Below are 54,297 nucleotides of genomic sequence, written 5' to 3'. Positions count from 1 at the left end.
AGTAGCAGTAGCAGTAGCAGGGTGACGCCCCCAGCGAACTCACTGCCAAGCAGAGGTCACCGTCTGAGCGTCGGGACCCGGTTCAAGAAAGGCGGCACATCACCACCGAACCTGCACCCTGCTCACCCCAGATGACACGACCTGTCACCCAACCAGCTACCTGACAAACCCGCAGGCCATATCCCTGCTCCAGCGCAACGCCCTCAACCACTGCAGCCACCGCGCCACTACAATCCCTCGCCCACAGACGCACCACAACCTGATCAGCACAGGCCAGACCACCACCTACCGATCAGAAAAACCGCTCCTGGACACCGCCCTCGCAGCCCTGGGTGTGCCTTGGGCAAAGGCCGCAGCGGTGCCGGCACCGTCCAGCCCGGCGGTGGACGACAGTTCCGTCCAGCCTTCGCCGTCGGACGCGTAGGCGCAGGAGGACCACGACCAGGGCGACACCGTGACGGAGGAAGAGCGCCAGGTGGCGCGGATGCAGCGCATCAACGAGCTGGTGCGCAATCACACCAAGGCCGAACTGCTGCGCATGGCCTACGCGGGCGGCCTGATTCCGTACAACAACCCCGAGAAGTGGAGCAAGGACGAAATCGCCTCCACCATCGTCGACACCGAGTTCCGCACCGCCGACCAGCCCGCGCCGGCCCCGCCCGACGCAGTCACCCCACGTCCCGTCCCGGCGAAGCCGCTGCCTCAGGCTTCTGCCCAGGTCAAGGGTGCAACGTGCTCGTTGTTTCACTGCCCGTGTTGCTGCCGGACGCTGCCGCGCCGTTCTGGCCGTCCTCGGCGAGTGCCTCCGGGATGAAACGGGAGTAGCTCTCGCGCAGGTGCTGCGTGACGCGGTCGTCGGTGGCCTCGTAGTTCAGCTGACGCTGGAAGAACAGCAGTTTCTTCTCCGCCGTATTCAGGATCTCGCCCCAACTCTTGACCCAGACTTCGTAGTCGTGGTGGTCGTCGGCGAGGCCTTCCGGTTTTTCCTTCTGCCGGATGTCGCGAAGGATCTTGTCCGAGTATTCGTAGGTGATCAGGTAGAAGCGCCATTTGCAGTCGACTCCGCTGTACTGCGGATCGTCGACGATGGCGCGGGCGTAGCCCTTAATCTGGTCGAGCTCCTTCTTCCCCACCTTGACGTTGGGGCGCTTGAGTTCGATGACGAGCCGTTCGGTGGAGCTGTCGTCGCGTCGGCTACGGAACATCAGAATGTCCACCCGGCCAGTGCGCCCGTCCGGCTGCGTGACGGTGTCGAGCCGGTTCTCCAGGACGATGTCCTCACCAAGTTGGTCTTCCAGGTGAGCCTGGAGCACGTTGGTGAGACCGACTTCGTTCATGGTCATGTTCCAGTCTTCACCGAACAGCCAGAGGTTCTTGGCGATCATGGGGTGAAGCTGATCGACTTCACGCAAGTCCTTGCGGAGATGAGGGTCGGCGAGGATCTTCCTCAGCGCGCCGATGAAGTTCAGGCGGTTGGTGACGGTGGTGGCGGCCTCGATGACATGGGTCAGGTCGGTGCTGTCCAAGAGGTTTTTCAGGTGCCGGCGGTCTTCGTCGCTGAGTGCCAGGACCTTCGCCAGGATGGTGTGGAGGTCGCCGGGGCTGCTTTCCAGCGCGGTCTGGATGAGACTCACGGAGAGCCGGCGAGCTGCGCCCTTGGTCGGGAGGGCGTCGCGGGCGACGGTCACCACGACGTCGAAGGTCTGGCGCTCGATCGCCTGTGTACCGCTGGCGGGCGGCCCTGCGTAGGGGTAAATGCCTTCGGCCTTCAGCTGCCGCACCACAGCTGCGGAGATCTGCGCACCGCGTAGGGAGAGGTGCTCCTGGACAGCCGTGGCAGCCGCATCCAGGAGGCCGCCGTGGGACATGGGTAGGCCGTGCAGGTCTTCGACGGAGATGTCTTTGAACAGGTTGGACCGCAGGTAGGGCGTGAAGCTGACGATGCTGTCGGACCACTCCCGGCCCTGTTCGTACAAGGCGATGCCATCGGCGTTGCAGATGAGCATCCTGCGGTCGCTCATCCGCTGGTTCCACTCCACGAAGGTCACGACGGGGGCCGGGTCCTCCTGGCTGTACTCCTCTGACAGGTTCAGCGGCAGATCGATGGGTTCACCGACGATGATGTCGCTGGGATCCAGCCGCCTGCCGTCAAACGTCACGCAGACGTCCGGGTAGGCCCTGAGGTAGAACGCCAGCTTCGCGGTGAGATTCGCAGCAGCGTCATCACGCTCCAACCGCCGCAGGGTCTTGCCCTGGGGAACATCGATGCGAACCGTGGTACCGGTCCGGTCACGGGCGGGCTCCGTCTTTTCGGCCCGCCAGACGGTGGAGTGGTCGGCGTTGCCGCTGACCCAGACCCCCACAAGACCGCCGTCGACCTCAGCCACCGACTCCCAGGTGAGCCGGTCGCCCAAAGCAAGGGCGAACAGGCGCCCCTCGCCGTTGCGGCCATGCAGGATGCGCGTGTTGCCTTCGGTGTGCGTCTTGCCGGTCTTCCAGGTTTCGCCATACCCCGCGAACGCGGAGCGGGCCCGCTCCGGCGTCATGCCGTCACCGTTGTCGCTCACCACGATCTGAGTGATTGCCTCCCACTCACGGCGCAGCTCAACATCGACCAGCGTGGCATTCGCGTCCAGGGCGTTCCATACCAACTCTGCCACAGCGTCGATCTGGGGCTTCTTCTTGAACTGAAGGATCTTTCCCTCGCCGACCGACAGCTGGAACTCAGCCGGATGCGGCCCCGCTTGCGACGGCACGGCGGCACTCGCCATCTCTACCCCAACTCCGCTGCGAGAAGGGCCTTCTGCGTCGTGTTCCCCCATAGGCATGCGCAGACCGTACCCGTTACGCACGCTTAGTTACATATCGCGTACGCAAGGCGGGCCCTGGCCCTGCCAGCCGCTGCCTCAGGCTGGGCGAACAGCGACTCGAGGGGGCTCGTGGTCGGGTGCAACCACGAGATCGACCGCTGCTGGCCGCAGCCGCCCAGGTGGGGTACCGGATGGGTGGCAGGCATGCGGTGTGACGTGGCAGCTGCCGGAACCGATGCTGACCACGCCGTACCAGCGCCCGATCTGCGGCCACCTCCAGGTCGCGGACAATCAGAGGTGCTTCACCGATGCCCAGCCGCGGTCGCCGTTCTCGGTCTCCGCCAGTTCACCGAACTGAACGATGTCCCAATGAACAAGACGGTCACGCAATGCCTGAAAGCGGCGGGCCAGCTCCCAGACTGCCTCGCTGCCCGTATGCGCAATCTCGGGTCGCGTCATGCCATGGGCGCCCTTCAGGGTCAGCCAGGACTGAACCTCAGGATCGAATATCCAGTAGCCGTGCAGAAACCGATTACGGAACCGGAAGCCTTCCTCGGCCAGGTCAAGGTCCTGCACGAGCGACGCGCGGCGCGTTGCAGGAACTGCTGAGTCACCGAGCTCCTCCAGCGTTTCTCTGCACTGCCGGATCAGAGCCCCGCCGGTGGCGATGGCCTGCGCGGTGTAAGCCCTGGCGATCTCCGCGAGATGGACGTAGATGCCGTGCAGGACGTACTCGACTGCTGCCGCTTCGCGAGCAACGAGCCCCAGTCCCACTGTGATCGCGAGTTCTTCCTCATCCATCCCATCGATCAAGCCAGGGGCGGGGGGCTCGAACCCAATCAGGGCCAGCGTGGGGTGTTGAGGCTCTTGCACGGCAACTCCGGAAGTGCGGCTGACATGGCGTGGTGCTGACTCGCAAAGGGGCTGAAGGGTTGTACGGCTTACTCAGAGCCCCAGCCGTTCCAGGAGATCCCGGCGGCTTGCGTCTGCACCAGGTCGTCGGGGAGGCGCGCCAGTGGCGCCTTCAGGCGCACCATCGGTCGCAATCGGGCCCGGCTCAGCGGTCCACGGCGGGCAGGTGGGCCAGACCGGTGTCGTTCATGATGCGGTCGACGGTCTCGTGCAGGGCGCTGTCGGCGCCGATGACGGTCTCGATGCTGCCGGGCAGCAGATCGCGTTCCCGGTACCAGTCGCGCAGTTGCCTCTCGTCGACGTCGTCGGCGATCGGTTTGGTGGCGTGCCGGGCGACGGTTCCGCCGAACGGCACGTCCAGGTAGTAGCCGTGGGTCGGGCCGCGGTGGTCGGTGCGCAGCTGGGCGAGCATGTCGCCGTAGTGGTCGGCGTAGAGGATGCCTTCGAGGACGACGTGATAGCCGGCGTCCAGGGCGTAGCGGGCGGTCAGGTCGATCAGGCCGATGTTCGCGGCGCCGGGCCGGTCGCGCTCGCGGAGCACGATACGGCGGAGGTTGTCCTGGCCGACCAGGGCCAGGCCGCGGCCGAACCGCTCACGCAGGCTAGCCGCCACGGACGACTTCCCTGAGGCACTGTTGCCGCGGACCACGACCAGTCGGGATTCTTCGCTACCCATCATCACGGCGGTCACGTTATCGACGGCCGGTGACAACGCCGGGGCATTCCGGGGCGGGACCCGCTTCGACGCCCGGACAGGTGACTTCTCGCGTACGCGAGCACGGCACTCCTACTCGGACCCGAGCAGGCCGCCGCCCGGCTCCGGATGCGCCGTGCTGACTTCGACCACATGGTCCAGCTCGGTTGGGTCCGCTCCCCGCCGTCGATCGAGGTCCAGTTCGGCACGAGCCGGGCCGGGGCCGTCGACGTCGCTTTACACCACGGCGTCCGTCGACGCGGTCGTCCCTGCCCACCCGGAGGTCGACTGAGAGCATCTGCGCTCAATCGAGAAAGGCCGGCACTCCCCGCTTGCCTCGCTGAAGCCGGCCCCGGCCCCGGTACCCGCCTGAGCCTGCGAGTGCCGGTACAGCACTGTTCCCCCGCCCGCCGCGTCCCAGCGTCCAGGAGGGCGGCCAGGGCACGACGTTGGACTTCCTCGCGGGCAACCTGCCCGGCGTGCACGGCCAGCGCCCTCCTCGTCGCCCGGCACAGGCAACGCAGCCCTCATCTGGACGCAGCATCGCCGAGCTGACGCCCTACGCATCGGCGTGGATCGCAGAATCGCATCCCGTGACCGCGACCACGAGAACTCCTTGCTCTTCATCGGAGGGTAGTGAGGCACGGCGCACCCGGGTTTCCCACTGCGCCGGCCATAGGGTTGTTGCGTCCCACAGGATTCCCTCCAGGGGTACATCGTCCAGCTTGGCGCTGGTGAGGTCTGCTCCGACGAAGTCGTTGCTGGCCCGCTCGACTTCTGCGACCACCCTGGCCAGCGCGTCGGCATGTCCACAGCCGTGGGTCAGATCATCCATGAGGTCCTGAGCGACTGCCCCGACGCCGAACAGGTAGCTGCGTCCGGTTGCCTGGAGTGCGGCGACGGAGGGCACCAGTTCTTCATCCAGGAGTTCACGGATGCTGTGCAGTTCGTCGGCGAGGCGCTCGGCCGGGTCGGCGAGGGCGGACTCGACGGTGTTGAGGTAGTCGAGGCTGCTGAGGGCAGCCTGGGACCGGTGCGTCTGGGAACGCCGGGACATGCCCTCAAGGTGTTCTCGGAGTTGCTCCACCGTAGTGTCGGCACGACTCAGAGGTTGTGTGCTGTCGCCCAGAAGGTCACACAGGTCCTGGACGATGCGGACAGCAGTGCGCATGGCCTCGGCCAGGTCGAAAGGCCAGTAGTTGTGTACCAAGCGCAGGGCCTCTTCGCGGTATTTCACTCGGATCGTCGCGGGGCGGCGGACCAGGTGACTCCGGGGCTCGAGACTCGCCTGGAGTGCGGAGTCGTGCTGATCGGCGTAGTCGTCCCTGGACAGACGGCGGCTGACAGCATTCCCCGTGGCGCGGTGGGTTGCTGCCAGGAGGCGGTCCAGCGCAAGATCCGGAGTACGCAGTTCGGGCGGCCCGCCGTGGGCGTTGAGGCGGTCAACAACGGCAATGCCCAGTCGACGGTGCATAGTCGTCAGCAGGGCGTCAAGGTCGTCGTCGTGTCGGCCGTTTCCTTCCGCTGCACGGGGATCACTGCCCATCACACCTTCCTCCTCTCGTCGATGAACCGGCCTTCCAACTGCAAGCCCTGCTTCAGTGCGGCTCTCGCGCGGGCCAGGTTCTGGCGGACTGCCGCCTGAGTGGTCCCCATCGCGCGTGCGCTCTCCTCAGTGGTGAAACCGTCCAGATGCCAGGCCATTGCGGCTCGTTGCTTGGCCGGCAAATGCTGAAGAAGGGAGATCACCTGGCGTTCTTCCTCCCCCAGCTCAACGGCGTGGGCCGGGGTCTGCCAGCGCAGGCCGATCTGCGGTTCGGGCAGATCTGCGCAGGTGTCTTCGAGTTTCACCTGCTGGCTCAACCAAGACCGCCATGCCACCGTGCGCAGCCAGGCGCGAGGGTAAGTGATCGTGACGCCTGGCGCGCACATCTGAGTGAAAGCGTCCTGCGCGGCGTCCTGGGCCTCTGTCCACGACGCTCCCTGCACCAGCAGGAAGCAGACCAGAGCGGGATACTGCTGGTCATGCAGAGCCCCGGCAAGCTGGATACCCGGCAGCGGGGTGGCATCTGCCTCCAGCGGCTCGGCAAGGTGCAGATCAGTGCTGACGGCGTCGTCCACGCTCGCCACCCCCGCTCCGGCCGGCGGGATCCGCCTCACGGCCGTCACGGTAGGGGGCAAGTGCGACGGACCGCCCAGTGAGGCAGCGGACCCGTTCGGTCTGCGCCGCCTCACTGATGCGCGCCATCTCCACAGACACGTTCAACCGCCGCTGAGCGATCTTCACCATGGCGTTGATGCCACTGACGGCCACGGTCACCACCGCTGCGGTGATCACAGGCTCCATTCCGCACCCTTCCCTTTCCCGTACAGGCTTCCAGCCCACCTTCACGCACCTCGCACACCTCAACAGTGCGAATTCTCCGAAGAGTTGTGACATCTGCCTGGTCACGAGACTGTCCCCGCCTGGGAGGAGGGCTCGGGACGGAGCGGCAGCACATCGTCATTCGAATGTGTGCTCCCGAAATACGCGTGCAGGACGAGCACTGGAGGGCGACCAGCGATTCGCTCTGCCGAAGGAGGTGCGGAGCCCGAGCCAGTCAGTCCGTAGCCCCACCACACCGTCACTTCCGGGCCGACAACCGGGCCGAGGACCGTGCAGGCCGTATCGGCAAGGCGGTCACCGACAGCGCAGGCGCCCCACGCCGGAGCCGCGTATCAGGCCAGGGCGACGCTGACGAGCCCGGCTATGACGAACGCCCGGCAGGCCCGGGCCAGCACGACCGGCGGGGCCGGCCGGCCTGTCGCCGGTCCGGTCAGGGCTCGGGCCTCGTGAATGAGCACCTCGGGAAGGCGCCGGTCGCCCGGCTCGCTCGCGGTCATCCTGCGACGGTAGCCGCGGCGGCACACGACCGGGAGGCCGCTCTCAGCCGGGAGACTGCAGGAACGCCGCCTGGACGCGCAGCAGATGCGTCTCGGGGCGGGTCTTCTCGTAGCAGTCCATGACCTTCTGATACCGGCCCGCCGCGAAGCCACGGCGGGCCTGGTCTTCCTCGCCGTCCAGACCGCAGGCGATCGCCAGGGCGGCGCCTTCACGCAGGGCGTCCCGCTTGGTTGCGTAGACCCACACGTCCAGCCGTCCGCTGCCGGAGTAGCCGCGGTGCGCCAGGGTCCACACCGCCGGAGCCCGAGTCGTCTGCGTCGAGCCGTCGGGCCGATGGAGACGTGAGGCCACCTGCTGCTTGATGAACCCGGAAGAGTCGCTCACCCGATCACGGTATCGACCGCCTTACCGCGGTGTGACCCGTTCTCAGCAAGCCCCTTCGCGGCCGCGTCTGATCCGTCCGGGGGACCGGCAAGCCGCGACTGCGCAGTGCGGGACCGCGGGCCCTTTAACGTGCGGGGCATGGACTGCACTTCGATGCCCGAGCCGCTGCGGCAGGCCCTTCACCAGCTGGTCTCCGAGGCGGTGATGAACTGTCAGGAGGTCCTGCGCTACACCGAGCCGAACGTCGCGCACGACTGGACACGGATGACGCTGTACCGGGCCACGGACGCCTCCGACACCCTGGACATGGCCTCCCTGCTGATCGCCGCGTACTGCCAGCAGCACACCGACATCTCCCTGGATACCCTCGCTTCCTACCTCCAGACCCGCCAGCAGCGCAGCCGGGCGGCCGGCCCCCGCGAGTCGGACCGGCAGGAGATCGCCGGGATGCTCGGTGCCGCGCCCCCGCCCGAGAGCGACTCCGACGCCCGCCGGTGGTACTCGTGGGGTAGCGGATATGCCAGCGGTGGGCTGATGTCCGAGGCCGATGAGCAGCGGATGTTCACCGAGGCGTGTCTGCACGGGCTGCGGGCCCGGCTGTGTGACGACGTCGACGCACTGGACAACTTTCTGCCGCCGCCCGTCGCGGCGCTGGCGCGGAAGGTAGCCGAGGTCCTGGAAGAGCCGCAGCCGGCCACCGTGTGACCTCGCGGTGCCACAGACCGACTGTGCGCACCAACCTCGCCCTGCCCCCTCGAAAATGGGGACCCCATTTCCTCGATCCGGTGGATGCCGGTCGCCGGGGCGCGGTGCACCGCAACGTACAAACCCCAGCCGGCGTCACCGGCCGTGAGCCAGTCCCCGGCCCCCGGGACGCCGGCGAGAGCTTCCCGCCTCACCCCCTTGGTGGGGCTCAGCGTCTGGAGGACAGCACCGGAGTGCTGGCGGCTTCCCTCCCGCCTCCCGGCCAGGCTGCCGGGCCGATGGCCGGGGCTGCGCGGCGGCCGGGCCCGCCGCGCTGCCGGACTGAACGCGCCCCGGTCCCCGGCCGCGGCCGTACCGCCTATCCCGCCCGTCCCTTACTCCTTCACTCCAGCCGGGGGGCAGGGGGCCAGAGCAGCCACAACGGGGGTGTCAGCAGGCCGACAACGGCAAACCGGCGTGGTCGGCCTGCGCGGACACAGCGATCGGCTGGGGATCAGCTCCGAGACCGCCACCGCCTGGACCCAGTCCGGAGACTGGGTCCGATATGCGGCAGAACTTCCAGGTCGAACGCATCCACGGGCTAAGCACCGAAATCCAGGTTCGGCCGCTGCCCCAACAGCCCTATGGTCCACTCCATGCATGCCGAACAGCTCAAGGCCTCGTCGCGGAAGTGGATGACCGCGGCACTCACGGCGTTCGCGGAGGGACCCGAGTCATACGACTTCGCAGTTCACCACGCTGGGATCGCCGCCGAACACCTCCTCAAGGCTTTCCTCGCGGCCCTCCACCCGGCGCTGATAGTCGAGGCCCGGGACTTCGATTCGCTCCTCCACGCCACCGGCCACGGCGCGCACGCCACGGCCCCCGCGAGTCGGGCGAAGACGATCGGGCTGGTGGAAGCCCATGCCCGAGTCCACAAGATCCTCCGGAATCAGATCCCAATCAACAAGCAAGCACTGGAGCCCGTCGCGAACGCCCGCAACGGCGTTGCTCACAGCGGCGTTCATGACGTCGCGGAGGTCCAGACGGTCTTCACCACATGCCTGCGGCTGATCGACCCGTTGCTCGCAGAGCTGAAGATCGCTCCGGATGACTACTGGGGCAGCTATGTCCCTTTGCACGACAGGCTGATCGAGGAACGCGTTCAGGCCGCCCGCATCCGACTGGAAGGCAAGCTGGCCAAGGCACGGGCCATCTTCGAGCAGCGTTACGGGCATTTGGCGTCAAAAGAGCGGGAGATCGTGCTCGCCACGATCACACAGCACTCGCCCCGCTACATGGAAGAAGACCTGGAGACGACCTGCCCTGCCTGCCGCTCACAGGGGTGGCTCATGGGCGACACCCACATCGAGGAGACGAACAGCCCCGTCGTGGTCTTCACCCCCTACGTCTTCGCCTGCTCCGCATGCGACCTCGACGTCGAGAACGAGGAGTTCTGGCAGCTGGGAGACCTCGGTGACGAAGTTGAACTCTCCGACTCGCCGGAAGACTTCTACGGGAACTGGGAGCCAGACCCCAAGTTCATCCCGGACGACCCGGAAGACCCCACGGACGAAGACATCCATCGAGACAGATGACCCGGCACCGGCATCGCATTGCTCACGTTCTTGTACCCTTCCGCGCGGCCATCGGCCCCGGCACGGGTCAGCCAGCTGTCGGTGCGCCCCTTCCCGGGGCGGGCGCGGCCTCCAGCCGGTCCGGGCGTTCGTAGAGGGCGCGGACCAGGCGGGCGCGGTTCTGGACGCAGCCCCACGGTGCCTTCCAGCGTCGTGGACAGCCGGCCTACCGCCTCACGCAGGACTACATCGGCGAGCGCCCGGGGCCCGCTGTCCTTCGGCAGCTGGTCGGCGCGGCGCCGTACGTCGGCGGCGACCGCACGGGCGTGGCCGTGCATCGAACGCAGCCGGGCCGGCAGCGGGCTCGAAAATCCCGTACGGATGTCAGTGGCGGCGATCGCACTTCATCCATGACTGCGCCCGCCCCCACGCCTGCATCATTTGCGTTCCACCACTCTGCGTCTGGCTCGTGCTCTTGCGTCCATGATCCGGAACGCTACGGTCATGCAGGCCATGAAGATGACCATCGCCATGGTCACTATCAGCCCGCCCGCCTGGACCGACTGCGCCCAGGGGCGCAGCGGTCCGCCGTCGTGAACGCGGCCGTACAGGGGCACGGTGAAGGAGACAGCGGCGCCGAGCAGGCCGATACACAGTGCGGCGGTAGCTGCTTTGGGGCGTGTGAGGCGTCGGGGGTCCCATGAGTGAGCGTGAGAATCGGGCGGACGGCGAGCGGACCGCAGCCATCGAAGAGGCGCTGTGATGGCTTGCATCACCGCTGGGATTGTGCGCGGGATGCAGAAGGCTATCCCCTGGCAGTAGGCGGCCGATCGGCGTCTGTGGGGGTTGGTGATGATGGCGCGAAGCTCGGCTTCCCAGAGTGTGTGCGTCTCGTGTGTGGTGGTGATCTTGGCGAAGTTCAGGAGGAGGAAGGGCAGGCGCGCTCCGATCGCCCTGCTCAGGACCAGGGCAAGGTAGAGGAGCGCTGACAGCGCGAGGGCCAGCAGGGCGAGAGCGATCCACGTGGTGCCGCTGTGACCCAGGTAGGTCGGTTGCGCAGGCGGTGGGTAGCCCTGCGCCGGATCTGCGGGGCTCTTTGAGGCAGGCCGCAGTTCCCTCGTGGCAAAAATCATGACCATTGCGACGCCCGCCGTGCACGCGGCTGCCGTCAGCACCACCAGACGCGTCAGCGCTGTCGAGACCTGAGCGGCGACAGTGCCGGGGCGCTTACCGAGACGATCGGCGGTTTCCTGATAGGTCAGGCCGACCCCCTTGGTGAGGTAGAGGGCTCTGCGCTGTTCCAGCGGCAGCTCTTTGAGATAGGCCGTGAGTGCGAGACGGTCGTCGACCATCCTGGCGTGATCGCTGTCGAGGTACGGACCGAGTTCAAGTACGTCGTGGCCGCAGGTCATCTCTGCTTCCAGTTGCTGCCGGTAGCGCTTACCGGCCGCGGCAACGTCACGTGAAATGATCTTGTGGAGATATGCCCGGGGCTGGCCAATCGCATCCGGTGTCTTCAGCGCTTTCACGAAAGCGTTCTGCACGACGTCGTCTGCGCCCAGCCGGCTGGGCGGTACCTGTGCCTGTCGCAGCAGCTTGACCGCCCTGCCGGTGAGCTCTCCGCGATAGACCCGGAAGGCAGTTTCTAACGACGCGTGCGGAACGCCCTGGCCGTCGGTACTCGCGCTCACCCCTGTCCGCCTCGACGCTTCCCATGCCGGGCCAGAGCCGCTGCATCCTGTGCCGCGCCCCGGCTAACTACGCTCTTGGCCCGAATGATCTCGGCCTGGCCCTCGGCCTTCGTACGGTAGGCCAGGCTGTCCACGAACTTGCCCACACTCGGAGCCATCACCATCAAAATTGCGACCACCAGGACTTCCATCGCCTGCTCCCTGTCAGAACCCGCAGCCGGCGCGAGAGCTTGCGTCCCTGCCCCGACCGCCTTACATACACGTAGAGCACAGCAGCGGCCGAATCCTTTAGAGGACTCTTCTTCCTCCCGGCCCGTCCCGTCTCCCTCTTCCAAGGGGACAGATGGGGTGCGGAAGTGTGCCCCGGGGTGTCGGCTCACGTGGAAGCCCTGCCCAGACTGCCGAGCCTGCGCCGATACACGCCTGCGTGATCCGGCGGGGCATCTGATCTCGGGCCATGTAGCGCGCCACACGGTGCGTCTGATGTCGCGCCAGACGCTGCACCCGGCGCCGAACTGCCCCCTGCCGGTCCCGTTCGGCGTGTGCAGCGCGGAGACGAAAACGACGCGCAACCGGCAAACCGGCGCCCCGATACCTCGAGGCACACCTGCCTGCCCCGTCCTTCCCGTCTCCTTCTTTTCTCGTCCTGGTGGGGTGTGGGGGTGTGCAGAGGGGGATGTCGGCCTCGTTGGTCGGGCCCTACCAGGGCTGGTGGCCTGCGGATACGCGCGCGAAGGCGCGGCAGGGTGCGGGCAGTTACCGGCGGGGTTGTGGGCCCGGTCGGGGGTGGTTTTGTCGCACAGGCGGAAGAAGCCTAGCGGCGCCGCTACCCGCTGTTCCCACGGCTGCTGTTCGTCCTCGACAACACCGGCCCCGCCCGGCATCTAACACCGCATCCGCGCCCTGCGCGCAGCCACCATGGAAGTGACACTGGCGCCCTTCCCACACGTCCCAGACCCTGCCTGTCTGCTCACGCTGCCACGCCGACCAGCTCCTCACCATGGCGGTGCCCAAGACCGACGCCTACGGTCGGCGCATCCGGCTGAAACTGTGCAAGGTCTGCGACACCGACAAGCCCGCGGCCGCCGCGTTCATCGACTTCTTCACCTCCGGTGGCAGTCACGACCTCAGCCGGGCCGCAGAAGGCTCCCGCCTGGTGATCGAGTGGACCCGGGAAGGCATGGCCACCTACGGCTGGCACTGGGAAGAAACCCCCGAGGCCACAACTGAACCCGTCGGCCAGCAGCCGAGGACTGGCAGGCCGTGAAAGGAACATCTGCTGGCGGGTAAAAAAGTTCCGCTCTCTTCGGCGGGTCTGACGTGTCAGGCTGTGGAAATGGGCGCGAACAGTCTGATTTTTCATGTACTGCCGGATGGCGGAGACGAGCGTGGCAGCAGTTTTGCGCTGCCTGCCACCTGGCTCGGGTCGGCTGGCAGATCCGTAGACGTGCATGTCACGACGCTTGTGCCCGAGGCCGTGCGCGGGAACCATTTTCACCGGACACGTCGCGAGCTACTGATTGTTGTCCATCAGGGCGCGTGGTCGGCTCACTGGGATGAGGGCGGCGAGACCACGCCTGTACACAGCCGGGTATTCGAGGGGCGCGGGGCAGTTTTGATCGAAGTGCCGCCCATGGTTTCCCATGCTGTGCGTAACGACGGGACGGCCGTACTACAGATCACCGGGCTGTCGGATGGGGTCTACGACCCTGCGGCACCTGACGCGCACTCAAGGGAAGTGGTGGCCCTATGACGTCCTCGCCGACACGGTTCGCGACGTTATGTCACATCAGCGAACTGGGTGCTCCAGGGTACGGGGAACTGCACAGGATGCTGGCGGCCAGCAAGCCGCTGACGCTGTGGGCTCCGTCGAGCGCGCTTCTGCAAGATTCGTGCTGCCGGATCACTCCAGCCAGCTTCGTCAAGTACGTCGAACAGGGGCATATCAGGATCGTTGCCCGGCGCAAGTGGCTGATCGACCGCGAAGCACGCGATGCCCACCCCTGGGGTGGGGCGCGGTGGAACACGTCGGTCGATGGGGCGATCCGCAGCATCATGGAAGACGACCTGGCGATCACGGACCGCAGCCTGCGCCGTGTCGTGGCGGCCGAGGACGAGCGCGGATGGGATTTCGCGAAGGCGGCTGTGGAGGAGGACCGGGGAGGCACCCTGGAGTGGGAGCGGCTGCTCGCTTCAGGAGAGGCCGAACAGGTTATCCCGCCCGGCACGTTAGAGACGGCACGGCGATGGGGCGGCGACGATCCGCGCCGCCAGGTCATCGCAGTGCTCCGTGACGCGTATAACCACGGCCATGCAGTCCGCGAATCGGACGCTGACATTCCCTTCCTGATGCGCAGGACCGACCGTGAATTCATCACCCGGATCGCCTCCATGTCGTGTCCGCCGCCTGTACCGCACCTGGCACACCCCGCGCAGATCGGTGGAGAAACAGCGGTCCCCGTCAATCTCGCCGAGGTCACCGGGCAACTGCTGGACGTCCTGCGCAGCATCGAGACAAACCGGACCGACATCGGAAAGTTCGTCGGAACCCAGGAGCACACCGCCCTGGTGGCCTGGACAGCCGCGGTCTGCGAGCGAGTCAAGTCCCAGGGAGTCGCCGCAGCGAACGTCGATGTTGCCCGGGAACTTGCCGACCAACTCGCGCAGGCCGGCTTTCCAGGGCTGGCACTGTCCGAGGCGGGGCTCCATTGGACGGCGGGCGAAGCAACATCCGCAGTTGTCGCGAGCCTGGACCTCTGGCTCACCCTCAGCCCGATCGCAACGGGAACCCCGGGCATCAACGACTTCCTCGGCCTGCTGACCGCCGCGTTCCCCGTCGGCCGTGGACTGTGCAAGCGCGTGGGCCTGGTACCCGGCCTCTTCGACGGTCCCCAATGGCCATTCCTGTACGCCGGAAAAAACGCCACCCGGCGGTCCGTGTCAGCACTGCTGGCAGAACTGCAAGAACCCACGGGGTGAAACCGAAGATTGATCCTTTCGGCACCGGGTGAGCTACAGGTCCGACTCCAAGATCAGGCGTCTCGGCCCCATGATGGCGGAAGAGCACGCGACTCAGGCAGCGGGGCCGGGCGCGGGCTCAGCACATGAACGAGCTGAGAGCCTGAATTGGAAGGCCCCTACATGGGAGTTGTGGCCATTGGTTGCTGTCGATCTGACGGCGGACTGATGCTTGAGGCGTGAGGCGGGGTCTGTCGCCGGCTGTGAGGGAGCCGACGCTCCCCACTCGCCTCCTTACGCCCGACATCCGCATCCACACCCGCCTTCAGGGCGAGCTGAGCGGTGTGACGGTCGTGTTCGTGGCGGCGTGTTCGCTGTGGCTGGTGCTGTGGCGCAGGCGTACCAGGCGCGGCTGGCCGGCATGGCCGCTTGTGGTGCTGCTGTGCGGTGCGGCTGTTGCGCTGGTTGGGGCGGCCATGGCCGGTTGACCGGCGCAGCCAGGCAAGTGGGGCTTCCCGTTCCGGTGGGCGGGGAGCCCGTTGGCGTTTTCGGGCTCGGGCTCGGGCCGCTGATGAAACTGGCGCGTCCCCGGCAAGGTACGCACCGCCCCCTCCCGGGCGACCGCCCTGGTCAGGGCCCTGCTGGTCCTCATGGACCGCGCAGTCGCCCCATGACCGACGCTCTTCACCAACGTCACCTGCCAGTAACCAGCACGAGCACCTCGATGCCCACGGCACGCCAGCCCTGTGACCAGAAACTTTAGCCTGCACACCTCCCAGTGACTCCCGCAGCCACTTCAAAGCGTCACCATGCGCGAGCAGGAGGGGGCCCCGCCGATGTCGTCGGCGGGGCCCCCTTCTGGGATCGGTGACCGGCGGCCGTGGAGGGCCCGGTAGGTTCGGCGTGGGTCCGTGTCTGTCGGAGCAGGCACGTTGAAAGGCAGCGGGACGGACAGGCCGTGACCGGGCTGCGGGAAGCGTCGTTGAAGTCGGCGAAGCGTGTTTCCCGTCTCCCGTGAGATGCGTATCGTGAGCCCCCGGTGGTTGAGTCCCGGGGGCTCGCTGCTGTCCCTGGCCACGGCAACGCAGTGGGTCGGCACCGCCCACGCCCCGCTCTCTTCCTCTCGGACCTGCCTCGCACGAGGGCACCGCGCTGACCTGCTCCGGTCAGGTCCATAGCCGGGGTACGTGCTCCCGTGGTCGGCCCGTGACCATCAGCGGGCCGTGATGATGCCTTCGCGTGGCAGCTGGCGCCTCGGTCCTACAAGAGCCCTATGAGGTGAGCGAGCCATCGGCCTGGGGTGCCGAAGTTCAGCAGCCAGGGCAGCGCCAGTCCTGCCGGGGCGGCGAGCGCGCTGACCGCGAGGCAGGTGGCGCTGAACCGTTTACTCAACGGTGAGCGTTGCCTTCGTGCACACAGGGCCGCGACGCGTGCAGTGACGAGCAGGATGAGGAGACATCCCGTCAGCAGGAGGACTCCGTAGCCGATCAGCGTGGCTGGGCCGGGGCGGGGTGATGCCTGAAGGGCGGCTGTGTAGGCGGTCGCCATCCCAAGGACAGCAGCCGGAGCAACGGCTGCTGTGCCCCATTCCCGCTTCCGGGGCGGCGTGCCAGGTGCGCCAAGGAGGTACCGCGTGCTGCGGGTGAGGGGAGCCAGGTCGGCCAAGTCGGGATCACGGGCGCTCCATAAGGGGTTGCTGGAGTCGATGCGCCGGTAGGCCTCTTCGAACGCGGATGCTTCGTCATCCGTGGCACCCATCTGCCGTACCAGGGCCTCAAGGTGGGTCCATGTGTCGGGGAGGGTGTTGCCGTCGATCCAGCGGCCGACTGTGGAGCTGACCACGTCGTCTCTCATGTCCTCCGGCAGCGTGGCGGCCAAGTCTCGAAGCGGCTGTGATCCTGTGCGGTGCCGCAGCCGGGAGAGCGCCGTCGCCAGCGCGTCCGGTGTGCTTGCTGTACGTAAGCCGGCGACCAGCTGCGTCGACATGGCGTGTTGCGTGCGTGCGGCCGCAGCATCCGTGGAGGACGTCGCGGGTCCGATTTTTTTGGCCGCCCGTGCTGTGTCTGTGCTGGTCAGGGGTTTTCGCGCGTTGTCCGTCGTCTGCCTGGGGACATCCTCCCCAGGTTCTGTCGATTCCATGGTCTGTCCCCAGACGATGTGATGCGTCGTCACGTCGTCTGGGGAATCCTGAGTCTGCTGGACACCGAGCTCCCTGCCGAGGCCGTCCAATTCCTCGTCCAAGGCGTCCATCTGCTGCTGATTGACGTCCAAAAACTCCTGGAAACGGTCAAGGGGCGGTAGGCGCAGCTCTTCGGCCACGGTTGCGCCTGGTCTGAGTGGAGGAGGTTCCTCCACCACGCCGTCGTCGGCACGGAACAGTTCGTACTGCTCGCGTGCCACTTGCTTGGTGGCCACGAGCCGCAGCTGCTGGGCCCGTTCCAGGGCACGGCTGGCCTTGGTGAGTCTTTCGCCTGCCTGGCGCCGGTACTCCCGCGACATCTCCAGCTCATGCTGCAGTTCCGCCCGGACGTCTTCCCTGGCCCGGTCGCGCTCGCTCTCCAGGATGGTGATGCGCTGTTCCAGGACCTCGACCATCTTCTTCAGCCCTTCGCACTGCCGTGCGGAGTCTTCATATTTGCGGATCGCCTCGAACTGGAGGACGCGAGCGTCGTCCAGGCGCAGAGCGAGCGCGGCGACCTCGCTACGTTGCTGAGGCGCTCGTGTCACCGGCAGGTCCGTACCCGATGAGGCAGCCTGTTCGGACAGGTCCTTCGCAGCCCGCTCGGCGGCCGCGAGCAGGCTCAGTCCGTGCTCCAGCTGGCGCTTGCGCATGAAGGGCTCGCGAACGAGGCGCGTTACCACTTCTTCCACCAGAAGCGCCGGCGGCAACCGGCTGCCGTCGCGGAACCTCCCCCATGAGGTCTTGCCATGGGGGAATTCCTTCTCCAGGGTGCGCACCGTCACCCCGTGGGTGATCTTCCGTAGCCAGAGAGCGAACTCATCGGCTTGTTCCGTCAGCCCCTTCAGGTCCCCCAGCGGCCGCCCCATCCGCTCCCCCGCTCCGCCCTTGTCCCGGGACAACTGCCGGTTGTCCGCAACTTATGGACCGTCACCTGCAGCGATCACATGCCTCTGCGCCGGACAACGAAACCATGGATGAACGTGGTCTCCAACCACTCGGACAACTTCTGGAGACCCCGTGTTCACGCCCAACTCGACTCAGCCAAACCGCCCTTCGTGGCCCTACGTGGTAGCCGCCGCTCTCACCCTCGCCGTCCAGCAGGGGTGGAGCGCAAAGGAAGTCATCACTCTCGCCACCTGCCTTCTCGTACTCATCGCCCTCGTCACGTCAACCGGAAGTGACCAATAGACCGCCGGACGCACACCGTTCGGGCGGGCACCTCGACCGGCCATGCGCCAACGGCACGGTCGGTGCCCGTCCTGAATCAGCACACCGCGCTCTTCACGAATTACGCAGGTGGCAGGCGACCAGCACGGCTTGCCACCACTCGCTGCGCCTCAGCGGCGGGACCTCGCCCGGGAACGCCTCGGGACAAGGCCCGCCGCGTGCGGTACGACCAATGCACCCTCCCGGATGACGGAGGGCCAAAGCCCGGGCGGGTCGCAGCCGCACGCCGCTACCAAAAGCTCATGCTCTCGAAGATCGCGGCCGCTGCCGCCCTCCTGCTCGCCTTCCCCCTCACCACCACACCCGCCGCCGCACACGAAACGCGAGCGGAACCCCTGCCGCTGGCCCAGGCCGTGCAACTACTGCCATCGGCAGACGAAACCCGAGACGGCTACCAGCGCACCAGCTTCAAGCACTGGACCGACGCCGACCGCGACGCGTGCAACACCCGCGCCGAAGTACTGATCTCCGAATCACGCACCGAACCGGCCATCGAAGCGGGCTGCAAGGTGACCGCAGGCGAGTGGTATTCCTACTACGACGGCGTCACCCTCACCGCACCGGGCGGCCTGGACATCGACCACATGGTCCCCCTCGCCGAAGCCTGGGACTCCGGCGCCCACTCCTGGACACCCGCCCGGCGCGAGGCCTACGCCAACGACCTCGACGCCGACCACAGTCTGGTCGCCGTCACCGCCCGCACCAACCGCTCCAAAGCCGACCAGGACCCCCGCCGACTGGCAGCCCCCGCTCGCCGACGCCCGCTGCACCTACACGACTGACTGGGTCGCCACCAAACTGCGCTGGCAGCTGACCGCCGACAACCGCGAACGAGCCGCCCTCACCGAACTCGCCGCCGGCTGCGGACAGGAGACCGTCGACTACCAGCCAGCGCCGTAGCCGTACCCCCAAGCTGGCCAGGCGGTGCCCGCCCATTGCAGGCGGCGAGCACTGCCAGATGGTCTGTCCCCGTGAGGCGGCGCCCGGATCAGAACCTCACCGTGCAAGCCGCGGTAGTCGGCCCAAGGCCGAGCGGCAGCAGGGGTTCCCAAGACAGAAGCATGCCGAGAACCCCGGAAGGGACTCTCGGCAACACCACGAAAATCAGCTGGGAATGGCCCGCGTCAGAACCAGTCGGTACAACGGATCACCGCAGCCTGACTTCCGGTCCTGATCCACGCGCAGGCGCGCATCACCTTCTGGTTGTCATCCAGGGCCGGCGTGTATGCAACCCCGTCGGAACCGGCGTAGGTCGTCAGGAGAGGACCGTCCCAGCCAGCACCGGCGTACGGTGCACGATCCACCCACACGTGGTCAAACCCGGGCCAAGCGTTCGTGATCCGCCCCCACGCGCACGTCGTGTCCGGGTGGTAACGAAGTTCCACAGTGACGTTCGCCTCAGGCGGTGTGGTACGCACCGTTATGCCACCGCTTGGCGGTTCCTGCCCATCGACACAAAATCCAGCCGCCGCAGCACTGGCAGGCGCCGCCAAACCGACACCGCCGCCCAGTAAGCCGGCGGCCAGCGCACCGACCGCCAGCAGACGCTTCACTCGAATCACGTAATCCCCTTTGATCACTGCCTAGTTGACTGCTCCTGCCGGGTGGGACACCCGGTACAACCAAACGGTTGTGCGACACCAGGTAGCAGAGATGCGGTTCGAGCAGTTCGGGGACAGGGGCACGGCTGCCCGCCCAACTGCCCGTGGCAGCAGCGCGATGACGGACCGACCTCGGACAGCGAACTCAGCCGGACGGGTGAACACGCCTGGCCGGCAGAACCCTGCGGGACGGGCGCTGCGTCGTGGCAGGCATGAAGCCGATCAATGACGCACACGTCGCCCGGCCCGGCCTGGCCGTGGTGGACGTCGCAGCCACCGACGACCAAACCGCCTTCGCTATCCAGAACCTGCTCGCCGCGCACTGCGCCATCGCACCCGCAGACCGGACGGTCAAAACCCCCGGCGAGCCCGGCGTACGACTGCGCTGCTTCGTGGACCTGCACCAGGAACCCGACGCCTAGAAGCCCTGCCGCCACGGGCTCCTTCGTCAACCCGCCCTGCCGGCCACCAGGGTGAGGTGGAAGGCGTCGATCGCGGCGCGCACCTGCGGTGCCAGTTCCCATTCCTGGTGGTGGTCGCCGTTGTAGTGGTGGAAGCGCCGGGAGACGAGCGCGCCGGCCACCTCCGCGACGTCGTTGGGTGTGGCGTAGACGCGGTGCAGGGCGGTGAGGGGGCCGCGCGGGATCGCGCCGACGGCATCGGGGCGCAGCAGGCTGTGGGCCCAGCCGGTGTCGTCGTGCCATATGAGCCGGATGCCGCCCGGGCCGGCGCAGCGGGAGGCGTCCCAGGTGAAGACCAGGCGCATGGCGGTCTCGCGTCGGTAGTCGCGTTCCACGCGGACGGCGCCGGGCGGGATGCCGCGGCCGGTGAGCTCCTGGTCGACGGCGCGCGCGTAGGGCCAGTGCGGCAGTGACGCGGGATCCAGCATTCCGGGCGGGTTGAGCAGCACCAGTTCTCGCTTCCAGGGCAGATCAGGCCGGTGTAGCCGATGGGCGGGGGTGGGGGTGGTCAGGAGGCGCGGCGGAAGGTGGCGGCCGGGCCGATCGCGCCGGGCCCGAACTTCCTGCGGATGCGGTCACTCACCGCCTCCGCGACCAGCCGGTCCTCCCGCGCCCGGTCGAGACTGATCTGCTCGGCCACCTGGCCGGCGCCGACCAGGTCCTCACCCTCAACACGAGTCCGGTCAGGCGCCCGCGCTGCAGGCCCGCGGCATCGATGAGCCGGAAGGCCATCGTGCGCAGGTCGTCCTCGTGCGCGGACGCCTCCGGCAGACGGTGCGTCTTCTCCCACGCGGTGCCGCCGGCGAACCGCAGCGCGAGGGTGAGGCCGCGCGCCACCTGGCCGCGATCGCGCAGTTGGAGACCGAGCTGGACGACCAGATCAAGCAGGGCGCCGCGGACCGCGGCGCCGTCCAGGGTGTGCTGGGTGAAGGAGTGCCGCACGCTCGTGGACGCGGGCAGAGCGCGCGGGGCGACGGGGCGGAGGCCGATGCCGCGGGCCCGGTCGACGGCAATCCGGCCGGCCCTGCCACCCAGCAGACGCTGCACCGTGGCCGCTGGAATGGTGGCGAGCAGGCCCACGCAGTGCACGCCGTACGCGCACAACGCCGCCGCCTGCTTCGGCCCGATGCCGTGGAGAGCTTCGACGGGCAGTGGCCCGAGCCAGTCGAGGACCTGGTCGGGGTCCACGGCGAGGACTCCGCCGGGTGCGTCGATCTGGCCGGAGGCGGTCGCCGCGACGGTGATCGTGGGGCCGATCCCGACACGGACGTCGACACCCAGCCGCGAGATGGTTCGCACCCGCAGCACCTCCCCGAGCCGGCGGGCGTCGGCGCCGTGGTAGCGCAGGGCGCCCTTCAGCTCCACCAGAGCCGCGGACGGCGGGAGGGCCTGGACGGTCGGGGAGAACTCCGCGCACAACTCCAGGACCTGCCGGAACGTCTCTTCCGGCAGCCGGTCCGGGCAGCGCACATGCATCACACTCGACACCCTCATCTGGTCTTCCGCTGCCGCCATGGCACTCCACCTCCTCCACCCGCAGAGTATCGAACTAGTATTCGAACACGCGAGTGGACGGGCCTGGCCGGTCCGCACACCCAGGTGTGACTGAGCGTCGTAGTTGGCCACTGAGCGCTCTAGTTGGCCGGACCCACGCACAGCGGCCGGGCCGGAGGCTCGACTGGTAGCGCGCGAGTCCGGGAAATGGAGGTGCCGGCTCCTGACCTGCACAGGCAGGATCACTCCATGTCGACCGACGTGAGCGGAATGATCGAATGCCGACCAGGGGCCCGCCTATGGGGCCCCGACGACGAGGACTCTGCATGGGAGGTCGGCATCGATCTCTTCCTCCTCAACAAGGGCAACGCCTACGACGGCCTGGCCTGCCTCTTCGGAATCCGCAACTCCTACGGCTTCCGGCCCCTGGCGGAAGATCGTGGCTTCCCGAACGACGCCTCGGATGGGCTGCGAGCTGAGTTCGCTGGCTACGGCGGCCCCCACGATGTGCACGGGACCACCTGGCTGACCTGGGCCGAGCTGGACACCACGGACTGGCAGGAAACCAACGCCTCAGGAACGCGAACCCGCGCCGCGGCCGCAGGGATCGACACCGACTGGGGCCGGGTCTGGACTGTCATGCGCATCCTCAGTGAAATCCACGGAGCCGAGAACGTGCGCCTCGTCGTTTGGTTCCACTGACTCGCGGCTGAGCAAGCGGTTGGCCAAGCTGGCCAACTACGACGCTCAGTCACACCAGGAGCGAGACTACGTTCGATGACCTGCCCGCTGACCTGGCACGACTGCTGACCTTGAGGACCTGGCACGCCATGTGGCTTCAGCGCATCGACGCAAAAATCGCCACTGTCCGGCAGCGCGAAGCAGAACAGGAACGTGGGCGGCTCTCCCGGCTCCCCGGACCGGAGTGGGTGGTCGAGCTGGGCATCGGCGTCGGCCAGCCGCCTGTCGAAGTGCACGCCGGACACTGCTACGCCATCGGCAAGCGCCACCGGCCCATCAGCCGCGACGAAGCCCGCCGGCTCCTCGACGCGGGACTGCGCGCGTGCAGCCACTGCGCCCCGGACACCGCGCTCGACATCCCCTTATCCAGCCGCCCGGCCCTTGCCACCGCGGCGCGCTGACGGCTCCCTGCCCCCGCACGGCCTGCCACCTCGCACCGCGGTGTCCACCCACTCCTTCACCCCGGAACAGGACACCCCGTGATGACCAGCACTCCCCCGCCACCGATCAGCGAACCGGACCCGTCGACCTTCAAAACCTCCAGCAGCTACGTCGGACCCTGCTCCGGCTGCCAGCGGCCCACGCACAAGTACGGCAGTGGCGGACTGCCGCTGTGCCAGTGGTGCCTCTCCCCCGTACGGGAAAGCTGGGGACCGGCCGTCCGGTTCACCAGCACCCGCACGCAGGCGAGGTGACGGCAGGACCCGCTGACGAGTCGCCGTTCGGCCGCCTCCGCACCACCCGGCGCTGCCAGGGGAATCGAACGCCTACCTGTGCGAGGGAACAGCGGAGCGACAAACCGGGTCTGCGACCTGTTACGAGTATGCGGGAGGGCCGGCCGGGGGCGTGGCGGGAGTGGGGCGGGGGCGTGCGGGAAGCTGGAAACCGCTTCCACGGCGGTCCTGCGGTGTGGGTGTGGCGGGCACCGACCTGGCGCCGCCCGTCCGCCAGGATAGCTGCGGGATACATCCGGCAGTCACGGAAATGTCCGCATACAGCAACACCAAGCAGGACACCTGCCGCACCAGGCGGGGTGTGGCCAAGCTGTGGGTCCTCGGCACTCGCCGGGAACGCACCACCGTCCACGGTGACCGGTCAGGGCCGGCCGCCGGGACACGCACCGTTGGGGGATTTTCGTGTCTTCACGCTCTACCCGCCGTATCGCCGCCGCGGTCCTCGCCGCCGGCGCAGCACTCGGCGCCACCGCCCTGCCCGCCACCGCGGACAGCAGCCAGCAGCAGGCCCGGCGCTCCCACGTCGAGATCTCGGCCGTGCAGTACGACTCACCCGGCCGCGACGACCGCTCCAACCGCTCCCTGAACAAGGAGTGGGTCGAGATCACCAACGCCGGACGGCGCGCCGTCAACCTCGAAGGCTGGACCCTCAAGGACGAGGACGGCCACACCTTCACCTTCAGCCGCTACCGCCTCGGCGGCCACGAGTCCGTCCGCGTCCACACCGGCGAGGGCCGCGACCGTGACGGCCACATCTACCAGGACCGCCGCCACTACGTGTGGGACAACCGCTCCGACACCGCCACCCTGCGCAACGACAACGACCGCCGCGTCGACCGCGAGTCCTGGGGCCACGGCGGTGGCGGGCACCACCGCCGCTGACCACCCCCACCCCACCCCAGGCCATGACTGTGAAGTGAAGGCCTGCGGCAGGGTATGACCTGCGGCATGGCCCGGCGGTTTCATCAACCGCCGGGCCATGCCGCCGCTTGCGTGCGCCAGGGCCGCGGCGAGGTGCCCGCCGCCGGCAGGCGGCAGTACCGGTCCGGTGACCGGCCCCAGGCTGCAGTCGCGGTGCGCGTGCCGGTCCCCTCGGCTCCTCGTACGCTGAAGACCTCGGGGCCGTACAGGAGGTTTGTCGTGCCCCGAACCATCTGGTCAGGTGCCATCTCGTTCGGTCTGGTGACTTCTCTGAACTAAGTGTGGTCGCAGCCCGAAGGTGCAGCAGCGCACCGGACAGACGAATCACTCGCGCATACGGGCTGACGCGGGCGAGTCGAGCATCGCCTTGAGGATGCGTTGCAGCTCAACGCGGTCCTGGGGGGTGACCCTCGCCAACCTGCGGTCGTACTCCGCCGCGAGGGCTGCAAGGGCTCGATCGCGTGCTTTCGTGCCCTCGCGGGTCAGCACGAGCCGATGACGCCGCAGGTCCGCCTCGTCGATCTCGCGGCGGATGAAGCCCTTGGTGACGAGGTTGCGGACGTAGACCGTCACGCTCGCCTTGGGCAGCAGTAGCGCGGTCGCGATCTCGGCCGGGTACGGCGATGCCTCCACCTCGGCCAGGACGAAAAACTCCTTCGTCTCCAACCCGAGCCCGGCCAGCTCCTCCGTGCAGGCATCCATCACGACTGCCAGCAGCCGCTGGTTCAGCGTCCACAGCTGCGCCCCGTCGACCGACATGCGACCCTCCGCTCCAGGTGGTACGGTTTCGTATTAGTTCTAGATCGTACAATATGTGACATTGTACTGGACTCCTATGGAACAACAATCTCACGAAGGAAGCCAGCCATGCTTCAGCACCTCACGATCCCGCGCGGTCCCATCAACCTCGCCGCGGACCTCCACCTACCGAACAACGCCGACAGCAGCGCACCGCTGCCCGCCGTGGTGCTCTCCACCCCCGGCAGCAGCGTCAAGGAGCAGATCGGCGCCAACTACGCCTCCCGTCTCGCCGCCCACGGCATCGTCGCGCTCGTCCTCGACCCCGCCCACCAGGGCCAGAGCCAGGGCGAGCCCCGCGACCTCGAAGACCCCTACCGCCGCGGTGAGGACATCTCCTCCGCCATCGACGCGCTCACCACGACGCCCGGCATCGACCCGCAGCGCATCGGCGTCCTCGGCATCTGCGCCGGTGGCGGCTACGCCGTCCACACCGCCCGCACGGACCACCGCATCAAAGCGGTCGGCACAGTCGTCCCCGTCAACATCGGCAACGCGTTCCGCACCTTCTCCCCCGACGGTCCGGCCGCAGCACTCGACGCCCTCGCGGACGCACGGACCGAAGAGGCCCGCTCCGGCGAGACGACCCGCGTGAACTGGCTGCCCGACACCCTCGAGGACGCCGCGGCAGCGGGCCTGACCGACATCGACACCACTCAGGCCGTCACCTACTACCGCACCGAGCGCGGCGGCAACGAACACTCCACGAACCGGCGCCTCCTGCGCAGCGACTCCCTCCTAATGGGCTACGACGCCTTCCACTTGGCCGATCGGCTCATGACTCAGCCCTTGCAGGTGATCCTCGCCGGACGCATCGGCAACACCGGCTCCTACGACATGGGCATGCAGCTGTGGAAGCTGGCCCCCAACCCCGTCGACCTCATGGTGATCGACGGCGCCGGCCACTACGAGATGTACGACGAACCCGCATACGTCGACGCCGCCGTCGAACGACTCACCAGCTTCTACGCGAACAACCTGTAAGGCATCCGAACCAGCGAACCTATTCGGTCACAGCACTACTGCGTTGCGGATCGTCGAGTGAGATTGGCCGTGGATGTGCGTCCTGCCAGGTTGGAGAACGTGGGCATGCCGAGGTCGATGGTGCGTTGACGAGTTTCCTCCGCGTCGAGCTGGGCGAGCTTGTCCTGGGCGCCGGCGAGGCTGACTTCGAGTCCCTCCATCTCGCCTAGCCAGCCCTCGCGTTCGGCTTCGGTGATGCGGGCCAGGAGATTGTCGCGGATTTCGGTCAGGCGAGGGCGCTGGGCGGGGTCGGGGCGGAGCATGGAGCAGCGGATGCAGGCGTGTTCGTGGATGCATGCGGTGCCGAAGGCGCGGGCGCAGATGCCGACGGAGAGCTTGCGTCGCTCGAAGTGGCCGAGGAAGGCGTCCCATTCCTCGGAGGTGGGGGTGCGGTATTCCTCGCTGGGGCGCAGGGCTCGGCGGCGGGCGATGAACGCGCGGTGGGCCTCGATGGCTTCGGCCGGGTAGATCGCGTTGTAGCCCATGGTGGTGTTGATGTCGGAGTGTCCGGCGATGACTTGGGCGATGTGAGGGGGGAGTCCGCTGCGGATGGCGTCGGTGATGAAGATGCGCCGGAAGTCGTGCGGGTCGAAGTCCAGTGGGCAGCCGTCGGCGCCGGTCAGGCCGGTGGCGTCGAGGACGTCGTTGAGGCATTTGCGGAGGAACTCGCCGTTCATGGCGGAGATCTCGCCGCTGCGGTCGTACTGGAACAGAAGCGGCATGGGCGGATTCCACACGCGTTCGTTGTAGTCGTAGGCAGCAACCTGCGGGACGGCTCCAGTCTGCGGATCCCGGATCCGGGTAATGATGGTGCTCAGGACGTCGGCGAGTTCGGGGCTCACCAGCAGGACACGCTCCTGGTCGGTCTTCGAGGGAGCGATCTGCAGCAGCGGCACAACTTCGCCCGTCTTGGGCAGCCGGTACTGGATCAGGCTGTGATGGCTGGCCTCCAGCATCTCCTCGATCCGGGCTCCGGTGTGCTGCAAAAACTCAACCATCGCCCATCCCCAGAAAGCCCGGCGCTCCCGCTGAGCTAGATCCCGGCGTCGCCCACTGGCGTCGTAGACCCAGGTAGAGCCCGGCCTTTGGGTGCGAGTGAAGGTCTCACCGAAGACCTCGAACCGGCCGCCGACCGGAGCCGTCTGGAGGGCCTGCAGTCGAGCCTGGGCCTTGTCCAGCAGTTCCTTCGCGGCGAGGACAACCGTTGGCAGAGCCGGCAGGCGTTGCCGGGTGCGCTGGTCCATGCGGGCTTTGACCCGCTGGCCGTGCTTCTTGACGTTGAGGTCGGCCTCCTTGATCGGGCAGGGCGCGACCCAGGGCCCCCAGCGGGTCGGCTCCTCCCCGGCCCACTGGGCGAGATCCAGGTAGAGGGCCCGGACCGCGATCAGCAGGGTGGAACTGTCCAGGCGGGGGGACACGACCTCGTCGTAGGTGCCGTCGCTCTGGCGCCGCCGCACGATCTTTGTCTGGGCCCGCTGCTTCCACTGCACCGCCACCTCCTGCGGCAGGTGGAGCGAGTTGATCCCGGGATGGTGCGCTTCCAGGTCGGCCCAGAAGTGCAGGGCCAGGAACCGGGAGAGGTTGTCCAGCGTCGCGTAGTCGAGTTCGGGTCGGCGCTCTGTGAGGTAGTCCACCAGCAGGTCGCGCACCGGTCGGCAGGTGAGGTCGTAGCGGTCGACAAGCTGCGCGATTCCGACCTGGCCGGTGGCCCGGCTCAGATTCCTCAGCGTGGTAGGGGCATCATCCGGAAGGGTGCCCAGGCGGCGTAGCCAGGCGTAGAACAGGGTGTGCCCTGCCGACTGGGTGTGATGCTCCTGCAGGGCCGCCCGGTACTCCAGCGCGTCACCGACCGTGATGTCGGCCAGCGCCCCGCCCTTCGCCACCATGATCTTGATCAGGTCGTTCACGGCCCGACGTCCAGTCAGCGAGTCCCATCCGGCTGGGCCGGCCAGCGTCTGCAGTCTCGCGAATCCCTCAGGGTCACGCACGAGAGGGAAGCGCTCCTGTATGTGCCGCGCCCGCCGGGCCATCTGCCAGGACAAAGACGGTCGCAGCACGTCGGCGAGGACGAGGCCCACCAGCCCTGAGCCGACGATCGGCGCGGTTACTCCCGTGCTCGTGCTGGCGATCCACTCGACCGCCTTCCGGTTCCACTCCACTCCTGATGCCGCCGCAGGACTCGCGTTCCACCGCTGCTGCCAGGAGGCTCCGGGGAACTGCTGGAGCCAGCCGAGGATCTGCCGTGCGCCAGTGACCCGGCACCACTGGGTGTGTCGCACCGCCTCCCGCAACGGCGAGGACTCCAGACGGTTGACGATGTCGTCGATGCCCGCCTCTGTGGTCGGCCAGACGTCCGCCACCGGCCGCGGCGGGAACCGCTCCGTGATCGATTTGAGGGCCTCTCCCAACAATCGTGCATTCCTCGTTGCGGGCCCTGTGACGGCCTGTTCGGTGCGGGCGGTCACAGGGACGCTCCGAACAGGGTGCGCAGGCTCTCCGGGCTGTAGCCCGGTGCCGGCACGGTGGGGCGCTGAGCTGCGGCGTTCCGCCGGGCGTGATGGGCGCGGATGGTCTCGATCACCTCGTCGTCCCCCGCCTGCAGGTAGATCTGCGTGGTGGACAGGTGCGCGTGCGCGAGCACCCACTGCACGTCCGTCAACGACACCTTCGGGTCCCGGGCCATCCGGTAGGCCGCGGTGTGGCGCAAGTCGTGCAGCGTCCAGTTCGACCCAAGCAGATCGTTCGCCCGGTTGAACATCGCCCGGGCCGCGTCGTACTTCAACGGCCGCCAAGGCCGTCGCAGCGTCCACCACAACGGCAGGCTCCTGCCCTGTGGGACCCCGTCTCGCCGGTTCTCCTCCTGGTAGAGACGCAGCCACACGAACGCATCGGCAGAACAAGGAAGTTGCTGGTAGGCCCGGGTTCCCTTCCGGACCACGCCGAGCAGCTGCTCGCCGGGTAGCGCATCGCACTGCCGGCTGGTGAGAAGTTCCTCGGCCCGGGCCGCGTTGGAGACCCAAAACGCCAGCAGAGCACGGTCCCGGTGGTGCCGCAGGGCGGCGAACAGGGCGTTGAACATCTCGTCGGGGATGCGCCGCGGGGCCCGCTTCGGCACAGTCGGCCGGTAGCGGCCGACCCGTTCCCGCTGGAAAGGATGGCCCGGCGAGTGGTGGGCATTCGCTCGACCGCCGCCGCGGGAGCGGCCCAGCGGGAACGGGTTAATGATCGGTCCCGTGCCCTCAGCCAGGTGGAAGTCGTAGAAGGTGCGGAGCACCGTTTCGCAGTGGGCCCGCGTCCGCGCCGCGTACCGCGGGCCGGGTGAGGCCTTGCCGGTGATCGCGTTCGGCATACCCGGGATCTTCTTCTGCACCGTCTGCGGGGCCGTCTCGGCGGTGTAGCCCGCCTTGCGATGCCGCCAGTGCAGGCGCTGCGGCTTGTTCGCGATCTGCATCCACCGGGAAAAGTCCCGTGCATCTGTGCGCGTCGCCCGATTCCACTCGATGTCGAGCGCCCACAGGAACCGCCACCAGCGCAGCAGGTCTATGCCGTAGGAGCGGATCGTGGAGGCCGGTTTGGCCTCGGCCTGGAGCTCGGTGAAGAAGACCTGGACGGACTCGACGACGGCACCGCTGGAGTCCAGTAACCGGTACAGCGTCCACCGCTCTCCGGTCTCGTGCAGTCTGCCGATCTCGGGCAGGACGAACGCGGTTAAGTCCCTTTCGGGGAGGTCGCCTTGAAGCATCCCGGGAAGCTAGCAGAAGAGGCCGCTGACCTGCGAATACTCAAGGGTTAGTTCGGTTAACATGCCCGTGCCGATCCATGTGGTGTCCGCGACCGAGAACCACGCGATCCGCTTCCACCAGTACCACCTCGACGACATGAGCCGGGTCCGCGTCCGCAAGATCTGCGAGATCGAGGACCGCGAGGTCCCGCAGGGCGAGATCGGCAAGGCGTACGAGATCAGCAAGGACACCCTCATCGCGGTCACCGATGAGGAACTGCGCGAGATGCCGCTGCCCACCGCGAAGGCCATCGAGATCGCCGCGTTCGTCCCCGCCGCCTCCATCGACCCCCTGCAGGTCGGCGACGGCTACTACCTCCAGGCCGACGGCCCCGTCGCCGCCAAACCGTACAAACTGCTGCGTATGGCACTCGAACGCAGCGCCAAGGTCGCCATCGCCAAATACGCCTGGAGCGGCCGCGAACGCCTCGGCATGCTGCGCGTCCGCGACGACGCGATCGTCCTGCACGCCATGCGCTGGCCCGACGAAATCCGCTCCCCCAAAGAACTCGCCCCCGACGCGGTAGAGGTATCGGACGACGAGATCGAGGGCGCGCAGGCACTCATCGACCACATGACCCGCGACAACTTGGAAGGCAGCGAGTTCGAGGACCACTACACCGACGCCCTCGCCGAAGTCATCAAAGCCAAACGCGACGGCCACGCACCCCCCGAACTGCCGGAACCGGCGTCACCCCAGGGGAAGGTCGTCGACCTGATGGCCGCCCTGGAAGCCTCCGTGAAAAAAGCCCGGACCTCCCGCGGCGAGAGCAACGCCGACGTCCACGAACTGCACCCGAAGAAGAAGGCAACAGCCACGAAGAAGACGGCCGCCAAGAAGACCACCGCGAAGAAGACCGCCAGGAAGACAGCGGCGAAGCCGAAACGCAGCGCATGACGCGCCGGGCCACAACCGGTCCAGGACAGCGAAGACGCACTCGGCTATCAGGCCGCGGCAGCCTCCGGCGGGCGCGGCCGTAACGGCCTCCGGCCAGCAGCGGTCGATCAGCTCGCGCGCTCGGAAGGCGTGACCATGTGTGCCGCTGCCAGGGACGTGCGGATCTTGGCGGCCTGCTGGGACAGCCGGTCGGCGACGTTCTGGGCGTGGCGGACGATGTCGTCGTCCGTGTCGTCGTCACCGATCAGCGGGCCGTGGTCGCGGTCGGTGCCGAGCGTGTGTGCGCCCCAGGCGTGGAAGAGGATGTCGTCCATGTCGCTCATCGCGCCGGCGACCGCTTCCAGGATCTCGCCTCGCTGGCGGTACCAGTCATCGGGGAGGTCCGTGAGCGGTCCGTACGCGGCGGCCAGGCCCTGCCACGGAACCGGCGTGCACTTCTCTTCGAAGGACAGCCGCGGCTTGTAGCCGCGCAGCTGCCACTCGCCTTTTGTGCGGGCCGTCGACGGTGATGCGGATCCACAGGTCACCTTCGCCGTCTACAACCAGCTCCCGCCAGTCCCGGTAATCATCCGCGGGCGCCGTGTCATCGGGTCCCCAGGTCGTGCGGTCCGGATGCTCGGAGCGCCGGGCCTGAGAGACGGCGAGCTGAACCGTGCGGTCGCCCGACCGGTCGGCGGCAAGGGTGGGGAGCTGAATCATGACCCCTATCCTTTCGCGGTCCGGGCCATCTCCGGCGTTCGTTCCCGAAGTTCGGCGCCGCACCGGAGCGCTCTGCTGCACGGCAGCCGACCGGGCGGCGCAACGGTTCGCGGCAGCCGGGCCCGAGGGGTGACCGGCAACGCGGCGTCGGCCCGGGCGGATGAATTTCTCCCTCGTGTACGCGGGCGCCGTTCTGGCTGCACGCATCCAACGTGCCTGATATCAGGGGCTATTTACTCTCTTTAGGATGTTCTGTGGTGTTCTGTTCCGCCACTTCCGAGAGGCGAACGAGCCCGCGGCGCGCCGCCCCTCGCTCAGGGGGTATGGCGCCGTCGGCACGCGGAAGCAACTGTGCCCGGCCGGGTCAGCCGCAGTCGTTGTTGTTGATGCGCAGAGAGCGGGTGGTGTCGTTGAGGTTGTAGCCGCGCAGGTCGTGGATGGAGCCGCCGCTCCTGGTGACGCACACCCAGCGCCCGGCGTAGTCCCGCTTCTCATACACGCGGGCGGTACGCCCGGAGTTGTTGCGCACCGAGCTGCCACGGTCACGGATCGCGGAGGGCAGATCCTTCACGCTGCCGTCCACCGCCCGCTTCACCCACGGCTGTCCCCCAAAGTCGATCTCCGGGTAGATGCACACGTACCCGTCCGGACAGTCCACCGCCGCTACAGCCAACTGACTCTGCGCAACAGACGCCGTGCGGACGGCGCCGGCCTGAGCCGGAACGCCGAGGGTCAGGGGAACGAGCGCCAGCGCGGCGGCCGCAACAAGGCGTTTCACAGTTGAGGTCATGCCGTCAGGCAAGCGCAGACAACCGCACGGCACGCCGCGGACCACACCTGCTCCACCCGGTCGGGTACACCACAGACCGACAGAAACGATCCGCCCGCCCGGCCGGGTTTGCCCCACCGCTTCGGCCGCCGGTACACCGCCCCCGGGCACCGCTCACCGCCGGGAACGCTCTCTGCCCGCAGCCGGGGAAAGTACGGCGCACCCGGCCGCGCCAGCAGGGCGGGCACCCGCTCCCGTATGCCGCACAGCCGCCTGCCACCCGGCATCCGCACCGACCCACCGCGTGCGCTACCGGATACGGCCAATGGACTCTGGTGGTGAGCCGGTCGTCCGGCTGGCTGTCAGTGGCCCCTGCCACGATGTGCCGCATGCTGAGTCGTGAGGAATTCATGGAAGCCGCGCGCGCGAGCGGGGTTTCACAGGGTGCCGTCGATGAGATTCTGCGGTGCCTGCGGCCGTGCGTGGTGATCAACAGGGACAAGGCGGGTGCGCCGGTCGGCAGGTGGGAGCGCGAGGAAGAGATGGTGGTCTTTGTCGACTGTGCCGCTCTTCCTGACCGGCACCTGGACCTGGGGCTCGGGCTTCCCGGTTCGGGTTCTGTGGTGCTGGAGCCGTCGTTGTCACCGCGGTGGCTCCCGGGTCCCTACGCCGACGAGTTGACGGATCCGGAGGACAGCGGGGAGCTGCACGCCTATGCGGCGTGGACGCACGCGGAGTGGTACACGTACACCAAGGACAGTGAGCATCCCGTGACGATGCATCCCGCCCTTGAAGAAGCAATGTCGGAGTACCGGCGGTGTCACGGTCCCATGGAGCTGTTGGCTGACGGTTATCTTGCTTCCGACAGGTCCCTGCAGCTCGGAGGTGTGATGCTCAACATCGCATCTGCGGGTCCATTGGAGCTCGAACTGATCGATCTCGACGACGACTGGGACTGGAAATTCACTGACGAGATAGTGCGGAAGGCGTCTGTCTGGAGGCTCTTCGCCCATCTCCACCACGACAGCGGCTTCGAGTACTTGTGGATGGTCCACCGTGAGGACACCGCTGTGGAGCGCTACGACGAGATCATCTGGATGGAACATCTCGAATGACACCCCTGCCGGTCCGTAGAGCGCTGCCCCCTCTCACACCAGCTACTTGACCCGATAGCTGCATGAGTGTTGTCTGCCCACGCCCACCGCCCGACTGGATGGAAGGCATCGGGAATGACATGGACTCTGCCAGCGCCGATGCTCACCGACGCCGTGCGCGGCCCCGCCCTGCCGGCGATGTCGGCCGCAGAACCGAAATGGGACGCCTTCCGCGCCGGCCTGTCCGTCGACGGCGGCCAGGACGTGCTGCGCTCGCGGCGCGGCACCCAGATGAGGCCCGCGTTTCCCGAGGTCGTGGCCGGCGCCGCGCAGCTGCCGGACGCCTGGCTGCGAAGCTCTCAACGAGTGTCGTTTGTCGATGAGTCTGGATGTCAGTTGAGGGCCGAACAGGCGTCGAGTGTCGATGAGTTTGAGTGTCACTCAGGCGTGCGCGGAGGGGTGCAGACCCGAGAGCGCGTCCGCGCGGTCGCTCTCGCCAGCTCATCGCTTTGGGCGAACTCGTCGTGATAGTCAGAACCAGTGATTGGTCGACTTCCCCTTGATGAGCAACTGGACGTCTTGCAGACGGTCCTCTCCCGCAACGAGATCTTGACGGATGTGCTGGCCAGAACCGCGACGCTCGACTTGCCCGGTTGGTATGTGACCGCGGGCTGCCTGTTCCAGACGGTGTGGAACGTCGTCACCGACAAGCCGCCGACCAGCGGCATCAAGGACTACGACGTCTTCTACTTCGACAGCTCCGATCTGTCCTGGGAGGCGGAAGACGCGGTGATCAAAGCTGGGCAGGAGGTGTTCGACGGGGTGCCGGCCGAGGTGGAGATCCGCAACGAAGCACGCGTGCACCTCTGGTATGAGGAGAAGTTCGGCGTGCCCTGCGCCCCGCACGAATCCACCGAGTCGGCGATCGATTCCTTTGCCGCGACGACGTGCTGCTTGGGGGTGCGGCTGGAGCCGGACGGACGATGGCGCGTCTATGCCCCCCATGGACTCTCCGACGTGTTCAACCTCGTTGTCCGGCCCAATCCGGCGCTTGCCCCGCAGACCGTCTATGAGGCCAAGGCACTGCGGTGGAGAAGCCAGTGGCCCGAGCTCTCCGTGCTGCCGTGGCCGAGCTGATGCCCGGTCGATGAGCCCACTCCGGCGGAGCGTCGGAGTGGGCGGGCCGACCAAGGGCTGTCCGTCTGGCTCGGGTCGATGTTGGTGGCGTCAGACTGTGGCGGCTTGTTCCGCTCGGGCTTTGGTCTGGGCGAGTCGGTAGGAGTCCGTGCCGGTCTCGATGATGGCCGCGTCGAAGGTGAGCCGGTCGACGATGGCCGTGCAGAGCCTCGGATCACTGAACGTCTTCGTCCATCCGCCGAAGCTCTCGTTGGAGGCGATGACGACGCTGTTCTTCTCCTCGCGTTCGGTCAGGACCTGGAACAGCAGCTCGGCGCCCCTGCGATCAAGTTCCATATAGCCTAATTCGTCTATCTATGCGGATATCCGCATAGATTGATCTATGCCGAGACCGCGACTATGCCGACAATCCGCTGGCGACGGTTGCATCCTCGCCTGTCTGGTCTGCGTTTGAGACGTCGAGATGGAAGGGTGATCCGTTGGCGAGTGGCGTCCATCCCTGCGCGAGGGCGGTCCGGATGGCCTGGGCGACATCAGCGGGAACGACTGGCCTGGTCGTCAGACCGAACCAGTTCTCGGGGTGGTGCGAGCCGGTCTCGACGACGAGAACGGTTCCCGGGTCGGTGGCGTCCTCGACCGCGAACGTCAGCGGACCCCAGCCGTTTGACTGGCAGTAGGTCGGCTTATGGCGGACGCGCCAGCGGTAGGTGACGCCGTCCACGACGATGCGCCGAGAACCCTTCTTGACCAGCGCCACCGTCTGCTCCTTCGACTGCCCGTATGTCGCTCCGACACTCTCAGCCCGGCCTCGGGGAAGCAAACCATTTGAGTTTCCTCGGCATAGTCACAAGCGGCCGAGGAAGGCCAAGACTTTGTCGGTGGGCCGGTAGCGGCCCGGCCGGGCGGTGACGGGCGCAGTCAGCGCGAGCGCCTTCGCCTTGATGGTCATGTCGGCGTGGACGTAGGCGTCGGTGGAGCGGACGCCGGCATGGCCGAGCCAGAGCGCGATGACCGTGGTGTCCACTCCGGCCTGCAACAACGACATCGCGCAACTGTGCCGCAGGACGTGCGGGTGGATGCTCTTGTCAAGCAGAGACGGACAGGTTCGCGCCGCGGTCTTGGCGTGGGTGCTCAAGCGTTGCGCGACGGCGTCGCGACTGAGGCGCCGGCCGGTGCGGGTGCAGAACAGGGGGTCGCCACTGCGGCCGGCGCGTTCGTTGAGCCAGGAGTCCAGCAGGTTCTGGACGGGACGGTCGAGCGGGACGCTGCGCTCCTTTCGTCCCTTCCCCTCGCAGCGGACGGCGGCGCCGTCGCCCAGAGTGATGTCGCCGCAGTTCAAGCTGGTGAGCTCGGAGACGCGCAGGCCGGTCTGGACAGCCAGTGCCAGCATGGCTTTGTCCCGTCGTCCTTCCCATCGTTTCGGATCCGGCGCGGTCAGCAGCGCGTCGACCTCTGGGCTGGTCAGGAACGTGACGGTCCTCTTGTCGTACCGCTTCGGCGGGATGTCCAGGACCCGCTGGATGAGCAGAGCGTGTTCGGGATGTTGGAGGGCAGCGTAGGAGAACAGGGAGCGGATCGCGGTCAGGCGGACGTTGCGCGTTCTCGTGCTGTTGCCGCGCTCGTCCTCCAGGTGATTCAGGAACGTGGAGATCACGTCCGCGTTCAGGTCGTTCCAGTCCAGCTTCGCCGGAGCAATTCCGGTCCGCTGCTGGACGAAGCCGAGCAGGAGGCGGAGTGCGTCGCGGTAGGCGGCGATGGTACGCGGGCTGGCCTGGCGCTGGCGGGCAAGCCGGTCGATGAAGAATGCCTGCAAGGTGGGTGCGATCAGAGTCATGAGCGGGCCGCCTTCCGGACGCCGTCGCGGCGGGCGGCGGCCAGAGCGAGCAGTTCCGGCGCCGCCGACAAGTACCAGTAGGTGCAGGCCGGTTCGCGGTGTCCCATATAGGTCGATAGTGACGGGATCCGTGCCTGGATGTTGTCCTCGGTGCGATACCAGTGCAGCAGGGTTCGAACGGCGAAGGTGTGTCGCAGCTCGTGCAGTCGCGGTCTGTGCGGGGCGTCGCGGCCGACGCCGGCGGCGTCGACCAGGGCCCGAAAGACTGGATGAACGCAGGCGTAGATGAGCCGCTTGGCAGTGAGGGAGATGGAGAACGCGGGGTCCTTGGGCCTGGGCATCAGATCCTTGCGAAGCCTGTCGTACTCGCGCAGCGCGTTCGTGGCGCTGTCCTGCAGCGGGACCAGCCGGGACTTGCCGAACTTGGACTCGCGGATGTGCAGCACGCCCTGGGTCCAGTCAATGTCGTCGCGATCCAGCTTGATGGCCTCGCCGATGCGCAGGCCGGACGCGGCCAGCAGCCCGATCAGCGTGTGATAAGTCGCCGCCCGCAATGGCTGAGGGATGGTGTCTTCGGTCGCGGCCATGATCGCTGCGATGTCGGCGTCGGAGTAGAGGAAGATCTGACCCCGGCGCCGGTTGTAGGGCACCAGCCCCAGTGGAGGCACCTCGGTCGCCGGGTCGGTTCCGCTCAGATAGCGGGCGAACCCGCGGACCGCGGTGATCCGTCGAGGGCTGACCGTCCTGACCACCTCGGGCTCGCGGGTCTTCATCCAGTCCAGCGCGGCGGCCACGGTCACGGTCTGTTCGCCGCGGTTGTCCATGAAGCTCACGAAGTCCGGCAGCAGATACGCCGCTTCGGCCATCTGGTGCCCCAGCGAACGGCGAAGCCGCAGGTAGTCAGCAAGCGCCTGGTGGAGATCGGTCATGCCGCCTCCGTCCCGGGCCAGGGCTGTGCGACCGCGCGCAGCGCGATGAAGTCGACCTTCGCGTAGAGCGCGGTCGTGGCCAGGTCCTGATGCCGGAGAACCTGGCCGATCGCCGTGAGACCGGCGCCGTTGCGGAGCATGTCGGCGGCCAGGGCATGGCGCAGCCGGTGCGGCCCGACCTTGGGCGAACCGGCCCGCAGACAGGCTCGTTCCACGACGTCGCCGACCAGGTCCGCCCGGATCGGACCATGCGGAGCCCTGCAGGTCAGGAACACGTGACGGGCATCCAGGCGGGGCCTTGCACTGGACAAGTACGCGACCAAGGCCTCGCCGACGTCGGCCGGAAGGGGGAGCCGGTCCTCACGGCGTCCCTTGCCGCGGACAACGATCTCGCCGCAACGCCAGTCCACGTCGTTCAGCAATAGCCGGGCTACCTCGATCGAGCGCAGCCCGAGCCTGGCGACCAGCATCAGGATCGCGTAGTCGCGGACGCCGACCGTTCCCTGGCGCGGAGTGTGGTCCAACAACCGCTGAACATCGTCGGCGGCACGGAGGCGAAGCGCCACCCACCCACCGGAGGCACCGCGCCGCCGAGCTTCATCGGGATGACGCCGTGCAGGTGCAGGAACCGCATAAGGGATCGCAGTTCGGCCACCCGTCCCTTCGCCGAGCCCGCCGAGACCCTGGAACACTCCCGCAGCAGGAACGCGTTCAGGTCCGCCCCGGTCAGACCGTACGGCGCGAACTCCCCGTCGGCCATCGCTTGTTCGGTCAGGAAGCGCCGGGCGGTGTTCCCGTAGCGCAGCATCGTCGACGCCGACAGGCCACGCTCGGATTCCATCCACCACCTGTACCGCTCCAGCAGATCCTCCGCCGGCGACGGTGTCACCCGCGGCACTGGCACCACTCCGGCCTCACGCAAGAACGTCAGCAGCGGGACCATGCCGCGCGGCCCAGCCACCCGGCAACGACCCGACTTCCGCAGGTCGGAAAGGTGTTGCTTCAGCCGCCCCTCGTCCAGATCAGCAGCATCGAGGCCCTGCTCCGAAAGCCACAGTCCCACCTGCCCCAGATCCTTGAGCATGTTCCTGGAGGTCTGGGCCGTGTACCCGCGCTCCGCCAACCATGCCCGGTAGCACTCGACCTGTGCGGTCAGGACACCCGCCTTCCGACGCGTACTTCCGAACGGCATCGTCACCCCCTCGCGGGAGCACCCTGCCCCCTCGCTCACGGAGGCTGCCCGGCACGGAAACTATGCAGAGCCATGCACAGCCGAAACCCCACGAAGGAGCGGAACAACGCACACGGCTCCGGCATAGTCGCGGTCTCGGCATAGGTCTATCTATGCGGATATCCGCATAGCTGGACGAACTCGGCTATATGGAGCTTGACCGTCGCGGGGCGGAGCTGCTGTTCCAGGTTTTGACGGAGCGTGAGGAAAAGAATTCTGTAGCGATCGCCTCCAACGAATCCTTTGGGGGCTGGACCAAAACCTTTACGGATCCAAGGCTCTGCGCGGCCATCGTGGATCGGTTGACGTTCGGCGGCAACATCATCGAGACCGGCACCGACTCCTACCGGCTGGCCGCTACCCGGGCCCGCGCCGAACAGATGGCGGCGGCCGCGGACGCCGGTTGACGAAGCTGTGGGGCGGGTCGCGGGGTCCTCGCGCCCGCCCCCGCTGGCCTATCGCAGGGAAATATTGAGCTTCTCGCCGACGGTTCGGTAGCCGATCCGGGCATAGATCCTCTCGATACCAGGATCTCCTGGCTCCAGCCACACCATCCTGCAGCCGCGATCCAGGACCGCAGCGGTCAGATAGGCGGAGACCACCGCGCCGATACCGCGCCGCCGGTAGCTCACGGCGACCGCGAGGCCAGCCAACTCACTCAAGCCGTCCACCGGCGATGAGCAGACGCCCGCGCCGACCGCCGTGCCGTCGCTGACGCTGGCCAGGGCGACCACGCCGCCACTGTCGACGGTGTCGCGCAGCCAGGCGGTCTCACCCGTTGTCGGCTCACCCGGCTGACCGTACCCAGCGTGCTGCACCATCGCGGTGGCGTAGAGCCCGGCGTCATCGGTTGGCTCAGTGATCAGGACGTCGGTTGCCGCTCCGGGGGTGATGAGTGTTTCAGCTGAGCAGGCCATGACCGCGGCGCGGTTCTCGGCCGTGAAGCCCGCCGCGAGCAGGGCCGGTTCGACCTGCGGCGCGCAGGTGGGCAGGTACTCCAGACGCGGCACCCGATTGAGCGTGCGAAACGTACTGATGAGGGCGCTGACCTCGCTCGCAATCGGCGCGGCCCCGTCATCCGGGATCGCGTAGTTGGCGAACGGGCTCGGCCAGTTCCGGTCATAGCGCACCACGAACGGGCCGCTCCGCACGTGACCGTCGGAACGCAGGGCGCGAGTGCGCGCATGGTTTTGGACGTCGAAGTCCATCTGAAGATTCCCTCTGAAGGCATGTAAAGACTCGGACATGCCGCCGATATCACCCGGGCCCGAAAACGGGGGCACGCCGGGTGATGCATTCGGTGCATCGGCGGCTCACGTAGCGAACTCGCCCGCATCCAATTGGCTTCAGCTCCAGCTCTGTGAGTGCTCGCAGTCAGCGGTGATCTTGGCATGCCCGCTGCCTGCTGGACAAGCGGCTGACATAGGGGTCCCCTCCGCCGGCTCGCTCCGGCGCCGAAGCACAGCATCGAGCTGGCTGTCCGTTCACGAGCTCTCATGTTCGCCCGACCAAACAGCCCGGTGACGCGGACGGCGCGCGTAGAACGGGAGAAGCACACCCCCGGCAAGCCCATGACCGGGCCAATCGAGACGCCTAGGTGGAGTCAAATCTCACCAACAGAACGGGGCCGTGAACCCCTCACGTGGAGTCAGAAGAGACCTATAAATGGAGTCGGTTGTCACCTACGAAGCCAGCTCGGAGAGTCCCGCACGGAGAAGGAACGCACGGAGCGGGCCATCGACGCCTTCGCCCGCTTCCTGGGACAGTCCCGGCCGGACGGCATGGTCTCCGACCTTCTGCAGGAACCGCCGGCACCCGCGCCGCTGCCCCGGCAGCACGACCTGTCCGCCGAGGAGGCCCGCGCCGAGTCCGAGCGCAGGTTCCGGCAGACCCGCATGGCACAGGCAGGACGGGCCAAGTCGGTGTCCCTGTCCTCCCGCCAGGCGCAGAACGAAGCCCAGCGCGAGGACGAGGCCGGGCGTGCCGAGGAGAAGGCCAAGCAGCTGCTCGCCCGCATCCAGGCCGGTGCCGAGGAACGCGCGGTCCCCTCGTGGACGAAGCGCGTCTACGGCACCGCCTCTCCCCAGGAGCTGAACCGGCTCATCGCCGAGGCCGACCGGCTCGGTGCCGACGCCGAGGCCGTCGCCGCCGAGGCGCAGACCAAGGCCCGGGAGCTCGCTGCGCGTCTCGACCGTAAGAAGGCCACCGGCCAGCCCACCCAGGGGCAGCAGTTCGCCGCCGAGGCCGGGAAGGTCCTCGACCAGGCGGACGCCCATGTCGCCACCGCCCGGGGGCATCTGGAGACCGCGTTCGCCGCGGCCGGGCACGCGGATGACCAGGCCCGGCAGCTCGCCAAGCTCGCCGAGAACGAGGGCAAGGGCCGCGTCGCGCTGCGTCTGGCGGGCACGTCGCTGAAGGAGTACCGCAAGCTGACCGGGCGCCTGTCCGGGGAACGCGCCGGGTACCTCCAGCTGGAGGCCGACACGAAGCGGGACGCCCGGCAGGAACTGCGAGATGCATGGGACGTGGTGAAGGCGAGCCGCTTCGCCGAGAGCTTCGGTGTGGCGGGTACGCCGGTGCCCGACCCCGTGGAGAAGGTCGCCGAACGGCTCGTGGAGATGCGCTCCGTCGCCGAACGCCGCGGCCACAACATGGACAAGCGCGACCGCGACGACGTCGGCCGCGCTACCAGGAAGGCGGGCGAGTTCCGGGGATACGCGGCCAGCAACCGCGCCCAGGCCGCCGACGCCCGCGCCGAGAAGGCCCTGCGCACAATGATCGCCAAGAAGTTCCCGCAGTTGCACGACCGGGAGGCGACCCTGCGCCGCGCCCATCAGCAGGCACAGCACGCGAAGCAGGCCGCCCAGCACCGATCAGCCGGCACCGAGCACCCGCAGCCGAAGCCGTCCCGGGGGCAGGGCCTGAAGTAGGAATCGGGTCGCGCCTCTGGTTGCGGGCCGCAACTTTTTTGGGCGAGTTCCCCACTTTTTGATGGGCGTTGGCCTCTTAGCTCGTAGACGCGCACCTCACCGAACGGGTGTGCCGAGCGCCGGTCCCCCGGTCAGGAGTCGCCAGCATGATGCGGAAGCCGCAGGATCCCAACGGGGTCAAGGAGCCGAAGGGCACTCGGCGTACGTCCGTGCCCAAGCAGTTCACGGTGGAGACGATCGGCGGGTGGGATGAGGAGCTGCTGCCTGAGGCGTCCCGCGAGCAGTGGAAGGAGGTGGGGGCGATGCGGCGTACCTGTCTCTTCATCGCCTACCGGTACGTCTCCTGGGATCTTCGCGAGGACGTATGGCAGGAGACCAGGTTGGCCATGTGGCGCCGCCTCCTCAAGGGACCGGTCGACAAGCTCGGTGGGTACGTGCGCGAGACCTGCAAGAACGAGGCCATCAAGGTCCTCAAGAAGGTCAAGGCACGGGCCGAGCAGTTCATCGGTCACGACATCGACCTCCTCGAGAAGAACACCCCGGTCTTTGACGAAGAGACCGACGCCCGCATCAAGGGTCTCGTCGAGAACTTCGTGCCGGAGCTGACACCGCACGAGGCTCGTATCTTCGTCCTCCGCTCGGGACTGAAGTGGAGCATCAAGACCGTCGCCGAGTCGCTGGAGATCAGCGAGGACGCCGTGAAGTCCGCGTTCTACTCGGCGAAGCAGAAGCTCGGCCACCCCGGAATCCGCACCGCCATCTTCCGGAGGCTCAATCCGGAGTAACCGCCGCGCGGTTCCCTCCGCGGCTCTGCGGCCGCCTCTGGGTCCGGCACCCTCGTCCGGATCATGCGGCCGTAGGGCCGAGCGGGGATCCGACCGGATACCCGACGGCGAGTGGCCCCTGCGCCAACAGAAGCCACTCGTAGCACTCACGCCAGCAGCCCACTCGAAGGAGCACCACTCCATGAACCGTGTTATCCACCTCTTCGGCGCGATCCTCGTGGCCTTGTGGACCTTTGTCGTCCGCCGAGCCGACCACTGCATCCTCGCGCTTGAAATGGCGTACCTCTCCCTGCGTCGTCGGCTGACGAACCGGAACAGCGTGCACGCCGTACCGACCGCACCTGCCTGGCCCACCGGCAAGCAGTGCTGATTCTCTTCAACACGACCAAGCACTGCTAGCCGTCTTCGACACGACCAAGTGACATCAGGCACCACTGACCAAACACAGCCGAGCCAGCACCAAGGAACATGAGGCACCACTGACCAAACACAGCTGAACCACCGAGAGGCCGGGCCCCACTTTCTGGGGCCCGGCCTACTCATGTCTGGTGTACGCGAAAACGGCACCAGAGCCACAACGCCCAACCCGGCCACTAACCGCGGGCGAGTGACAACGGGCCCCTTCATGGAAGGCACCCACCACATGTTCAGCATGCCCGACCAGCCCGCCCCGGACCACAAGGAAATCGACAAGCTGCTGGCTGCGGTCGACCACCAGCTCAGTTGCCTGACAGAGCAGCGTCAGGCCTCGAAGCGGGAGCGCCGGCGCCTCCGTCGGTCCCAGTTCGTACTGCGTCGCCGTGCCGCGACGATGATCACCCGCACCGTGCTCCGTGTGGGGCTGATCTTGAGCGGCACAGTGTCCTTCGTCATCGGGCTGATCTTCCTCGTCGCCGGGAAGGACGGGGGGAAGGACCTTCTGGAGGCGGCTGCCGCTGCGTGGGGTCTGGCGGCGGTGATTCCGCCGAGGAAGTAACTAAAGAGCTTGAGGAGGCATGGACGCCCGGCACTTCGGTGCCGGGCTTTCCTGCGTGTCAGGCCATCGGGTGTCCACCCGATGAGGCCGCACGCCGACTACTTGTCTGGATCGACCTCTTACGCCGGGCCGGGGCACCCAGCGGGCGGGGTTTCTGGACTTTTTGGGCCGTCCCTTCGCGGGCGCGCGCGATGCCAGCCAGGCGAGAGAATTCGCAACTTGGGCAGGTCCACGAGTGCGCGCCCGTAGGCGAGCCCAGGACAAACATTGACGATCAGGCCCCAACAGGGTGTCCGGCACCGCAAGATGGCGCGGCCAGCAACACGTACCGCACCGTCTTGGAGACATCGTGATCCCGGCCAACCAGCCCTACGAAGCCCGCTACAAGCACGAGAACGCTGGGCACAAGCACTACACCACCAAGCGCGTCATCGCCTGGGACGAAGACGGTCATCCGCTCGTCATCGGGAGGGACGGCGCCTCGCTCATCAGGGCCAGCTCATGGAGCAACTTCCACGATGTCGTCCCCGTCGACCCTCCCGTCGTTGCTGCCCTGCCAGGTGCTGGCTGGCGAGCGGAGTTCCGTGACGAGGACGGCTCCCTGAGCTCGAACCCGCTCACCGCCTGGCTCGTCTACGCCGACGGCAACATCAAGCCCGCTGATGTCGATCTCACCGGTGAAGCCGACGACCCGACCACCGTCTCCAACTTCGTACGGCTCTATCACCCTTCGGAAGAAGACTAGAAGCCCAAGAGCGCCGAAGGGCCCTGGAGCTGCTCGTGAGCAGCTCCAGGGCCCTTCTCTGCCGACATGACTCTCCTCAGACGCTCTCAGCGGCTTCCAGCGCCGCCACAGGCTCCGTCACGCCCGTCCGTTCATCGTGCTCGCGCAGCATTCGCATGACGGTCGCCGGGGAGGGATGCTGGCCCTTCCTGGCTCCCTTGGTGATGACGAGCCGGGCCGCGATTTCGCGCAGGCTCAGCTCCTGGTCCCGAAGGTGCAGCGCCATACCGAGCATGTCGTCGTCGGTGACGCTCGCGCCACCGATCGACTTGCCGCGCTTCCTCGCTGACTCGTGGCCCTCCAGCGTCCGGTCACGGATGTACTCGCGCTCCATGCCCGACAACGCGGCAAGCACGGTGAAGACGACACCACCGGGATCGTGGGAGCCCTGAAGTTCTCCGGTGAGGAACTCCAGGCCGACGTCGCTGGCGCGCAGCTCCTCGGCGAGCATGGCCAGGTCGATGCCGCGGCCGAGTCGCTTGTGCTCGTGGACCACCATCGCACGGCGACGCCGGACGCGCGGATCTCGCGGGCGAGGGTGACCGCCTTCTCCAGCTCCGGCCGTTTGGCCGCGCGGGTTGAGACCTACTCCGAGAAGACCCGGGTGACCTTGGCCTGTTCGAGGGAGTCGAGCTGGGAGTCGAGGGACTGACGGGCGGTGGACGCGCGGGCATAGCCGATGCGGGCGTGGCCGACTGGTTCGGCGCCGGCCCCGGCCGGGCGCGGCACTCACCTGTCCGAGGCAGACCTGTCTGGCGCGGACCTGACCGGCGCGGACCTGACTGGCACGGACCTGACCGAGGCGGATCTGACCGGCGCGGACCTGTTCGGCGCGCACCTGTACGGCACGGACTTGTCCGGCGCGGACCTGACCGGCACCGACGTGACCGGCGCGGCACGGCTGTACGCCAAGCAGGTGGTGTCTGCTGTGATCGACTCAACGACCAAGCTCTCCCCTGGCCTGGCCAAAGACCCGACCGTCACAGCACGGATTGCACAGGTGGAGAACGAAGAGCGGGGGTAAGGCAGTCTCCGTGAGCTGCGGTTCAAAGCGACTTGGGACGTGCGAGCCAAAGGGCTTAGCGCACGTCCTGACGTCGTTGTTCCTCAACCCCCTGATCGTCGCCCGGCGCCGCACCCCCGTCGGCTCCGGGCGACACCACGAAGCCCCCGGCGACCGCCGTGAACCCGCGGCTGCCGGGGGCTTCTCATTCCCGCCCCGCTCAGCACCACCGCGAGCGCTGTACGGGAACTGCGAGAGGTCGATGGGGACTGTCCGCGGCCGCTCCCACAGCGGGCGGGCATGCTCGGTCCCCTCGCAGTGGAAGCACTGGCCGGCCACGGGTGTGCGGGCGCCGGGAGTGCTGATGCCGAGGGTGCCGATGGATTCCCGCAGGAGCTTGGTGAGGCCTGCGATGTGGCCGGTGCGCAGCGCCAGTTCCTGCCTCCTGCCTCCTGCCTCCTGCCTCCTGCCTCCTGCCTCCTGCCTCCTGCCTCCTGCCGACCATGACCTCCAGCTCGATGTCGGGCACGAGAGCGGACTCGCTGATCCGACTGTCCCCGGAGAGGCTGCGCGTCACCGTATTGATCAGGTCGTGAAGGTGGCCCAACGTCTCTGTCCCGGACAGTCCCACCCGCGCCGCGAGGACGATGTCGTCCGGCTCCATGAACGACAGCAGCGCCGACGGCCGCTCGAACGGCACGCTGCGGCCGACCGGCTCGGGGTGGGCTGCGTGGAGACGGGACATCGTGTACCACAGGTCTCCCGGGTAGCCGTCATAGTTTTCCCGCGTCGATTCCTTCTCCTGCTGCCTGTTGAGCCTCATGGCTGCCTTCCGGTTGATGACATCGGAGTACCTGAGTACGCCGTGGCCAGGGCGCAGTGCGCGCCGTGGCCTTCGTCATCCCGCCGGGTGGCGCGGCGACTTCGGGAGCCGTCCCGCAGTGTGGTCCCGCGGTTGTGTCTCGGGCGTGCTCGGGTCAGGTCTGCTGTCGCACCGGACGGCCGATGGTCCACAGGTCGCCGGGAGCGCGGACGAACGCGCTGTGGGTCTGCATGTCCCGCTTCAGCTGTGCGGCGGAGATGATGTGGCCGCGCCGGGCGAGCGCGTCGCGCAGCTCGCCGGGCGTCAGGGGTCGGCCGCAGCGCGCGAGGTGACGGGCGGCCAGCTGCTCGCGGGTGGGGTAGTGCGCGGGCTCCACGACCAGGAGCGAGTCGCTGAGCGCCTGGTGCTCGGTCATCGCCGCGTCGGCGAGCTCCAGCAGGGGCACCGTCGCCTCCCCGGCCCGCGTAAGGCGCCGCCCCCAGTTGTCGCGGGTCAGGTAGCCGTTTCGGTAGCACCACCCCAGCAGCCCGGCCACAGCGGCCGTCGCGAGCAGCGGGTTGCGTCCGGCGAGGACGACCAGGCGGTGAGCGCCCGCGCCGGACAGCCGCAGTACCCAGTCGATGAGTACCAGCGCGTTCGCGGCGGTGGCCTCCAGGCCCGCGACGCGCATCATGCTCTGGACGACCGGGATCCAGTCGATGACGGCGTACCCGAAGCGGTGGAAGACGCTGTCCTGGGTGACGATGACGCACGGTCCGAGGAACTCTGCGAGCGCCATCGTGGGCGCGTCGTCCGGATCGCCTCTGTGCCTGCGCGGCATGTCCGAGTCGACGTGCAGGATGTGCCGGGTCCGCGGCGACAGGTGATCACGGATCTCCAGGTCGACCACCCGAAGGGCGGGCAGGATCTGCCGGTTGAGCACGTGACGCGCTTGGCGTTCGGGCACCTCGAAGTGGGCGGCCAGCCTGGCGAGGTGTTCGTCGACCTCACCAGGAACGTGCGCGGCAATGTACGGGGTGGCACGGCCGGTCGCGGCCAGCGTGGTGACACTGTTGTGCCGGCCGTTGTTCTTGGCCAGCACGCAGGCTTCGACCAGGAGGGCGTTGGCGTCGAGGACGGGCAGCAGCATCGGCCGGTCCAGCACCATCGGGTTGATCGCCGATTTGGAGGGGATCAGCAGCGGCGGTGCCGCGTCGGCACGATCGAGCGTCATGGATCAAGTGTGGCCACCGCCACTGACATTGAGGCAGATTTTGCGGGCCAGGTGAGGGCTACGAGGCCCAGCCGGGCAGTGTCAAACGGGCGCGTGCGTCCTCTTTGGCAACGCGGACGCGGGCGGTGGCCCACTGATCGGCGCCGCGCTCAACGTCCTGCCGGTAGGTCGCGCGGGCCCCGACAGAAGCGGCTCCGGGTTCGTTGATGCCGCAGCCCCAGCGGATGACCCGATCGGCGTCTGCCGGGCAGGCGGTGCGGGTGCCGCAGCGGGAGCAGGCATGCTCGGTGTCGCGGTCCAGGATGTCGCTGTTGGTGATCTGGGTGTGGGTAGGGCAGAAGCCGCAGCCCACGGTCACCGGCCGGGTCCAGTCGACGTGTCCTCGGTCGCCCGTGAGGGCGTAGTCCGCGGAATCCGGCTCCCCGATCAGCCCGCACGGGGGACCTCGGTCACCAGAATCTCCTTCAGAACAGCCGAGTCACAGGTCCTGGCACCGCCTGGTGGTGCAGCTGCGCGGCCTCGCGCGAATCGCCCACGGGGTCTGCGGCGTTAGGAACCCTAATATCGGCCCCCGGGCCGGCTGTGGTGGGGACTCCGGGTCAACCGTGGCGGGCGGGCCCGCGCCGCCGTCAGGCTTCGGCTGAAAAGGCCGCAGGACGACGCTCCCCCCACGGCTGTCGGGTGAGGAGCGTCGTCGTCTCCGGCGGGCCTGCTCCCCTCAGCGGCCTATGGGCTCCGGGTAGCGGTCGCGGCGCCGGTCGGGGGCGTCGACGCCGATCTCGTACCAGGGCTCGCCGCGCTGCAGCCGGGGCAGGGTGTTCACCCACACCGCGATGGCGATGCCTCGGACGTCGGCGGTGAGCGCCTGGCGGCGGTTGTCGAGCAGGTGCTCCTCCTTGCCCGTTAGGACGACGTGCAGCCGCGGGAAGCGTTCGGAGCGGGTGTAGCGGTGGCGCTGCCAGAACGGGAACGTGCGGCCGTTGGTGCCGCGGGCTCCCTCCCAGACGCGGTGCCCGGCGTAGCGCTCGTAGTCCCAGACCTCCTTGGCGAGGCGGGCCTGGGACATGGTGCCGTTGTCGAGTTCGAAAAGGCGCACCTCGCTGGTCTGGGTCGGCACGGCGAGCACGGCGTCGGTGTTGAAGCTCAGGCCGATCTCCTTGATGGCGTGGTTCACCTCCACCTGCCAGTCGGTCAGATGCTCACGGCCGCCGGCGGGGAACGTGGCGGTGTAGGCGAGGATCGTGTCGGTCACCGCGACGCCGTGCGGGCCGAACCCGGCGCGAACGGCCTTCGCTCCGGTGCCGGCCTTCGGGCGGGGCGGCAGCTCGTTGCCGTCGGCCAGAGCCTTCTGCCCTGCCGGGGTCAGGTTCCAGATCGGGTGCTTGCCGTCTTTGCCGTTCGTCTCCGCCAGTCCGAGCTCCGCCAGTTTCGACATCGCCCTGCGCACGTACGACCGGCCGTCCTTGTCCTCTGCCGTGATCACCTGAGCCATCTGCCGGGCCGTGGCTATCCGCACGCACCCCAGCATCCGCAGCGCGTCGGCCCGAACCTTCACGGCCGTGGGAGTGGACTTCTTCCCCTTCGCTGACTCTTCGGGGGAAGGGAGAGGGGTGTCGGCGTGCCGGGAGGCCCCTTGGCGGGCGGTGTGAGCTGCGGTGATGGGCACGACGTTGGAATCGTTCGCGGCACTGCTTCCCGGGCCGCCCGACGGGTACTCGGTACCCCTTGACCAAGTGGGGTGCGGCTCGGGTTCAGGCTGCCGGGCGCTGCTGTACGTCATGAGAAGGCTCCTCACGCAGGTGGCGCGGGACTCCGGACAGAATCCCGCCGTCACTTGCTAGAGGTGTCGAAAAAGCCGTCCGTGTGACACTCCGCCGGGTGCCGATACCGAGCCGTAATCATCACGGACGGCAGTTGACCTCCCGTAGCGAAGGTTGCGCATTCTCACCGAACACTGCGCACCTCCTGGCGGGGGGAGCCTGGAGGAAGCGCGTCCCGAGTACGCACCGGCGGTTCCAGTCAGAAGCCGAACCGACGAGGGCCGCGTCCGTCACGGTCGGGCCCGGGGATGTCGATGTCCAAGTCGTCGGGCTCGTCCACGAGGGACATTCTGTTGATCGCCGTCTCGGTCTCGCCCGGGTAGCCCAGCGGCGGCATGTGGTCGAAAACCGTCTCCGGCACGCCGGACACCGTTTCGGGTTCGCCCGTGTAGTACAGCGGCGGCATGTGAACGTCGGTGTCCGGCACGTCGGACGCCGTTTCGGTCTCGCCCCGGTAGCCCGGCGGCGGCGCGTGGAAAACGCTCTCCGGCACGTCGGACGCCGTTTCCATGATGAGCGGGGTCGCCACCACTGTCACCGCTGGCGGGAGTTGAGGGGCGGCTCCAGCGTAGTGGCGCAGCGTGTTGGTCAGCTCGTGCAGGCGGCGCACGTTGAGACTGTGCAGAGCTTCACCGACGACCCGGGTCGCGTCGTCGGTGAAGAGCAGGAAGGTGGGGTGCAGGACGTATTTGCCCAGCTTGACCGCCGCCTCCAGCGTCTTGTCGCCGTGAGCCAGGTCGGTGACGAGGGTGGCAGTCCAACCCTCGGGTGAGGTGTGCGGGAGCATCAGCCGCCCCAGGACGTCGAAGGCGTCGGCCGTCCGGCTCTCCCCCGGGTGCGGTACATCGTCCTGGCCCCGCACGCCGACCGCGCCGAGGTCGCGCTGCGACCAACTGTGCGCCCGCACATGCAGGGCGAGCTCGAGAGCGGTACGGACGAATCCTTCCTGCGCCGCAGCCCCGATTGGCGGATAGTCCGGCAAGTCGGGACCCAGCATCGCCTGTGTCTGACCTGCGAGCTTGCCGAGAGCCCACGTCCGCCGATCTGGGTCCTGAGGCTGTCGCAGCTCCCAGGCCGCATCACGGGCGGCCCTCAACACCCCGCGAGCCAGCCTGTCAAGGTGCTCGGGCGACATGCCCGCACGGTCGTCGGCGTCCATGCTGCTCCCTCTTCCGGCCGGTACGTCGGTACAAACGGAAAAGGCCGGTAAGCCCAGGATGACCCACCTGATGCCGTCGTTCCAGACGCAGTATCGAAGCGACAGCACCCGAACAACCGGAGACAGCTCCACCAATCCCGGTACCTGTCGTTAGCCCCAACAGTGGTAGCTGACAAGGGGAAACATGCCGGTAGCGAGGCTGGTCCAGGAACAACGCGCGTCCAGCCGCACCTGGTCAAAATGCGGCCGGACAGCGTGCGCACCGGTGCGGTGCGGGACATCGTGGTGCGCATGACGATGCGCAGCATCCGGTGTGGTACGCATCGGATACGGCGTCTCCGTCACCACAGCCAGGCGGTGCAGTGCCGCACCCGGGACAGGGCGCGAGCGTCGCGGCGGGCGGCGGCGTTCCCGATCCGGCCCTGCCGCGCGCGGGGCCGGCGGGACTCCCCGGCGGCGAGGCGACGGCGGCCGGCGTCCTGGAACCGCCTGTGCTGCTTGCGCAGCTCCCGCTCCTTCTCCGCCTTCGACTTCGGCTTCCGGGGCCGCCTCCAGACCGGCTCCCAAGGCGGCGGCTCCTCAAGGACGGCGGCCCACTCCTTGGAGGCTTCGCGGGCCCGAGCGAGGGCATCCTCGAAGCTGGGTTGTTCCGGGGTGCTCATGCGACTCCTGGGGTTCGGCACGGCGAGAGCTGCTGGGGGTGCGTCGGCGGGGTCGCCGGCGCGGTGGGCTGAAGTCGGGGTACGGAGGCGACGGCGCGGTCCCGGACGCCGTCGGTGAGCTTGGCGGCCATCTTGGCGGCGGCGGCCTCGAACGTGGCGCGGGTCTGATTCATCGCGGCGACGTCGGTCGCCTGCTCGGGGACACGGCCGGCCTTCCGGTCCGTACGGGTCGGCCGCAGACGAGACCTCGGGGTAGCGGGCACGGCGACGGCGCGCGGCCGGGAGCGGGAGCCCAGGCGGTCAGCGCGGCGCACCGCCTGGACCCGGGTCCTCAGCGCACCGGCGGCGAGGCGGGCCCGCTCGTACGGCGGGGCGGTCCGTTTGCGGGTCAGCGGGCGCAGCACGGTCTGGTCCTCGGTGTCGCGCGGGTACAGGACGCGCAGGTCTGCGGTCATCATCCGGCCCCGGCCGACGGGGCGGGTGTAGTCGTCGACGACCGCCTGCACGATCTGTTCGTCCAGGCCGGGCCGGTGAGGTCGGCCGCGCAGGACGTAGGCGAGGTGGCGGCGGGCTTCGGCGAGCAGATGGTGGCGCTTGAACGCGCCGCGCATCACGTACACCACGGCGACGACGTCGACGGCGGCCAGCGCAATGTCGACCACCGGCCGCACCCGCGCCCACACCGCCGCAGCCGCCGCCCGGGCCCGCTCCGCGAGGCGGTCGACGACGTCAACGCCGTAGGCCCGGATCGCTGAGTCCCGCCATCGCTCGCGCAGCTCGGTCAGCGACAGCAGTTCCGTGCGCTTGGGCGGGCGCGTCTGATCGGCGGCCTGACAACCCAGCGCGTAGCCGGCCCGCTCCCCCGGCGCATGCCCGTGCTTCTCCTCATACCTGGCTGTCAGGATCGGCAGCGCGTCCTCGATCTGCTGGCGGCGGGTCGACTGCCAGCCAATCAGCCGCTGATCAATACCCGCGATCTCCATGACGGGCCGCCGGCCAGGCGTCACCTCGCGCGGCTCCCACGCCCACCCGAGCCGGGCGGACACCTCCTCCATGAAGTAGAGGATGTAGAGGGTGTCGGCCGCAACGATGTGGGTCAGCATCGAATCTGCCGACAGGTTGCCCCACCTCCCGTCATGCGGCCGCCGGGCACGGATCGAGACGACCGCGTGCGCGTGAAGAAGGGGCTTCGATTCCGTGGCTCTGGACTCGTAGTGCCGGAACACCGCAACGATCAGCCCGTCCTTGACCCGGGCGCGGCGCTTCCCGCCGGCTTTCCAGCGGATCTCCGCGACCGATTCCTCCAACCACGCCAGGGTCTTGTCGCGGGCGATGTCGTCGCACAGTTCCAGCACCTGGCGGTGCCGGTCGTCCATCAGGGCCCACGCGAGGTGGGCCGTCGGCGGGGGCCGGAACGTCAGGTCGAAGGCCAGCCAGGGGGTGCGCTCCTTGGCATTGTCGGTCTCGGGGGAGCGGTTGTGCTCGATGGGCCTGCCCAGCGCGGTCGCCCGCCTCGCCTGTGCCGGGCTCTTTCCCTGGGCCAGGAGCTCGCGCTCGATCCGGTCGGCGTCCGGGTGCTGACCCTCTCCCAGGAGCAGTTCGGCCTGCCGCTCGGTCACCACGTCCCCGACCGTGAGGTCAAGCGCAGCCAGGCCCCGGCCCTTCCAGACGCCGGGCGGGACACCAGCTTCGTCCTGGGCGGCACGCAGCGGTTTGCCCGCAGGGCGGTGGCCGTCGCCGACCATCACGCCGCGGAAGAGATAGCGCCACCCGTTCCCCGGGCGAACCTCCGACATGCTGATCATCACCCCATGGAACCCTGGCGTTGGCCTGGGAAAAAGCGCGATCCGGGTCCCTTCCCGCCGGGCGGGAGGCCATCACGAAGTCTTTATCGTGGCGCCCGCCAGGCGGACCGTCAGGCCAGCCCGAGACGGTAGGCAGCTGGCGTGTGCACAGTCCGCCGCATGAACACGAACCTGTTCCACGGAGACCTCTGCTCGCAGTGCTGCCGCCCTCTCACTCTGCGCACGACCGTCGAAGTCCGGTCGAATATGCCGTACCCCAGCCGGACCGACATGGTGCCCCACTGCGAGAGCTGCGCCGACAACATGCCCCGCGCACAGAAGTGGGCCGACCTGATGAACGCCCGCTACGGCATCTAACCCCGGCCGTGCGAATGCTGCGCGCCGACCACACGAGCACCGCCCGCCACCAAATCCGCCTCCAGCCGACTCCACTGCCATCGAACGCGCACCAACGAACCGCGCCAAAAATCATCATCTGGCTCCGCGGCACTGCCAAAAACCATCAGAAACGACCTAGGCGGACATTAACGATTCAATGAGTGCGTGCCAGCGCTGGTCGGCCACAGCAGAGTCTTCTGCCCGTGTGATCTGTCTGCTTTGGTAGCGGGCACTGCGGCCGGCAAAGACAACGAGCCGGTCTAGGACTTGGTAGTTGGGGTTCCACTGTCGGTCTGCCGTCAGCCATGTCCGATGCAGTTCCTCTGTTGCGGCGCGATCGTCGTGATATAGGGCGACGATGAGTTGGCCCGTCCACTCACGCCAGCCCATCTTCTGTTGTCGCGCGTCGACAAGGCGCTGGGCTTCGGTGAGAAGTTCCAGCGCTGTTGGGTGGTCGTCTCGCATGGAAATCGCCTTGGCTGTCAGGGCAGTCCGCATGGGAAGCGTCTCACCGAAGTGATCGGCGTCGGCCAGGAGGTCATCGCATTCTGTGGGTGTGCTGCGGCCTTGCAAGGTTCGGCGCCAGAGGGTCGAGGCTTCATTTTCCAGGGCGAGGCGGTGCTGTCCTCGGGCACGGAGTGCTCGGGCTCTCATGTCTGTTCCCTCGATGGCCTCTTCGAGCAGCCCGCGGTCGAAGGCCAGGTCGCTGCTGATGCGTACGGAGGTCGTCGGGTCCTGCAGCGGGTAGTGGCTCAAGTGCTGTTCCAGCTCTTCGTACGCACCTCTGGTGCGCAATGTACGAGCGACCTGGTAGCGAAGCAGTTCAGAGGCCGGTTCCTCTTCCAGCATCTCTTTGAGGATGCGCAAGGCGTTGTCCGGATCGCCGTCGCGGTAGACGTACGCGAGTCGCAGTCTGGTGCGGTGTCGGACGTCGCTCTGCAGTGGTCGGGATAGGTAGTCCTCCAGGTAGGCGATACGCTCGGTCTTCCGTCGTCCGTGGCGCCACGCTTCGTAGATTCCGGAGATTTGCCCCGCCCAAGTGTCGAGTGTGGGGGGCGGCAACCGGTCGGCAGTCTTGGCGAAACCGGGGGCGGCAGCGAGTGCGTCCGCCAGCCAGATGGCGGTGAGAGCGTGACGGGCACACAGCTCGGCAGCGAGTTCCATGACGTCGAGTCGGCGTTCGGTGTTGAGCAGCAGAGCGTCGCTTCGAAGGCGCAGAGCTTCTAGCAGTTGCCTGGCCATTTCGGTTCGGTCGTCTGGTGCCCAGGCTCCGGGATTGCTGACGGGTTCGTGGGCGATGGCGGAGCGGACCGCGTCGTGGAGCCGGTAGGGAAAAACCGGGTGATCGTCTTTGGTGACGAGGGTGCGTTGGCACAGGCGTTGCGCGTCACCGACCAGAGCGCCGGCAGCTTGGGCGATCAGGCGTTCGTCGAAGCGTGGCATCAGGCTCGCGGCCCGGGCCAGTTCGCGCTCCTGCTTTGGCAAGTTGGCGAACACGCGGGTGGCGAGTTCTGGCAGCGGCCCTCCGAAGGCTTGGGCGGCTGGAGGGTTTTCATGTGCAGCGCGCGCTATAGAGAGCGACAAGCTGAGGTAGAGGGGGAGGCCGTGGGCGCCGCTGCTGATGCTGTTGATGGCATCCGGAGTCAGTACCGGATTTCCTGCGGTGCCGGACGCGGCATGGAGGTACTGCTTCACGTCGGTGTCGGAGAGGCTGCCTACTAGGTCGTGTCTTCAATTGATCTTGAGTAGTGGATCATGGTCGGGTGATACGTCGACATGAACTGTCCGATGAGGAGTGGGAGTTCCTCCGT

At 67.7% G+C, this 54,297-nt stretch carries 57 protein-coding genes and 5 pseudogenes; 27 read left to right on the top strand and 35 right to left on the bottom strand.

The window, feature by feature from the left end:
* The first annotated feature begins 454 nt into the window (after positions 1-454).
* A complete protein-coding gene (locus ACH4DZ_RS42390; protein WP_398294804.1) occupies positions 455-814 on the top strand; it encodes a hypothetical protein in 360 nt (119 codons plus the stop codon).
* Here the strand turns inward: ACH4DZ_RS42390 and ACH4DZ_RS42385 are convergent.
* The 3 genes from ACH4DZ_RS42385 to ACH4DZ_RS42375 all read right to left on the bottom strand — a co-directional run bounded on the left by ACH4DZ_RS42385 (position 720) and on the right by ACH4DZ_RS42375 (position 4,401).
* Positions 720-2,771: an ATP-binding protein gene (locus ACH4DZ_RS42385; protein ID WP_398294802.1), complete on the bottom strand. Its 2,052-nt coding sequence runs from the start codon at positions 2,769-2,771 to the stop codon at positions 720-722. The two genes, ACH4DZ_RS42390 and ACH4DZ_RS42385, sit on opposite strands and share 95 nt — an antisense overlap.
* Before the next feature lie 330 nt (positions 2,772-3,101).
* Complete coding sequence (locus ACH4DZ_RS42380; RefSeq protein ID WP_398294800.1) at positions 3,102-3,611, bottom strand: hypothetical protein; 510 nt, start codon at positions 3,609-3,611, stop codon at positions 3,102-3,104.
* A gap of 256 nt (positions 3,612-3,867) precedes the next feature.
* On the bottom strand, positions 3,868-4,401 hold the full coding sequence (locus ACH4DZ_RS42375) for an AAA family ATPase (protein WP_398294845.1): 534 nt from the start codon (positions 4,399-4,401) through the stop codon (positions 3,868-3,870).
* Positions 4,402-4,512: 111 nt separating this feature from the next.
* Between ACH4DZ_RS42375 and ACH4DZ_RS42370 the strand changes: the two are divergent.
* Positions 4,513-4,789 (top strand): annotated as a pseudogene (locus ACH4DZ_RS42370) (hypothetical protein); the annotation flags it as partial.
* 186 nt (positions 4,790-4,975) lie between these two features.
* On the opposite strand, the gene ACH4DZ_RS42365 reads toward ACH4DZ_RS42370, so the two are convergent.
* The 5 genes from ACH4DZ_RS42365 to ACH4DZ_RS42345 all read right to left on the bottom strand — a co-directional run bounded on the left by ACH4DZ_RS42365 (position 4,976) and on the right by ACH4DZ_RS42345 (position 7,684).
* The gene (locus ACH4DZ_RS42365; protein WP_398294798.1) at positions 4,976-5,962 is read right to left on the bottom strand and encodes a hypothetical protein; all 987 of its coding nucleotides are present in this window, start codon (positions 5,960-5,962) and stop codon (positions 4,976-4,978) included.
* Entirely contained in the window at positions 5,962-6,537 is a 576-nt protein-coding gene (locus ACH4DZ_RS42360) for an RNA polymerase sigma factor (RefSeq protein WP_398294796.1), read from the bottom strand. Before ACH4DZ_RS42360 ends, ACH4DZ_RS42365 begins: the two co-directional genes overlap by 1 nt.
* Complete coding sequence (locus ACH4DZ_RS42355) at positions 6,515-6,763, bottom strand: hypothetical protein (RefSeq protein WP_398294794.1); 249 nt, start codon at positions 6,761-6,763, stop codon at positions 6,515-6,517. Before ACH4DZ_RS42355 ends, ACH4DZ_RS42360 begins: the two co-directional genes overlap by 23 nt.
* A 371-nt stretch (positions 6,764-7,134) precedes the next feature.
* Positions 7,135-7,299, bottom strand: a complete 165-nt coding sequence (locus ACH4DZ_RS42350) for a hypothetical protein (RefSeq protein WP_398294792.1) — start codon at positions 7,297-7,299, stop codon at positions 7,135-7,137.
* 43 nt (positions 7,300-7,342) lie between these two features.
* Positions 7,343-7,684: a hypothetical protein gene (locus ACH4DZ_RS42345; protein WP_398294790.1), complete on the bottom strand. Its 342-nt coding sequence runs from the start codon at positions 7,682-7,684 to the stop codon at positions 7,343-7,345.
* A gap of 138 nt (positions 7,685-7,822) precedes the next feature.
* Here ACH4DZ_RS42345 and ACH4DZ_RS42340 point away from each other — a divergent pair, with 138 nt between their 5' ends.
* Together ACH4DZ_RS42340 and ACH4DZ_RS42335 are read left to right on the top strand one after the other, a co-directional pair.
* Positions 7,823-8,389 (top strand): hypothetical protein, encoded by a 567-nt coding sequence (locus ACH4DZ_RS42340; protein ID WP_398294788.1) that lies wholly within the window; start codon positions 7,823-7,825, stop codon positions 8,387-8,389.
* A 635-nt stretch (positions 8,390-9,024) separates the two neighbouring features.
* Positions 9,025-9,966 carry a hypothetical protein gene (locus ACH4DZ_RS42335; RefSeq protein ID WP_398294787.1) on the top strand — a complete coding sequence of 314 codons (942 nt, stop codon included), beginning with the start codon at positions 9,025-9,027 and terminating at the stop codon, positions 9,964-9,966.
* A gap of 67 nt (positions 9,967-10,033) precedes the next feature.
* Here the strand turns inward: ACH4DZ_RS42335 and ACH4DZ_RS42330 are convergent.
* The 3 genes and pseudogenes from ACH4DZ_RS42330 to ACH4DZ_RS42320 all read right to left on the bottom strand — a co-directional run.
* Positions 10,034-10,277: pseudogene (locus tag ACH4DZ_RS42330) on the bottom strand (restriction endonuclease); the annotation flags it as partial.
* Between the two features lie 105 nt (positions 10,278-10,382).
* Positions 10,383-11,636: an RNA polymerase sigma factor gene (locus ACH4DZ_RS42325; RefSeq protein WP_398294785.1), complete on the bottom strand. Its 1,254-nt coding sequence runs from the start codon at positions 11,634-11,636 to the stop codon at positions 10,383-10,385.
* Positions 11,633-11,827, bottom strand: coding sequence for a hypothetical protein (locus ACH4DZ_RS42320; RefSeq protein ID WP_398294783.1), 195 nt, complete (start codon positions 11,825-11,827; stop codon positions 11,633-11,635). Before ACH4DZ_RS42320 ends, ACH4DZ_RS42325 begins: the two co-directional genes overlap by 4 nt.
* Positions 11,828-12,636: 809 nt before the next feature.
* Here ACH4DZ_RS42320 and ACH4DZ_RS42315 point away from each other — a divergent pair.
* The 4 genes from ACH4DZ_RS42315 to ACH4DZ_RS42300 all read left to right on the top strand — a co-directional run bounded on the left by ACH4DZ_RS42315 (position 12,637) and on the right by ACH4DZ_RS42300 (position 15,082).
* Positions 12,637-12,903 (top strand): DUF6300 family protein, encoded by a 267-nt coding sequence (locus ACH4DZ_RS42315; protein ID WP_398294781.1) that lies wholly within the window; start codon positions 12,637-12,639, stop codon positions 12,901-12,903.
* Between the two features lie 69 nt (positions 12,904-12,972).
* Positions 12,973-13,389, top strand: a complete 417-nt coding sequence (locus ACH4DZ_RS42310) for a hypothetical protein (protein WP_398294780.1) — start codon at positions 12,973-12,975, stop codon at positions 13,387-13,389.
* The gene (locus tag ACH4DZ_RS42305) at positions 13,386-14,615 is read left to right on the top strand and encodes a hypothetical protein (protein ID WP_398294778.1); all 1,230 of its coding nucleotides are present in this window, start codon (positions 13,386-13,388) and stop codon (positions 14,613-14,615) included. The genes ACH4DZ_RS42310 and ACH4DZ_RS42305 overlap by 4 nt, the downstream gene beginning before the upstream one ends.
* A 242-nt stretch (positions 14,616-14,857) precedes the next feature.
* Entirely contained in the window at positions 14,858-15,082 is a 225-nt protein-coding gene (locus ACH4DZ_RS42300) for a hypothetical protein (protein WP_398294776.1), read from the top strand.
* A 772-nt stretch (positions 15,083-15,854) separates the two neighbouring features.
* On the opposite strand, the gene ACH4DZ_RS42295 is transcribed toward ACH4DZ_RS42300, so the two are convergent.
* Positions 15,855-17,642 (bottom strand): hypothetical protein, encoded by a 1,788-nt coding sequence (locus ACH4DZ_RS42295; protein WP_398294774.1) that lies wholly within the window; start codon positions 17,640-17,642, stop codon positions 15,855-15,857.
* A gap of 603 nt (positions 17,643-18,245) precedes the next feature.
* Between ACH4DZ_RS42295 and ACH4DZ_RS42290 the strand changes: the two are divergent.
* Positions 18,246-18,903, top strand: a pseudogene (locus ACH4DZ_RS42290) (HNH endonuclease family protein).
* Between the two features lie 224 nt (positions 18,904-19,127).
* Here the strand turns inward: ACH4DZ_RS42290 and ACH4DZ_RS42285 are convergent.
* Complete coding sequence (locus tag ACH4DZ_RS42285; RefSeq protein ID WP_398294772.1) at positions 19,128-19,583, bottom strand: hypothetical protein; 456 nt, start codon at positions 19,581-19,583, stop codon at positions 19,128-19,130.
* A gap of 233 nt (positions 19,584-19,816) precedes the next feature.
* On the opposite strand from ACH4DZ_RS42285, the gene ACH4DZ_RS42280 reads away from it, so the two are divergent.
* Positions 19,817-20,026, top strand: coding sequence for a DUF6207 family protein (locus tag ACH4DZ_RS42280; RefSeq protein ID WP_398294770.1), 210 nt, complete (start codon positions 19,817-19,819; stop codon positions 20,024-20,026).
* A gap of 26 nt (positions 20,027-20,052) precedes the next feature.
* Here the strand turns inward: ACH4DZ_RS42280 and ACH4DZ_RS42275 are convergent, their stop codons facing one another.
* Positions 20,053-20,514 (bottom strand): hypothetical protein, encoded by a 462-nt coding sequence (locus tag ACH4DZ_RS42275; protein WP_398294768.1) that lies wholly within the window; start codon positions 20,512-20,514, stop codon positions 20,053-20,055.
* 130 nt (positions 20,515-20,644) lie between these two features.
* Entirely contained in the window at positions 20,645-21,580 is a 936-nt protein-coding gene (locus ACH4DZ_RS42270) for a hypothetical protein (protein WP_398294766.1), read from the bottom strand.
* Positions 21,581-21,808: 228 nt separating this feature from the next.
* Between ACH4DZ_RS42270 and ACH4DZ_RS42265 the strand changes: the two genes are divergently transcribed.
* The 4 genes from ACH4DZ_RS42265 to ACH4DZ_RS42250 all read left to right on the top strand — a co-directional run bounded on the left by ACH4DZ_RS42265 (position 21,809) and on the right by ACH4DZ_RS42250 (position 23,916).
* On the top strand, positions 21,809-22,261 hold the full coding sequence (locus ACH4DZ_RS42265; protein ID WP_398294764.1) for a hypothetical protein: 453 nt from the start codon (positions 21,809-21,811) through the stop codon (positions 22,259-22,261).
* A gap of 128 nt (positions 22,262-22,389) precedes the next feature.
* Positions 22,390-22,701 (top strand): DUF6233 domain-containing protein, encoded by a 312-nt coding sequence (locus tag ACH4DZ_RS42260; protein ID WP_398294762.1) that lies wholly within the window; start codon positions 22,390-22,392, stop codon positions 22,699-22,701.
* Positions 22,702-22,782: 81 nt separating this feature from the next.
* Positions 22,783-22,995: a hypothetical protein gene (locus ACH4DZ_RS42255; protein WP_398294760.1), complete on the top strand. Its 213-nt coding sequence runs from the start codon at positions 22,783-22,785 to the stop codon at positions 22,993-22,995.
* Positions 22,996-23,436: 441 nt separating this feature from the next.
* Positions 23,437-23,916, top strand: coding sequence for a lamin tail domain-containing protein (locus tag ACH4DZ_RS42250; RefSeq protein WP_398294758.1), 480 nt, complete (start codon positions 23,437-23,439; stop codon positions 23,914-23,916).
* Positions 23,917-24,279: 363 nt separating this feature from the next.
* Here ACH4DZ_RS42250 and ACH4DZ_RS42245 read toward each other — a convergent pair whose 3' ends face one another.
* Entirely contained in the window at positions 24,280-24,714 is a 435-nt protein-coding gene (locus ACH4DZ_RS42245; RefSeq protein ID WP_398294756.1) for a MarR family winged helix-turn-helix transcriptional regulator, read from the bottom strand.
* 108 nt (positions 24,715-24,822) lie between these two features.
* Between ACH4DZ_RS42245 and ACH4DZ_RS42240 the strand changes: the two genes are divergently transcribed.
* Complete coding sequence (locus tag ACH4DZ_RS42240; RefSeq protein WP_398294754.1) at positions 24,823-25,737, top strand: alpha/beta hydrolase; 915 nt, start codon at positions 24,823-24,825, stop codon at positions 25,735-25,737.
* A gap of 35 nt (positions 25,738-25,772) precedes the next feature.
* On the opposite strand, the gene ACH4DZ_RS42235 is transcribed toward ACH4DZ_RS42240, so the two are convergent.
* Together ACH4DZ_RS42235 and ACH4DZ_RS42230 are read right to left on the bottom strand one after the other, a co-directional pair.
* A complete protein-coding gene (locus tag ACH4DZ_RS42235) occupies positions 25,773-28,184 on the bottom strand; it encodes a tyrosine-type recombinase/integrase (protein ID WP_398294752.1) in 2,412 nt (803 codons plus the stop codon).
* 53 nt (positions 28,185-28,237) lie between these two features.
* Positions 28,238-29,518, bottom strand: coding sequence for a tyrosine-type recombinase/integrase (locus tag ACH4DZ_RS42230; protein WP_398294750.1), 1,281 nt, complete (start codon positions 29,516-29,518; stop codon positions 28,238-28,240).
* Between the two features lie 61 nt (positions 29,519-29,579).
* Here ACH4DZ_RS42230 and ACH4DZ_RS42225 point away from each other — a divergent pair, with 61 nt between their 5' ends.
* Positions 29,580-30,455 (top strand): Ku protein, encoded by an 876-nt coding sequence (locus ACH4DZ_RS42225; protein ID WP_398294748.1) that lies wholly within the window; start codon positions 29,580-29,582, stop codon positions 30,453-30,455.
* A 107-nt stretch (positions 30,456-30,562) separates the two neighbouring features.
* Here the strand turns inward: ACH4DZ_RS42225 and ACH4DZ_RS42220 are convergent, their stop codons facing one another.
* Positions 30,563-30,982, bottom strand: a complete 420-nt coding sequence (locus tag ACH4DZ_RS42220; RefSeq protein WP_398294746.1) for a hypothetical protein — start codon at positions 30,980-30,982, stop codon at positions 30,563-30,565.
* Between the two features lie 536 nt (positions 30,983-31,518).
* Positions 31,519-31,944 (bottom strand): peptidase inhibitor family I36 protein, encoded by a 426-nt coding sequence (locus ACH4DZ_RS42215; RefSeq protein ID WP_398294744.1) that lies wholly within the window; start codon positions 31,942-31,944, stop codon positions 31,519-31,521.
* A gap of 368 nt (positions 31,945-32,312) precedes the next feature.
* Between ACH4DZ_RS42215 and ACH4DZ_RS42210 the strand changes: the two genes are divergently transcribed.
* The 3 genes from ACH4DZ_RS42210 (at position 32,313) to ACH4DZ_RS42200 (ending at position 34,154) form a co-directional block, all read left to right on the top strand.
* Positions 32,313-33,038 carry a hypothetical protein gene (locus tag ACH4DZ_RS42210; protein WP_398294742.1) on the top strand — a complete coding sequence of 242 codons (726 nt, stop codon included), beginning with the start codon at positions 32,313-32,315 and terminating at the stop codon, positions 33,036-33,038.
* A gap of 138 nt (positions 33,039-33,176) precedes the next feature.
* Positions 33,177-33,545, top strand: a complete 369-nt coding sequence (locus ACH4DZ_RS42205) for a hypothetical protein (RefSeq protein ID WP_398294740.1) — start codon at positions 33,177-33,179, stop codon at positions 33,543-33,545.
* Positions 33,546-33,557: 12 nt separating this feature from the next.
* Positions 33,558-34,154: a nucleotidyltransferase family protein gene (locus ACH4DZ_RS42200; RefSeq protein WP_398294738.1), complete on the top strand. Its 597-nt coding sequence runs from the start codon at positions 33,558-33,560 to the stop codon at positions 34,152-34,154.
* Positions 34,155-34,244: 90 nt separating this feature from the next.
* On the opposite strand, the pseudogene ACH4DZ_RS42195 reads toward ACH4DZ_RS42200, so the two are convergent.
* The 6 genes and pseudogenes from ACH4DZ_RS42195 to ACH4DZ_RS42170 form a co-directional block, all read right to left on the bottom strand.
* Positions 34,245-34,508, bottom strand: a pseudogene (locus tag ACH4DZ_RS42195) (ATP-binding protein); the annotation flags it as partial.
* Between the two features lie 43 nt (positions 34,509-34,551).
* Positions 34,552-34,911, bottom strand: coding sequence for a hypothetical protein (locus ACH4DZ_RS42190; protein ID WP_398294736.1), 360 nt, complete (start codon positions 34,909-34,911; stop codon positions 34,552-34,554).
* An 87-nt stretch (positions 34,912-34,998) separates the two neighbouring features.
* Positions 34,999-35,988: a tyrosine-type recombinase/integrase gene (locus tag ACH4DZ_RS42185; RefSeq protein ID WP_398294734.1), complete on the bottom strand. Its 990-nt coding sequence runs from the start codon at positions 35,986-35,988 to the stop codon at positions 34,999-35,001.
* A complete protein-coding gene (locus ACH4DZ_RS42180) occupies positions 35,985-36,917 on the bottom strand; it encodes a tyrosine-type recombinase/integrase (RefSeq protein WP_398294732.1) in 933 nt (310 codons plus the stop codon). Before ACH4DZ_RS42180 ends, ACH4DZ_RS42185 begins: the two co-directional genes overlap by 4 nt.
* Entirely contained in the window at positions 36,914-37,444 is a 531-nt protein-coding gene (locus ACH4DZ_RS42175) for a tyrosine-type recombinase/integrase (RefSeq protein ID WP_398294730.1), read from the bottom strand. Before ACH4DZ_RS42175 ends, ACH4DZ_RS42180 begins: the two co-directional genes overlap by 4 nt.
* Complete coding sequence (locus ACH4DZ_RS42170) at positions 37,387-38,109, bottom strand: hypothetical protein (protein ID WP_398294728.1); 723 nt, start codon at positions 38,107-38,109, stop codon at positions 37,387-37,389. The genes ACH4DZ_RS42175 and ACH4DZ_RS42170 overlap by 58 nt, the downstream gene beginning before the upstream one ends.
* Before the next feature lie 170 nt (positions 38,110-38,279).
* Between ACH4DZ_RS42170 and ACH4DZ_RS42165 the strand changes: the two are divergent.
* Positions 38,280-38,555: pseudogene (locus tag ACH4DZ_RS42165) on the top strand (ATP-binding protein); the annotation flags it as partial.
* 48 nt (positions 38,556-38,603) lie between these two features.
* Here ACH4DZ_RS42165 and ACH4DZ_RS42160 read toward each other — a convergent pair.
* Complete coding sequence (locus tag ACH4DZ_RS42160) at positions 38,604-39,356, bottom strand: GNAT family N-acetyltransferase (protein WP_398294726.1); 753 nt, start codon at positions 39,354-39,356, stop codon at positions 38,604-38,606.
* A 573-nt stretch (positions 39,357-39,929) separates the two neighbouring features.
* On the opposite strand from ACH4DZ_RS42160, the gene ACH4DZ_RS42155 reads away from it, so the two are divergent.
* The 5 genes from ACH4DZ_RS42155 to ACH4DZ_RS42135 all read left to right on the top strand — a co-directional run bounded on the left by ACH4DZ_RS42155 (position 39,930) and on the right by ACH4DZ_RS42135 (position 43,584).
* Complete coding sequence (locus tag ACH4DZ_RS42155) at positions 39,930-41,078, top strand: hypothetical protein (RefSeq protein WP_398294724.1); 1,149 nt, start codon at positions 39,930-39,932, stop codon at positions 41,076-41,078.
* Between the two features lie 146 nt (positions 41,079-41,224).
* Complete coding sequence (locus ACH4DZ_RS42150; protein WP_398294723.1) at positions 41,225-41,863, top strand: RNA polymerase sigma factor; 639 nt, start codon at positions 41,225-41,227, stop codon at positions 41,861-41,863.
* 181 nt (positions 41,864-42,044) lie between these two features.
* The gene (locus tag ACH4DZ_RS42145; protein ID WP_398294721.1) at positions 42,045-42,233 is read left to right on the top strand and encodes a hypothetical protein; all 189 of its coding nucleotides are present in this window, start codon (positions 42,045-42,047) and stop codon (positions 42,231-42,233) included.
* Between the two features lie 282 nt (positions 42,234-42,515).
* Positions 42,516-42,839: a hypothetical protein gene (locus ACH4DZ_RS42140; RefSeq protein ID WP_398294719.1), complete on the top strand. Its 324-nt coding sequence runs from the start codon at positions 42,516-42,518 to the stop codon at positions 42,837-42,839.
* Between the two features lie 349 nt (positions 42,840-43,188).
* Positions 43,189-43,584, top strand: a complete 396-nt coding sequence (locus ACH4DZ_RS42135; RefSeq protein WP_398294717.1) for a hypothetical protein — start codon at positions 43,189-43,191, stop codon at positions 43,582-43,584.
* A gap of 76 nt (positions 43,585-43,660) precedes the next feature.
* Here ACH4DZ_RS42135 and ACH4DZ_RS42130 read toward each other — a convergent pair whose 3' ends face one another.
* Positions 43,661-44,122: a recombinase family protein gene (locus ACH4DZ_RS42130; RefSeq protein WP_398294715.1), complete on the bottom strand. Its 462-nt coding sequence runs from the start codon at positions 44,120-44,122 to the stop codon at positions 43,661-43,663.
* Between the two features lie 180 nt (positions 44,123-44,302).
* Between ACH4DZ_RS42130 and ACH4DZ_RS42125 the strand changes: the two genes are divergently transcribed.
* On the top strand, positions 44,303-44,647 hold the full coding sequence (locus ACH4DZ_RS42125) for a pentapeptide repeat-containing protein (protein WP_398294713.1): 345 nt from the start codon (positions 44,303-44,305) through the stop codon (positions 44,645-44,647).
* A 956-nt stretch (positions 44,648-45,603) separates the two neighbouring features.
* Here ACH4DZ_RS42125 and ACH4DZ_RS42120 read toward each other — a convergent pair.
* The 6 genes from ACH4DZ_RS42120 to mobF all read right to left on the bottom strand — a co-directional run bounded on the left by ACH4DZ_RS42120 (position 45,604) and on the right by mobF (position 52,108).
* Positions 45,604-46,662, bottom strand: a complete 1,059-nt coding sequence (locus tag ACH4DZ_RS42120) for a hypothetical protein (RefSeq protein ID WP_398294711.1) — start codon at positions 46,660-46,662, stop codon at positions 45,604-45,606.
* A gap of 58 nt (positions 46,663-46,720) precedes the next feature.
* Positions 46,721-47,020 (bottom strand): hypothetical protein, encoded by a 300-nt coding sequence (locus ACH4DZ_RS42115; protein ID WP_398294709.1) that lies wholly within the window; start codon positions 47,018-47,020, stop codon positions 46,721-46,723.
* A 360-nt stretch (positions 47,021-47,380) separates the two neighbouring features.
* Positions 47,381-48,217 (bottom strand): replication-relaxation family protein, encoded by an 837-nt coding sequence (locus ACH4DZ_RS42110; protein ID WP_398294707.1) that lies wholly within the window; start codon positions 48,215-48,217, stop codon positions 47,381-47,383.
* A gap of 464 nt (positions 48,218-48,681) precedes the next feature.
* Entirely contained in the window at positions 48,682-49,773 is a 1,092-nt protein-coding gene (locus ACH4DZ_RS42105) for a hypothetical protein (RefSeq protein ID WP_398294843.1), read from the bottom strand.
* 209 nt (positions 49,774-49,982) lie between these two features.
* Positions 49,983-50,303, bottom strand: a complete 321-nt coding sequence (locus ACH4DZ_RS42100; protein ID WP_398294705.1) for a hypothetical protein — start codon at positions 50,301-50,303, stop codon at positions 49,983-49,985.
* Entirely contained in the window at positions 50,300-52,108 is a 1,809-nt protein-coding gene (gene mobF, locus ACH4DZ_RS42095; protein WP_398294703.1) for a MobF family relaxase, read from the bottom strand. Before mobF ends, ACH4DZ_RS42100 begins: the two co-directional genes overlap by 4 nt.
* Positions 52,109-52,267: 159 nt before the next feature.
* On the opposite strand from mobF, the gene ACH4DZ_RS42090 reads away from it, so the two are divergent.
* A complete protein-coding gene (locus ACH4DZ_RS42090; RefSeq protein WP_398294701.1) occupies positions 52,268-52,465 on the top strand; it encodes a hypothetical protein in 198 nt (65 codons plus the stop codon).
* Between the two features lie 156 nt (positions 52,466-52,621).
* Here the strand turns inward: ACH4DZ_RS42090 and ACH4DZ_RS42085 are convergent, their stop codons facing one another.
* A complete protein-coding gene (locus tag ACH4DZ_RS42085) occupies positions 52,622-54,181 on the bottom strand; it encodes a tetratricopeptide repeat protein (RefSeq protein ID WP_398294699.1) in 1,560 nt (519 codons plus the stop codon).
* Positions 54,182-54,297 lie beyond the last annotated feature (116 nt).

Origin of the sequence: Streptomyces sp. NPDC017991 (genome assembly GCF_044328075.1) — a bacterium.
Classification (GTDB): Bacteria; Actinomycetota; Actinomycetes; order Streptomycetales; family Streptomycetaceae; genus Streptomyces.
Note: the sequence above shows the minus strand (reverse complement) of the source record. Positions and strands in the feature narration are given on the sequence as shown.

What these genes read in the sequence shown, in the direction of transcription:
- ACH4DZ_RS42385 (WP_398294802.1), bottom strand. Translation starts at nt 2,771, where the DNA reads ATGGCGAGTGCCGCCGTGCCGTCGCAAGCGGGGCCGCATCCGGCTGAG.
- ACH4DZ_RS42380 (WP_398294800.1), bottom strand. Translation starts at nt 3,611, where the DNA reads ATGGATGAGGAAGAACTCGCGATCACAGTGGGACTGGGGCTCGTTGCT.
- ACH4DZ_RS42375 (WP_398294845.1), bottom strand. Translation starts at nt 4,401, where the DNA reads ATGATGGGTAGCGAAGAATCCCGACTGGTCGTGGTCCGCGGCAACAGT.
- ACH4DZ_RS42365 (WP_398294798.1), bottom strand. Translation starts at nt 5,962, where the DNA reads ATGGGCAGTGATCCCCGTGCAGCGGAAGGAAACGGCCGACACGACGAC.
- ACH4DZ_RS42355 (WP_398294794.1), bottom strand. Translation starts at nt 6,763, where the DNA reads ATGGAGCCTGTGATCACCGCAGCGGTGGTGACCGTGGCCGTCAGTGGC.
- ACH4DZ_RS42350 (WP_398294792.1), bottom strand. Translation starts at nt 7,299, where the DNA reads ATGACCGCGAGCGAGCCGGGCGACCGGCGCCTTCCCGAGGTGCTCATT.
- ACH4DZ_RS42340 (WP_398294788.1), top strand. Translation starts at nt 7,823, where the DNA reads ATGGACTGCACTTCGATGCCCGAGCCGCTGCGGCAGGCCCTTCACCAG.
- ACH4DZ_RS42335 (WP_398294787.1), top strand. Translation starts at nt 9,025, where the DNA reads ATGCATGCCGAACAGCTCAAGGCCTCGTCGCGGAAGTGGATGACCGCG.
- ACH4DZ_RS42320 (WP_398294783.1), bottom strand. Translation starts at nt 11,827, where the DNA reads ATGGAAGTCCTGGTGGTCGCAATTTTGATGGTGATGGCTCCGAGTGTG.
- ACH4DZ_RS42315 (WP_398294781.1), top strand. Translation starts at nt 12,637, where the DNA reads ATGGCGGTGCCCAAGACCGACGCCTACGGTCGGCGCATCCGGCTGAAA.
- ACH4DZ_RS42310 (WP_398294780.1), top strand. Translation starts at nt 12,973, where the DNA reads ATGGGCGCGAACAGTCTGATTTTTCATGTACTGCCGGATGGCGGAGAC.
- ACH4DZ_RS42305 (WP_398294778.1), top strand. Translation starts at nt 13,386, where the DNA reads ATGACGTCCTCGCCGACACGGTTCGCGACGTTATGTCACATCAGCGAA.
- ACH4DZ_RS42295 (WP_398294774.1), bottom strand. Translation starts at nt 17,642, where the DNA reads ATGGGGCGGCCGCTGGGGGACCTGAAGGGGCTGACGGAACAAGCCGAT.
- ACH4DZ_RS42280 (WP_398294770.1), top strand. Translation starts at nt 19,817, where the DNA reads ATGAAGCCGATCAATGACGCACACGTCGCCCGGCCCGGCCTGGCCGTG.
- ACH4DZ_RS42270 (WP_398294766.1), bottom strand. Translation starts at nt 21,580, where the DNA reads ATGGCGGCAGCGGAAGACCAGATGAGGGTGTCGAGTGTGATGCATGTG.
- ACH4DZ_RS42265 (WP_398294764.1), top strand. Translation starts at nt 21,809, where the DNA reads ATGTCGACCGACGTGAGCGGAATGATCGAATGCCGACCAGGGGCCCGC.
- ACH4DZ_RS42260 (WP_398294762.1), top strand. Translation starts at nt 22,390, where the DNA reads ATGTGGCTTCAGCGCATCGACGCAAAAATCGCCACTGTCCGGCAGCGC.
- ACH4DZ_RS42255 (WP_398294760.1), top strand. Translation starts at nt 22,783, where the DNA reads ATGACCAGCACTCCCCCGCCACCGATCAGCGAACCGGACCCGTCGACC.
- ACH4DZ_RS42245 (WP_398294756.1), bottom strand. Translation starts at nt 24,714, where the DNA reads ATGTCGGTCGACGGGGCGCAGCTGTGGACGCTGAACCAGCGGCTGCTG.
- ACH4DZ_RS42240 (WP_398294754.1), top strand. Translation starts at nt 24,823, where the DNA reads ATGCTTCAGCACCTCACGATCCCGCGCGGTCCCATCAACCTCGCCGCG.
- ACH4DZ_RS42230 (WP_398294750.1), bottom strand. Translation starts at nt 29,518, where the DNA reads ATGCTTCAAGGCGACCTCCCCGAAAGGGACTTAACCGCGTTCGTCCTG.
- ACH4DZ_RS42225 (WP_398294748.1), top strand. Translation starts at nt 29,580, where the DNA reads ATGCCCGTGCCGATCCATGTGGTGTCCGCGACCGAGAACCACGCGATC.
- ACH4DZ_RS42215 (WP_398294744.1), bottom strand. Translation starts at nt 31,944, where the DNA reads ATGACCTCAACTGTGAAACGCCTTGTTGCGGCCGCCGCGCTGGCGCTC.
- ACH4DZ_RS42210 (WP_398294742.1), top strand. Translation starts at nt 32,313, where the DNA reads ATGCTGAGTCGTGAGGAATTCATGGAAGCCGCGCGCGCGAGCGGGGTT.
- ACH4DZ_RS42205 (WP_398294740.1), top strand. Translation starts at nt 33,177, where the DNA reads ATGCTCACCGACGCCGTGCGCGGCCCCGCCCTGCCGGCGATGTCGGCC.
- ACH4DZ_RS42185 (WP_398294734.1), bottom strand. Translation starts at nt 35,988, where the DNA reads ATGACTCTGATCGCACCCACCTTGCAGGCATTCTTCATCGACCGGCTT.
- ACH4DZ_RS42180 (WP_398294732.1), bottom strand. Translation starts at nt 36,917, where the DNA reads ATGACCGATCTCCACCAGGCGCTTGCTGACTACCTGCGGCTTCGCCGT.
- ACH4DZ_RS42170 (WP_398294728.1), bottom strand. Translation starts at nt 38,109, where the DNA reads ATGCCGTTCGGAAGTACGCGTCGGAAGGCGGGTGTCCTGACCGCACAG.
- ACH4DZ_RS42160 (WP_398294726.1), bottom strand. Translation starts at nt 39,356, where the DNA reads ATGGACTTCGACGTCCAAAACCATGCGCGCACTCGCGCCCTGCGTTCC.
- ACH4DZ_RS42155 (WP_398294724.1), top strand. Translation starts at nt 39,930, where the DNA reads ATGGTCTCCGACCTTCTGCAGGAACCGCCGGCACCCGCGCCGCTGCCC.
- ACH4DZ_RS42150 (WP_398294723.1), top strand. Translation starts at nt 41,225, where the DNA reads ATGATGCGGAAGCCGCAGGATCCCAACGGGGTCAAGGAGCCGAAGGGC.
- ACH4DZ_RS42145 (WP_398294721.1), top strand. Translation starts at nt 42,045, where the DNA reads ATGAACCGTGTTATCCACCTCTTCGGCGCGATCCTCGTGGCCTTGTGG.
- ACH4DZ_RS42140 (WP_398294719.1), top strand. Translation starts at nt 42,516, where the DNA reads ATGCCCGACCAGCCCGCCCCGGACCACAAGGAAATCGACAAGCTGCTG.
- ACH4DZ_RS42130 (WP_398294715.1), bottom strand. Translation starts at nt 44,122, where the DNA reads ATGGTGGTCCACGAGCACAAGCGACTCGGCCGCGGCATCGACCTGGCC.
- ACH4DZ_RS42125 (WP_398294713.1), top strand. Translation starts at nt 44,303, where the DNA reads ATGCGGGCGTGGCCGACTGGTTCGGCGCCGGCCCCGGCCGGGCGCGGC.
- ACH4DZ_RS42120 (WP_398294711.1), bottom strand. Translation starts at nt 46,662, where the DNA reads ATGACGCTCGATCGTGCCGACGCGGCACCGCCGCTGCTGATCCCCTCC.
- ACH4DZ_RS42100 (WP_398294705.1), bottom strand. Translation starts at nt 50,303, where the DNA reads ATGAGCACCCCGGAACAACCCAGCTTCGAGGATGCCCTCGCTCGGGCC.
- mobF (WP_398294703.1), bottom strand. Translation starts at nt 52,108, where the DNA reads ATGATCAGCATGTCGGAGGTTCGCCCGGGGAACGGGTGGCGCTATCTC.
- ACH4DZ_RS42090 (WP_398294701.1), top strand. Translation starts at nt 52,268, where the DNA reads ATGAACACGAACCTGTTCCACGGAGACCTCTGCTCGCAGTGCTGCCGC.